We start from the raw sequence: 49,370 nt of genomic DNA on the forward strand, positions 1-49,370 counted from the left end.
GTGGCGCCCCCTGGCCCGCGAAGCTACTTCGCGGGTCAGGCTTCCTCGTCAGGGAGGAGCGTGCGGAGCAGTTCGTCGTCGGGACTGAGCGGTTGCCAGCCGGGCGGTGGCGGATGGGCACGGAGCGAAGCTCTAGCCTGCCGTACGCGCTCTTCATGAGTCTCGGGGGTGTAGCTACTCCACCGGGCGAGCACTTGGGCAACATCGAAGCGGTTTGTGTCGTCCACCACGGGTGGCCATCCATTTGGAAGATGCTGGAACAATTCGCGCACGAACTGCCCTCGAACCAAGCGCGTCACCTGCTTGCGTTGCTCCGCCTCCGCCACCAACCCGCTGAACACCTGCACCCCGGCGACGTCGTCCGCCCCAAGCTCCTGGGCCAATGCCACAAGCGACGCGGTAGGGCGTGCTTCGGCAAAGGCGGTCAGCGAGTCGTAGCCGCGTTCGCGGACGCGCTCGTATAGGCGGACCTTCCAGTTCCCCTGCCACGAACGTCCGTCGGTCATCGCCTCCTCCCGGAGATGAAGTTCATCGGGATGTCGTACTCCTTCAGATATCCCGCGACGAGCTTCAAGATCTCGCTCCGTGTCAGCCTCTGGCCAGCTTCGGCCTCCGCGTCGCGTAGTACCTGCATGATCATCCGGTTCCATTCTCTGGGCCATGTGCGCCCCAGGCGCCAGCTGCCACCTCCGTGGATGGCCTCGTGGTGGGCCTGCTCCAAACGGACGCAGAACTGGTCGATGTCCATGTCACCCGTGAAGCCGCGCTGCACGAACCACTCACGGTGCTCTTGCGGCAGCACATGGTGCTTCGGAGCGTCCGACATGCCTGCCCCCGCTCTGCCCGTCACCTGCATGCCGCGCACCTCGGGGCTGTCCCCCAGCGCGTCGCGCACGCCCTTGGGCAGGTCCTGATTCGCCTGGGCCATCATGATCTGTCCGCCCTGAATGAGGACGGCGGCGCTGACGGCGGGAACGGAGATGACGCCCGCCCGCACGAGCCTTCGCATCATCTCCAACCACTCGGCGGAGACCACCAGCCGCGAGCCCACCATGACTCCACCCGAGCTCATCACGAGGCCCACGCCCAGCGTCGCGGGGGCCGAGGGCGGCACGCGTGGCATGGCCATCTTCATCGTGGAGATCATCGTGACCATCTCCACCGCCTGCATCGCCGCGATGATCTGCCTGCCGAGTTTCATGGTCTCGCGGGTTTCCCGCTGGAGCGTATCGAACTCGCGGGTCAGCTTCCCCATCAGCTCGGGCATCGCGGTCGTCGCCGCCTCCACCCGCTCCGGGTCCAGTGAGGCGAGGTCCGTGAGCGTGGGCTCAAGCAGCCCCTGCACGCGATGAAGGTCGGTGAAGATCTTCTCGACGCTACACATCGGGCAGTTTCGGAGCACGGCGTCCGCGAGGTGCAGGAAGTCCACCCAGGTGGCCAGCAGGAGGGTCCCGAACTGAGCAGCCTGGAGCTTCGGCCCCGTCATGCGCAGGAGGCCCAGTTCCATGTCCGTGTCGCCGACTTCCGAGGCCGCGTCCGTCAACGCGGTGGCGCTCCCCAGCGCGCCATGAAGCCACGTCACCTGCTTGGAGCCCTGGTCGAGGTAGCGCGTGAAGACGCCGGTAAGGCCCCAGCCCCCGAGGGCCGGAGGACGGGCCGCCAGCTGGGTGAACGCTGCCTCGACGCCGCGCAGGGAGCCTTTCACTTCGCCCGTGGCGTCGAGGACTGCCTGCCGCGTCGAGGCAGCGCTCCGGGCCCCGCCCCCAGCGGCTGCCTCTCTGCTGACGTCTCCCACCGCTGTCACGTCGTCACGCGGCTGCTGGCGGCGCAGGAGCCGTTGCTCGGACCCGGCGAAGGCGCGTAGGAGGAAGTCCCCGGCGCGCGGGGGCGCATCGCTCGGAGTTTCCACCCACGCGGGCGAGGAGGACTCTCGCGGCGCGTAGCTCAAGCTTGGGCCACGCCCAGGCGCTTGCGGCACGGAGGCGCATCCCGCGGCCATCAGCACCAGGGACAGCAACAGGGCGTCAGCGCGCATTGTCCACCCCCAACCCCACCGAGGCGAACGCTCCCGGCCGCAGCGTCCCTTCCGACGTGGGGAACAGCAGCGTGCCGCCCGTCCCCATCGCGTAGAGCTTCCCGCCCAGGAAGCGCCAGCGGACCTCCGCGGCCCCCAGGTAGCGCGCCTCCGGCTGTCCCATCCCCACCCCAAGCCCTTTCAACACCACTTCGAGGTGGCGCGCGAAGAGCTGCACCGCCACACGCCCATCCACATCGAATCGGCCCCACGAAAAGGCTTCCGCGCCCAGCGACAACTTCAGGTGCTTTTGGAGGCCGCCGTAGCGGACCGCGTCCCAGCCCACCTCCGCCTCGCTGAAGACGGAATAGCCGTCCGGAAAGGACGATTCCGCCAGCGGCATGCCATCCGGGCCCACAGCCCTGAAGCGCGCCAACTCGTAGTCCGGGCCGACGAAGCCCTGCCGGAAGCCGCCGTGCTGCCTGCGAACCTCCAACCGCAGCCGCAAATCCAACGTGGGCGTCAACGCATCCACGCCCGCGCCCACCACCGCGCCCCACGCGCCGCCCTCACTGGGACGTCCGCCCCAACCGGCGAGAACGTGCGCTTCGAAGCCCGGCCGCACCAACACCACGGCGGTGCCATCCAGGTGCGCCAGCGTCACCGAAGGCGCGTGTCCTCCAGCCCGCCCCCAGTCGTGCACCGCCGACAGCGCCAGCGTGTAGCGGCCCGGCTCATGGGATTGGCCGAAGAGGACGTGCTGCACGTCCAGCGCGACTTCCGCCCCCATGAGGCGCGCTCCCAGCACGTCCGAGGCGAAGGCCTGCGTGTAAAGAGGCCCCAGGGTACCGGTGAGGAAGCCTCCCGCTGGGTGGTAGTCGGGATTGCTTCGGTTGGAATAGCGCCGCACGAGGTGCGCGGACAGCAGGCTGTAGGACTCCAGCGCGCCGAACCAGACGCCCACGGGCGCGTTGTTCGAACCCAGCTTGAGGCCGCGCACCACCTGCCCGAAGTCGGAGAGGTTGTCCCAGTCCTCCCTCCTCACGAGGCCCGTGCCGCCCCATGCTCGAAATCTGACCGGTGCGCCGAGGTTGAGTCCGAACTCCTGCCCGCCATCCAGGATGAGCGTGGGCTCCAGTTGGACGAAGCCTTCGGTTTCACCGCGGCCTGAACGCGGAAGGAACGCGAGTGGCGCCACCTCCAGCCGTGCCAGTGAAGACCAGGAGCGGGAGGGTTCCTTGGGGACTGAAGCCCCGGAGTCAGGCGAAGCCGTAGCCGCTCCTTGCATGGAAAGAAGCCCCAGCCACAGCACCGCCCACCAGCGGTCGCCCATTGCTCGCGCCTCCTGACCGCACTCCGGTGCGGTGTGCGGAACCCCGTGATAGCCGCCGAGTCCGACACTGGGGCCTCCCGGCGGCACACCGCGAAACCTGTCCGACAGTCGGACAGGTTTTGAAGCCGCGGCGGTCAGGAGGTGGACCGCATGCATGTCGGGCGGTTGGGACACTTCTTGCTACGTTCGACACGGAGGCAGCCATGATCGTCGTCACGGGAGCCACGGGCCGGTTGGGCCGTTTCGTCATCGAGGGCCTGTTGAAGCAGGTCCCCGCGAACCAGGTCGCGGTCGCGGTGCGCAATCCGGACAAGGCCTCGGATTGGGCCGCGCGCGGCGTGCAGGTTCGCAAGGCGGACTACAGCCGGCCGGAGACGTGGGACGGCGTGTTCTCCAGCGGGGACACCGTGCTGCTCATCTCCTCCAGCGAGGTGGGGCAGCGGCGCAAGCAGCACCAGACCGTGGTGGACGCGGCGAAGAAGGCCGGAGTGAAGCTGCTGGCCTACACGAGCATCCTGCACGCGGACACGTCGCGCATGGTGCTGGCGCCGGAGCACCTGTTCACGGAGGAGGCCATCCGCGCGTCAGGGCTTCCATTCGTGTTCCTGCGGCACAGCTGGTACCTGGAGAACTACACGGAGGCCGCGAAGCGCACGCTGGAGCAGAGCGTGCTCCGGGGCTGCGCGAAGGACGGCCGCGTCGCCCCCGCCACCCGCCAGGACTACGCGGACGCCGCCGTGGCCGTGCTCACCGGCACGGGCCATGAGCACCAGGTGTACGAACTCGCGGGCGACACGGGCTTCACGCTGGCGGAGTACGCGGCGGAGCTGTCACGCCAGTCCGGCAGGACCGTGACGTACCAGGACCTGCCACCCGCCGACTTCGCCGCCGCGCTCATGCAGGCGGGCCTGCCCAAGGGCTACGCCGACGTGCTGGCGAACTCGGACGAAGGCATCGCCCGGGGCGACCTGAACGACACGAGCCGCACGCTGAGCCGCCTCATCGGCCGGCCCACCACGACGCTGGCCGCGGCGCTCCAACTGGCCTGAGAAACACTAAGGGGGAGCAGTCCCTGACGGACGGCTCCCCCGCGTTGCTTCAAGTCTGCACGGTACGTCAGGCCACCTGCGCTCCGCCGCCACTCTGGCGGGCCACTTCGCGCGGCTCCGGGTACACGGCGCGCTGGGGCGTGGTGATGCGGATGACGCCCAGCTTCGACAGCACGCGCATCACCTGCCACGTGGGGTCGATTTCGAAGGCGCGCGCCGCGAAGTTCGGGCTGCTGCCGTACTTGTGGTGGTTGTTCTGGAACAGCTCACCCATGCACAGCACGTCCACCGGCAGCGTGTTGCGCGACTTGTCGGCGCCCTTGAAGTTCCGGTAGCCGTACTTGTGCCCGCACCAGTTCACGATGGCGCCGTGCACCGGCCCCATCACGAAGTGCACCGGCAGCAGCAGGAACATCCAGGGCGACGTCGCGAACGTCGCGTAGAACGCCGTGTACAGCGCCACCCAGCCCAGCACCGCCCACCAGGACTGGCCCAGCGTCTCGTCCACGAGCTTCCACTCCGGGTAGCCACCCTCGAAGCGCGGCTCCGGCTGGATCTTCCGCGTCAGGATGCCCGTGTAGCGCTCCTTCGTGTGCCACATCATCCGCAGCACGTCCTTGAAGTAGTGCGGCGAGTGCGGGTCGTCCTCCGTGTCCGAGTACGCGTGGTGCTCACGGTGCAGGATGGCGTACGCCCGCGGCGACAGGTACGACGAGCCCTGCACCAGGTAGGTGAGCAGGTGCATCACCTTCTCCGTGCGCGGCCCCATGCTGTACATGCGGTGCGCCGCGTAACGGTGCTGGAAGAAGCTCTGGAAGAAGACGCAGAGCAGCCAGTGACTGATGAAGAAGATGACGATGGCCATGACTCTCCCGTGATGACAGACACAGGGCTAACACCCCCCCTGTCACGGCAATGTCAGCGCTCCCCACGTCACCGGCACCGGACCGGCCTCACCGTCCCGTCCCGGACGCACGCCACTGAGCGTCCCATTCCCTCGCCTGTCGGCTGGTGGATAAGGCCCGGTGCGGCCACCCATTCGTCCCCGTCCCTCGTGTCGCACCGCGACGTTGCGGGCCGTCCCCGGGGAGGGCAGAAGGGCACGCGGCGCGTCACCCCGGGCTTCACTCCCCTTCGCGCCCAGGAGCCTCCACCGTGGATCGGGCAACCCTCGTCGGACTGGACAAGCAGCACGTCTGGCACCCCTACACCGCCATGGAGCAGTACATCGCCAAGACGGACCCCCTGGTCATCGTCAGGGCGGAGGGCGTCTGGCTCCATGACGCGGACGGACGGCGCTACCTGGACGCCAACGGCTCGTGGTGGGTGTCCACCCTGGGACACCGCCACCCGCGCCTCGTGCACGCACTCACCGAGCAGCTGGGCAGCCTGGCCCACGTCTCGCTCGCGGGCATCACCCACGGCCCCGCGGCCCAGCTGGGCGCGGAGCTGACCGCGCTGGCTCCGGGCGCCGACAGGGCGGACGTGCCCTCGGAGCAGAAGCTGTCGCGCGTCTTCTATTCGGACAACGGCAGCACCGCGGTGGAGGTGGCCATCAAGATGGCCGCGCAGTACTGGGCGCAGAACGGCCGCCCCCGCCGCACCCGCTTCATCACCCTGACCGGCGCCTTCCACGGCGAGACGATTGGCTCCACCAGCGTGGGCGGCGTGCACGAGTTCCGCGACGTGTTCGGCCCGCTCCTCTTCGACGTGGTGCACGTGCCGTCCCCTGCCGAACCCGACGGCCACGCGCGCGCACTCGCCGAGGTGAAGGCCGCGCTCGCGGCGGATCCGGACGGCATCGCCGGCGTCATCCTGGAGCCCGTCATCCAGGGCGCGGCGGGCATGTGGATGTCGTCGCCGGACTTCGTGCGCGAGGTGCGCGAGGCCACCCGCGCGGTGGACACCTTCCTCATCGCCGATGAGGTCTTCACCGGCATGGGCCGCACCGGCGCGCGCTTCGCGGTGGACCTGGCTGGCGTGGTGCCGGACCTCCTGTGCCTGGCCAAGGCGCTCAGCGGGGGCCTGCTGCCCTTCGCCGCCACGCTCGCGTCGGAGCGCATCTTCCAGGGCTTCCTGGGGGCGAAGGACCGGGCGCTGTATTACGGGCACTCCTACTGCGGCAACCCGCTGGGCGCGTGCGTGGCGCGCGAGGTGCTGGCCGTGTACCGCGACGAGGACGTGCTGGGGCAGGTCCAGCGCAAGGCGCCGCGCGTGAAGGCCGCCTTCGAGCGCATGGCCGCCACCCTCCCCGGGCTCGTGCGCCCGCGCGCGGTGGGCATGGTGGGCGCGGTGGACCTGGGCGGCGGAGGCTACTTCGCGGACAGCGGCTGGCGCGTCTACGAGGCCGCTCGCCGCCGTGGCCTGTACCTGCGCCCCATGGGCAACACCGTCTACATCGCGCCCGCGCTCAACATCCCGGACGCGGACCTGGACCTGCTGCTCCAGGGCGTGGAGGACAGCCTGCGCGAGGTGGCGGCGGGCTGAGCCGTCCCCAGCCCGAGGGAGCCCGGGCGGCTCGCGCGGGCGGAGGCTGCCCGCCGCGTGGGCGTGCCCATCCTCCTGCGGGAGCGCGGGGCCGCGAGGGTGGCGGAGTGGCGGAGCGCTGCGTCCGCTCCCGCCCACCGGCGCGTGCCAGGAGGCCTCCTCCTGCCTTCCGGTCCTGCGAGGCCGTCACCGTGCGCATCCGTTGAGTCAGGCGCCGTGCCGGTGCCGTCTCTTGGAGGAGGGAACCGCCGTGACACTCGAAACCCACCGTCCGCAGACAGGCCCCGGCCTGCCCGCCGGGCTGACGCCGGACAGCGTGGAGCTGTTCCGGGCACAGCTGCGCGGCGCGCTCATCCAGCCGGGCGACGCCGACTACGCGGAGGCGTGCCAGCTGTACAACGCGATGATCCACAAGCACCCGGCCATGGTGGCCCGGTGCGCGGACGTGGCGGACGTCATCGCCGCGGTGGCCCTGGCCCGCGAGCGCAAGCTCCCCCTGGCCGTGCGCGGCGGCGGCCACAACGGCGGCGGATTGGGGCTGGTGGATGACGGACTGGTCATCGACCTGTCGCGCATGCGCGGCGTGCGCGTGGACCCCGACGCCCGCACGGTGCGCGTCGCGGGCGGTGCCGTCTGGGGAGACGTGGACCACGCCACCCACGCCTTCGGGCTCGCGGTGCCCTCCGGCATCATCTCCACCACGGGCGTGGGCGGGCTCACGCTGGGCGGCGGCCTGGGGCACCTCACGCGCCGCTTCGGGCTCACCATCGACAACCTGCTCGCCGTGGACATGGTGCTCGCGGACGGCCGCTTCGTCACCGCGAACGAGGAGAAGCACGCGGACCTGTTCTGGGCGGTGCGCGGCGGGGGCGGCAACTTCGGCGTGGTGACGTCGTTCCTCTTCCGCGCCAACCCCGTGGACACCATCATCGGCGGTCCCACGCTCTGGCCCCTGGACCGCGCGGCGGAGGTGATGCGCTGGTACCGCGAGTTCCTCCCGGCCGCGCCGGACGAGCTCAGCGGCTTCTTCGCCTTCCTCACCGTGCCGCCCGCGCCGCCCTTCCCGGAGGAACTCCACCTCCAGAAGATGTGCGGCGTGGTGTGGTGCTACACGGGCGACCCCGCGCGCGCGGACGAGCTGTTCAAGCCCGTGCAGGCGCTCAAGCCCGCGCTGCACGGCGTGATGCCCATGCCGTTCCCCATGTTGCAGACCGCCTTCGACGCGCTCTATCCGCCGGGGCACCAGTGGTACTGGCGCGCGGACTTCGTGCGCGAGATTCCGGACGCGGCCATCGAGCGCCACGTGTCCTTCGCGGAGCGCCTGCCGTCCATGCAGTCCACCATGCACCTGTACCCCATCGACGGAGCGGCGCACCGGGTGGGCCCGCATGACACGGCCTTCCGCTTCCGCGACGCGCGCTGGTCGGAGGTCATCGTCGGCGTGGATCCATCACCGGAGCGGGCGGCGGACATCTCCACCTGGGCGAAGGAGTACTGGAGCGCGCTGCACCCGTACTCGGCGGGCGGCGCCTACGTGAACTTCATGATGGAGGAGGGCCAGGAGCGCGTGCAGGCCACCTACGGTGACAACTACGCGCGGCTGGTGGAGGTGAAGCGGGCGTACGACCCGCAGAACCTCTTCCACGTGAACCAGAACATCCTGCCCGGCCCGGCGAAGCCCCCGAGCGTCGCGCACTGAAGGCGCGCGCTCAGGCCTGGGCCCGCGGAGGCAGCGGCAGGTCGATGATGAAGGCGGCGCCCTGGCCTGGGGCGCTGCGCAGGACCAGCTTGCCGTGGTGGCCTTCGACGATCTGCTTGGCGATGAAGAGGCCCAGCCCCAGGCCGTGCACGGAGCGGGGCGGGCCGCCGCGCTCGAAGCGCTCGAAGACGCGGTCCTGGTGCTCCTGCGGGACGCCCGGGCCGCCGTCCGACACGTAGAGGATGAGCCGGTCGCCGTGCCTCCTGAGCCCGATGCCGAGCGCCGTGCCCGGCGCGTACTTGATGGCGTTGGACACCAGGTTCGTCAGCACCTGGAGCATGCGCGAGCGGTCCCACCACACGTGCAGCCCCAGCTCCGTCCGCAGCTGCAGGATGCAGCCGGCCTGCTCCATCTGTTCGTGGAAGGTGTCGAGGACCTCGTGGACCAGCTCCATCGGGTCGCTCTCCTCCATGTGGAACTCCAGCTTGCCCGCGCGGATGCGTGAGACGTCCAGCAGCTCGTCCACCAGCCGCGACATCCGCTCCACCTGCCGCAGCGCGGACCCCATCGCCGCCGTGAGCTTCTCCGGGGAGGGCGGCTCGCCGCGCTTGGGGGCCAGGCGCCGGCGCGTCATCTCCAGGTGCAGGAGCAGCGCGGTGACGGGCGTCTTCAGCTCGTGGGACGCCACACCCAGGAAGCTGTCGCGCGCGGCCAGCGCGTGCTGGAGGTCGTGCGTGAGGGCCTCCAGTTGCTGGCGCGCGCGGGTGCGCTCGCTGACCTCCTGCACGGCGACGAGCAGGCCCTGGATGCGGCCCTCGCCTTCGCGCTGGGCGTGGATGTCCACGTCCAGCAGCAGCTCCCTGAGGCCGCCCTGGCCGTCCGGCTGGCGCACCGGCACCTCGCGGCCCACGAAGGGCTCGCCGGTGCGGTAGACGCGCTCCAGGTGCTGGAGCAGCACGCCGTGCCCCCCTGCTGGCTGCGCGTCGCGCGCGGGCCGGCCCAGCATGTCCCGGCCCATCAGGCTCGCGAACATGGGGTTGATGACCGTGAAGACGAGGTCCGGGCCCGACATCACGCACATGGCCGCGGGGGCCTGCATGAAGAAGTCGGACAGCTGCCGCCGGGCCCGCCCCAGCTGGAGCTGGCTGTCCACGCGCGCCAGCAGCTCGCGCGCGGAGAAGGGCTTCACCAGGTAGTCGTCCGCGCCGGCCTGGAGCCCCTCGATGCGGGCCTCCTCGCCCGCGCGCGCCGACAGCATGATGAAGGGGATGCCGCGCGTGCGCGCGTCGCCGCGCAGCTGGTGGAGCAGCCCGAAGCCGTCCAGCCGGGGCATCATCACGTCGCTGAGGATGAGGTCCGGCTTCGTTTCGAGCGCCGCCTCGAAGGCCGCCTCGCCGTCCGCCACCGCGCGCACGTCCCAGTGGGCAGACAGCAGGCCGCTCACGTACCCGCGCATGTCCGCGTTGTCGTCCGCGACGAGGATGCGCCCACGCCTCGTGGACAGCGCGAACCCCGCGCCCGTGTTCCCCACCAGGGTGGTTTCGACGGAAGCCCTCATCGGCTCCGGTTCCGGCTCCTGCTCGGTGCCCGGCGGCGGGAGGGACTCCGGTGCATCCGGCAGCCAGCGCAGCGCCTCCTCGCTGAAGGCGGACCCCAGCTTGCCCGCGTGCGGGGTCCCTTCGTCCTCCTGGACCTGTTCGGCGGGCAGGTGCGCGCGGCCCAGCGGCAGCTCCACGGAGAAGGTGCTGCCCTCGCCCTCCACGCTGTGGACGCTCAACGTGCCGCCGTGCAGCTTCACCAGCTCCTGGATGAGCGCCAGGCCAATGCCGGTGCCTTCATGCGTGCGCCCGCGCGAGGACTCCACGCGGTGGAAGCGCTCGAACACGCGCGGCAGCTCCGCCTCCGGGATGCCGGTGCCGGTGTCCCGCACGGTGAGCCGCACCCGCGTCCCCTCGCGCTGAAGCCGCACGGTGACGTCGCCGTGGAGCGTGAACTTGAACGCGTTGGAGAGCAGGTTGAGGACAACCTTCTCCCACATGTCCCGGTCCACGTAGACGGGCTCGCCCACGTCCTGCGCGTCCACGGTGTACTGGAGCCCCGCCTTCTCCATGGCGGAGCGGAAGACGCTGGCCAGGTCCTCGGTGAGCAGCGCCAGGTCCGTGGGGTGGAAGCTCGCCTTCACCCGGCCCGCCTCGATGCGCGAGAAGTCCAGCAGCGAGTTGACCAGCTTCAACAGGCGCAGCGCGTTGCGGTGGGTGAGCTCCTGGCGCGCGCGCTGCGATGGCGGCAGGGGCGCGGACGCGTCCGCGAGCGACTCCTCCAGCGGGCCCAGGATGAGCGTGAGCGGCGTGCGGAACTCGTGCGACACGTTGGAGAAGAACGCCGTCTTCGCCCGGTCGATGGCCGCCAGCGCCTCCGCGCGCTGCGCCTCCGCCTCGTAGGTGCGCACGCTGACGACGGCGTTGGTGACCGTGGCCTGGAGCTGCTCGTAGAAGTTGCGGTAGGCGTCATCCATGGCGCGGCGGGGGCTCACGCCGGCCACCAGGTAGCCGAAGGGCTCCGCCATGCCGGCCGGTTGGATGGGCAGCACGCGCGCTTGCGTCGGCGGCTCCTCGTAAGGCCCCAGCGTCAGGCCCGCGTCCAGCGGAGTGCACGGCACGTCCACCGGATCCGCGCCCGCGGTGGCGAAGGGCCACGGCCCGTCCAACCCCGCCTCCGCCGGGCTCCACGCGGTGCCAGGGGGCAGGCCCATGCCGCCCACCCACTGGACGCGGGGCGCCGCTTCGTCGCGGCGGTAGAAGAGGAGGAAGGGCACGTCGAGCGCGGCGTCCGGCTGCAACTGCGGCAGCGCGGCGCCGATGTCCTCCAACGTCTTCACCTTGCCCAGCAGGGCGGACAGCTCGCGCAGCGTCTGCGTGCGCCGCGCGCTGAGCATCTTCTCCGTCACCTCCGTGATGGGGTGGAAGAGGCCGCCCACGCCCCCGGACTCGTCGCGGATGGGGCTGAAGGAGAAGGTCATGAAGGCCTCCTCCAGGTAGCCGTACCGGTCCAGGAACATGCGCTGGTTCTCGATGTACGAGCCAATGCCCGTGCCCGCCTTCTCGAACACGCCGCCCACCACCGGCAGCGCGGTGGCCCAGCATTCGCGGAAGGGCTGCCCCATGGACTCCGGGTGCTTCGCGCCGCAGATGGGCCGGTAGCTGTCGTTGTAGAGCTGCACGCGCTCCGGTCCCCACGCGATGAGGATGGGGAATGTGGAGGACAGGCACAGGCTGACCGTCGTGCGCAGGCTCTGCGGCCAGGTCTCCACCGGCCCGAGCGGCGTCTTCGACCAGTCCATGGAGCGGATCAACCGGCCCATCTCCCCGCCGCCGGACAGCCAGTCCATTCCCCCTTCCGTGGACGACACCACCGTGAAAGCGGCCTGGGAGGGACTGGGGGGAGTCATGAGGCCTCGGATATTCGTCCAGGAGAAGCGTCTGGTTGATAGCGGGTTCGCGCGGCGCGCGCCGGGGCATCAAGAGCAAGTGTGAGCTTGCTTGCTTCGACCCCGGGTGGGGTGACGGGGACCGCCGCTCTTGGATTTCAAGGGGCCGGGCGGGGCTGTCGCTTCTCGCGGGCATGCCGCACGGCGAGCACGACGAGCAGCGCGGCCACGCCGGCCAGCGCGACGAAGTGCTCCACGCGGCCCACGCCCTTCACCACGCGGTCCACGCTCGCGGAGCCCAGGTAGCCCAGCGTCACCACCAGGGGCGAGCTCACGCACAGCGCCAGCCCGTCCCAGAGAAGGAAGCGGCGAAAGGACATTCCCTCCGCGGCGGCCATGGCGAACACCGGCACGCGCAGCACGGACATGAACCGGCCCACGAAGACGACGCGCGAGCCATGCTTCGCGTACAGCCCCTGGATGTGCTCGCGGCGCTCGGGGGGGAACAGGCGGCGGGTGCGCCGGTGCGTATAGAGCGCCTGCCCCAGCCGGCGCGCCGTGAAGAAGAGCACGGTGTCCCCGCACAGCACGCCCGCGAAGCACAGCGCGATGGCCACGGGCAGCGGCATCGCGCCCCGGTGCGAGAGCACGCCTGCCGCCAACTGCACCAGGTCCTCCGGGAACGGCAGCCCCACCCCTCCCGCCACGAGCACGGCGAAGAGCAGCGGGCCCGAGCCGTGCGTCAACAGGAGCTGAAGCGGCGAGTCGGTCATCGGGGCTCGGGCCCGTCAGGGCTCTGGGAGCACGGCCGCGGCGCGGCGCTCCTGGCGGAAGAGGAGGACCTCCCGGACGATGATCTGCACGGAGGCCGCCACGGGCACGGCCACCACCGCGCCCACGATGCCCGCCAGCTCCACGCAGAAGAGGACCGCGAGCAGGGTGACGAGCGGGTTGACGTGCACGGTGCGCTTGAACACGAGCGGCGCCATCACGTTGCCCTCCAGCTGGCCGTAGAGGAGGAAGTAGATGAACACCGCCAGCGCCTTCCACAGGCCGCCGGTGGCCAGCGTGAGCAGCGTGATGATGCCGCCCGCGATGATGGGCCCCGCGTAGGGCACCAGGCTGGAGAAGCCGCTGGCCACGCCCAGGGGCAGGTAGAAGGGCATGCCCAGCACCGCCAGCATGGTGGTGGTGAGCGTGGCGTTGATGGCGCAGATGAGGGTGATGCCGGACAGGTAGCCCCCCGTCGCGGTGTACACGTTGCGCAGCACGCGCACGTAGCGCAGGCGGTGGTCGGGGCGGGCCAGCTCCAGCAGGCGCTTGAGCACGCCGCCGCCGAACACCAGCATGAACACCACCAGGAAGAAGACGGTGATGACGCCGCCCAGCAGGCCCACCACGCCGCCAATGGCGCTCATCAGGAGCTCCGGCAGCGGCCCGGCGAGCGCGGGCGTGGCCTCCTCCAGCCGTTCGTTCCAGCCCAGGCTGTGCAGCCGCTGGTTGAGCGCGCGCAGGATGCCGGTGCCGCGCATCTGCTTCCACAGCTGCGGCCACTGCGTCACCAGCGCGTCCACCTGCTCCACCAGGTCCGGAATCACCAGCAGGCCCAGCGCGACGATGGCCACGAACAGCCCGAACAGCACCAGGGTGATGGCCAGCCACCGCTTGAAGCCGCGCTTCTCCAGCCGCGACACGCCGTGCTCCAGCGACAGCGCGATGAGCGCCGCCATGCCGGTGAGCGTGAGCGCCACGCGCGTCTTGGCGATGAGCACCACCAGGGCCATCACGCCCAGCACCGCGAAGCACACGGTGAACACCGTGCGGGGCGACACCTGGGACTTCGTCTGCGGCGGGACGATGGGCTCGGACACCGGTAGGGCTCCCCAGGGCGGGCCACCGGCTTCGGGCCCCATGTCCTGCGGATGCGTCATCCCGCGCCTGGCGGCAACCACTGTCCGCCTCCAAGTGCACGCGCCGGGGCCGGGCCTCGCCCAAGCGTCCTGCGGGTGACACCCGGCGTTCGCGAAGGGGCGCTGCCGGACGCAATCACCGGCCGCGTGGTTCGTCACCCCGGCAGCCCCGAAATGGCCGGTCTGGCCGCCAGGCCGTCCGTCCCCCCGAGCACGGTTGCGCGTCCGCCACGCGACGGCGCCGCGCTCGGGCGTCCTGCACCTGACGCGCCGGGACGTCTTGGAAAAAGGGGACAGCACGGTTTGCCGGGCCCGAGCGTCAGACGGGGATGGGAACCTTCGTGGGAAGGGACTTTCGCGGGCCGGGAGAGGACACCATGAAAAAGATGGGTGAGCAGGAGCTGGAAGGGGTGCGGCGGGAGGCCCTGGAGACCGAGGCCCGGTGGCGTGGGCTGGCGGCGAAGCTGGCGGAGCTGGGCGGTGAGGAGATGGACGCGCAGCTCCTGGTGACGTTCCGGAGCGCTCGGGACGCGGGCGCGGTGCCGCCGGACGCGGGCTTCTTCCTGGTGGCGCACATCCTCACGGCGATGGCGGACGAGGCCATCGCGGAGGATCCGCGCGTGCGGATGCGCGCCCGCGAGCTGGATGCGATGGAGCGCGACTACGGCCTCACCGGCGAGGGCTGGCCGGAGGGGGAACTTCCACCGGAGGAGTGGGAGGCGCTGTGCGTGGAGTACGAGCGGGCCTGTGACGAGGCGCGCGCCGCGTTCTTCCGCGCGTATGGCGAGGAGGAGATGTCGCGGCTGTACCTGGACCAGCGCGTGACGTTCCACCACCGCTTCGAGAGCGGGCGGCGCTTCTTCCACGGGCTGCCCATGTTGCCCACGCAGCTGCACTGAGCGGGAGGTCCGCTAGACTCCGCCCTTTCGGGAGGCGCGGATGCGAGCGGCAAGCCTGGCTGTGGCGGTGGGGTGTTGGGTGTGGGGCGCGCTGGCGTCCGGAGCGGTGCCCGCGCCCGCGCCCGTGCGGGTGGAGGCCAGCGCGACGTACGACGCGCTCCAGCGCCTGGTGCGCATCCGCGAGGTGTCGCTGTCGCCGGACGGCACGCGGGTGGCCTGGGTGGAGTCGGTGCCGGGGACCGCGGAGGCCGCGAGGCTCCAGGTGCGGGAGCTGGCGCATCCGGAGCGGGCACCGGTGCGCGTCACCGCGTCGAAGGACGGCGCGCCGTGCGCGGAGGGGGCGCTGTCGTGGAGCCCGGACGGCCGGCAGCTCGCGTTCCTCTCCACGGCGGGCGAGGGCCGGGCGAAGCAGCTCTACGTGGCGGAGGCGTCGGGGGCGGGCGGGCCCGCGCGGCGGCTCACCACGGTGAAGGGCGTGCTGGCGGCGCCGAAGTGGTCGCCGGACGGGAAGTCCGTGGGGCTGCTCGTCATCGAGGGCGCGGAGGATGCGCTGGGGCCTCGTGGGCCCGCGGCGAGGGAGACGGGCGTGGTGCAGGCGTCCCCGCCGGTGAAGCGCTTCGCGGTGGTGACGGTGGAGGACGCGCGGCTGCGGCTGGTGTCGCCCGCAGCCCTGTTCATCCACGAGTACGCGTGGAGTCCGGACGGCGCACGGGTGGCGGTGACGGCCTCGAAGCCCCCTGGGGATGCGAACTGGTGGAGCGCGCGGGTGTACGCGGTGGAGGCGGGCACGGGAGAGACGTCGCTCCTGCACACGCCCAGGTGGCAGGTGGCGGAGCCCGCGTGGAGTCCGGACGGCCGGCAGCTCGCGTTCATCGAGGGATTGATGAGCGATGAGGGCAACACGGGCGGGGACGTGCTCGTGGTGTCGGTGCCGGAGCGGCTGGCGGCGAAGGTGCGGTTCGGGGAGAAGGCGGAGCTGCCCGCGAAGGTGCCGCCCGCGCGGAACGTGACGGAGGGGCTGAAGGCGACGGCCACGGACCTCTTCTGGCCCACGGCGGAGCGGCTGGTGTTCGTGGCGCAGGCGCAGGGGGAGGCCGCGCTGATGGCGGTGGCGCCGCGCGGTGGAGACGTGACGACGCTGTGGAAGGGCCCGGAGCGCGTGACGGTGTCGCTGGGGAGGGACGGCGTGACGAGCGCGGTGGTGCGCGACTCCATCACCCAGGCGCCGGAGCTGTGGACGGGGCGGGTGGGGGCGTGGAAGCAGGTGACGCGCCTCAACGCGGACGTGCGCGTGACGGTGGGCGACGTGCGCAGCGTGACGTGGACGAGCGACGGGCATGCCGTGCAGGGCTGGTTGGTGTTGCCGGTGCCGGACGCGTCCGGGCGCAAGGCGCCCATGGTGACGGTGGTGCACGGAGGGCCGGCGGCGGGAGTGCTGGCGGGGTTCAATCCGCAGACGGCGTTGTTCGCGGCGAGGGGCTACGCGGTGTTCATGCCCAACCCGCGAGGCAGCTACGGCCAGGGTGCGGCGTTCGTGCAGGCGAACCGCCGCGACTTCGGTTTCGGGGACTTCAACGACGTGCTGGCGGGGCTGGACGCGGTGCTGGCGTCAGCGCCGGTGGATCCGGCGCGGCAGGGCATCACGGGGTGGAGCTACGGCGGCTTCCTGACGATGTGGGCGGTGACGAGGACACAGCGCTTCCAGGCGGCGGTGGCGGGCGCGGGCATCGCGAACTGGCAGAGCTACTACGGCACGAACCACATCGACTCATGGATGCTGCCGTACTTCGGAGCCTCGGTGTACGACGAGCCGGAGGTGTACACGCGCTCCTCGCCCATCAACGGGGTGAAGCATGTGAAGGCGCCCACGCTGGTGCTGCACGGTGAAAGGGACCTGGAGGTGCCCGCGTCACAGGGCTACGAGTTCCACAAGGCGCTGAAGACGCTGGGCGTGAAGACCCAGTTGGTCATCTACGCGGATGAGGGCCACAGCCTGCGCAAGCCCGAGCACCAGAAGGACCGGCTGCTCCGGACACTGGACTGGTTCGACGCGAACCTGCCTGCGGCGACGGAGTCGAAGCCGAAGGTGCGGGCGCCCTCGCGCTGAGCCGGTGATGGGGCTCAGAGTTCCGCGAACAGGTCGACCGTCGCCTGGGCCACCAGGGCCTGCTCGTCTGCATCGAGGCTCGCCGCGTAGCGGATGACGTCGCGCGGGCCTGGTGCTTCCGTGTTCCAGAAGAGCGTGAGCAACCTGTCCCGGAGCGCCCGGCCGTCTTCACCTGCCTGCTGGAGGGAAGTACGCACTTGCTGGGGACCCACCAGCTTGACGTAGGCGAACATGTCGAAGCTGTCCTTGGTCTTGTCAGGCCGCAGCTCGCGCCTGGCGCGTTCCTTCATCGTCAGGAATCCCGTGGCATCCGGCAGCAGGATCCGCAGCGGCTTTCCCTCGACCAGGACCACGGCGTGACCGCGGCGGAGTGCCAGCCGTGCATCCGGCAAGGGCGTCATTCCGGTGGGCAGTTCGTAGGGGTCGACGTCCTTGGGTGCGAAGAGGTCCAGGTCCATCTGCCCGCCGGGCAGGGGCTTCGACCAGCGGAAGTGCCGGGTCCTGGCATAGCCCCGATGGCGGAGGACCTCCGGAAGGCGCTCGGCCATGAAGTCCGAGCCATCCACGTCGAACAACAGATCCGGCTCGTAGGAGAAGCCTCGCTCGACCACGATGCCGGTATCGGTCTCGATGGAGATGACCCCGGTTCCACCCCGCTGCCTGGACTCCAAAGCGAGGACCTGCCCGCCAATGAGCATGATGCGTCTGGAAAGGTCCCCCAGGTCGAGCATCAGCTCGCCCAACTCACCGAGGATCTCGTCGAATCGCTCTTCGTCCGTCATGAAGCTCATCCGAAAGAGGGAGGGTCCGTGCGAAGCGCCGCACCAACTCCTCCGCCTGTTCGGTTCCCCTGCCGCCACTCTGGTGGAAGTCCACGGCCAGCTGGGGCAGCGCGACCGCTGGACCGTGCGGTAGCAGTCGCTGTGCATGGTAGATGCCGCCCGCATCGGTTTCGGCGGCTGGCTCCGAGCGAAGCACGAAGAAGTTGTGCGGGGTCATCCGGCGCAGTCCGAAGGCTGAGACGGCGGGCTCGAGGGATCCCGAAAGGTAGATGCCGTGGGGGACTCCGGAGACGGCCCGTTCATCGGAGCGCAGGGCGCTCGCCAGCGTGAAGGTCGAGCGGATGCCCTGGGAGGTCAGCAGCGCATGCGCTTTTTTGAGCAGCTCCGGGGTCGTGGATGGAGCGTTGAATCCTTCCCGGGTGATGGCTGTCGGCTTGTCGCTCATCAGCCATGACCGAAGCAGTGACACCGGATCCCGAAGCCGGAAACCGGCGCTGCGGCCTCCTTCGACGAAGCCTTCCTTGAGGAGTCTCGTCGTGACCCCGTGCGCATAGGAGTAGCTCGTCTGGGTCTGCTCGGAGAGCGCACGAATGGTCCAGCGCTGGTTGGGGGACTGGAGCAGGACGCGCACGAGCCGGCATCCCTTGCCATGGAACAAGGGCTCGCGAGGCGTTCGCTCCAGGGGCCGATGTCCCTGCACCCGGATGAAGGTGCTGCCCGTGCGCAGGAAGAACGTTCCGCGCATGTCTATCAAGCCCACCTCCTCGCGCTCGCAGAGGTCGATGACGCTGGCGGAGGCCGAGTCCGTGACGAGCATCGGGTGTCGGAAGGCGGGCAGCGAGCGTGGATCCGCATCCCTGCGTTGAAGCTGCTCGCGCAGGGTGGACAGCTTCTCGCGTTGGCTCAGCACGTCCGCCGGGAACAGCGGAGCGCGATACCCCAACAACACGGGAACACGACTTTCCGGAAGCTGGACCTCCGCGAGGTCATAGAGGGATGCCCCCCGAGGACCCACTCGGGGCACCACGACTGCTTCCTGCTGCACCAGCTTGACGCCACGAGGCAGCGGCGGCGGATTCCGCCAGAACTCTTCACGGAAGTGGGTAGGCCCAGGGCTCATTCAATTTTGTCGATATTGGCGTTTAAAGCTCGAACAGGGGGCTTTTAAAGCCCGATATCTCCAATATCGACAAAATTGACGGAGGGTCAGGGGCCGCCGCGGAGGCCGGGTTCGGCGGGGGCCACGAGCGAATTGAGCACTTGGTCGCGCCACTGGCCGTTGATGAGGAGGTAGTCGCGGGCGTAGCCCTCGGGGATGAAGCCCAGGCGGCGGAGGACGGCGGCGCTGCGCAGGTTCTCTGGCAGGTGGCTGGCCTGGAGCCGGTGCAGCCCCATGGCGCTGAAGGCGAAGTCGCAGAAGGCGCGGAGGGCCTCGGTCATCAGGCCCTTGCCCTCGTGGCGGTGATCCAGGCCATAGCCCAGGTCCGCGGCCTGGAGCGGCCCCCGGCGGATGTGGGCGAGCGTGGCGTTGCCGATGACGGGCGCGAGCGCCAGCGGCTGGCCCTTGGGGAGGATGAAGACGCGGAGGGACACGTCGTGGCGGAAGTCCTCGCGGTCCTGGGCCAGCCGCGTGCGCCAGTAGGCCAAGGAGAAGAAGGTCCCAGGGCGCGCCGGGGACACCGGGCCCAGGTGGTCCTTGTTGGCCACGTGGTACGCCAGCACCCGCTCCGCCGCGTCGGGCGGCAGCAGCATCAGGTGCAGGCGCTCGGTGGTGAGCAGGACGGGCGACTTGTCGATCATGGCGGAGCCGGACTTCAAGGGTAACGCGCTCTCATGGGACGTGCGCGCCTGAAGCGCGGATGAAGAAAAAGGTCCCCACTCGCATGGAGTGAGGACCTTCATGCTCAAAAATCACAGGCGTGCGTTACTGCCCGTGGTCCATGGGCTGCTGGGGCACCTGCTGCTGCGCCCCGCCACCTCCCGTTCCCTGCTCCGGCTGCGGGCTCTGGTGGTTGACGCCCGCGCCGTGCGGCTTCGCATCCGTGCCGCTGCCGCCCGCGTTCTGGCCCTGGTCCTGGTCGCCCTGGGGCGGCTGCTGCGCTCCGCTGCCTCCCACGCCGCCGCTGCGCGACGGCTGCGCTCCGGCCACGTTGCGCTCCACCACGATCTCCACGCGGCGGTTGTTCGCGCGGCCTTCCGCCGTTCCGTTCGACGCCACCGGCCGGTTCTCACCCATGCCTCGGACCTGGATGCGGTCCGCGGGCACGCCCTGGTTCACCAGGAAGTTCCGCACGCTCTCCGCTCGGCGCTCCGACAGCTGGTCGTTGTAGTCCTCCGTGCCTCGCGAGTCCGTGTGGCCTTCGATGAGCAACGGGTTCTTCGACTCCTTCAGCGCCGTCGCCACCTCCGACAGCCGGTCGCGCGCCGCGGGCAACAGCTCCGTCGCGTTCGTCGCGAACAGCACGCTGCCCGACAACGTCACCACCGTGCCGCGCGCCTCCTCCCGAACCTTCACGTTCTCGTCCTGCAGCCGCGTCAGCGCTTGCGACGCGCGCTGCTCCGCCTGGAGCCGCGCCTGCCGCTCCTGCTCCAACTCCTGCGTGCGCTGCTGGAGCTGCTGGTTCAGCTCGGCCAGCCGCTGCGCCTCCGCCTGCTGCTGCTCCATGCGCCGCTGCATCTCTGCTTCCATCTGCTGGCGCTGCTGCGCATCCGCCGCACGCAGGCGATCCGCCTCCGCCTGGCGCTGGGCATCAAGCTGCTGCCGCTGCGCTTCGAACTGCTGGCGCTGCTGCTCATACTGCTGGCGCTGGGCCTCGTACCTCGCGCGCTCCTCCTCCTGCTGGCGCGTGAGGTTCTGCGCGCGAGCTTCCTGCTGCTCACGCAGGGACGCTTCCGCCTGGGCCCGCTGCTGCGCGGCCAGGTCCGCCTCGCCGCGCGCCGAGGCGATCTCCGCCTTGCGCAGGGCCACGTACGCCAGCGAGCGCGTCTTCACCGAGCCGTCGCTCTCCGCGTACTCGTTCTCCGCCTCCTGCAGGGCCGCCCGGGCCGCCGCCACGTCCGCGGGGCGCTCGCGGCCCTCGGGGCTCGTGGACACGTCGCGGTACGCCTGGCGCGCCGCGGTCAGCTCGCTGGGCGGGGGACCGTGCGCACACCCCACCGAGAGCGCAGTGACTCCCGCGACCGCCAACCATCCAAGTTTCCAACGCTGCATGACTCGCTCCTCACAAGGCTAGAGGTAGGGGACTCATTGACGGCCGCGGAGGGACTCAGCCTGCTCGGAAGCCCGCCGCGCCTCGTTCTTCATGGGCACCGCGCGGGCCAGCGCCGACGCCAGGTCCGCGTCCGCGGCCGCTTGACGGAAGCGCAGCTCCGCGGCCTCCTGCTCGCCCTCCTGAATCAGCCGCTCACCGTCGGCGATCTGCTGACGCGCGAACTGCAGATGCCGGGCGGCCTCGGGCACGTTCGGCGCCTGCGAGTTCTCCGCCGAGCGGAGCGCCGCTTCCGCCTGGACGCGCTGCTGATGGGTGGACGTAGCAATCACCTGCTTGCCTGCACAGCCAACGGCCGCGACACAGAGCAGGGCGGCGGCGAACAGCTTCGGGCGCATGGATCACCTCATGCCGGTGGAATGCTGGGACGCTCCGGCGCGGCCCAGAGGGAGTTGGTTTGGAAAATGGGGGGTGCCCCGCCAGTCGTCATCGGCGACCTGTCCCCACCAGGCACGCTGGCCAAGGGGGTTGACAGGCGTCGTGTAGGGAACGAGGCGCACAGGCCACGGCACGCACGGGCTGCTGGCCGTGCGGCGGGAGGGACGCTAGAGGGGGAACATGCGCCTGCACCTCGTGGACGGCACGTATGAGCTGTACCGGGCCCACTTCTCACCCCGGCCGGGCACCACCGCGCCGGACGGACGGGACGTGAAGGCCACGGCCGGTGTGATGGACTCCCTGCTCGCCCTCCTGCACGACGAGCAGGAGGCCGTGACGCACGTCGCGGTCGCGTTCGACAACCCCATCCGCTCGTTCCGCAACGCGCTGTTCGCTGGTTACAAGGGAGACGAGGGCGTACCGCCGGAGCTGCGCGCGCAGTTCGACCTGGTGGAGGAGGCCGTCTCCGCGCTGGGCGTGCGCGTCTGGTCCATGAAGGACCAGGAGGCGGACGACGCGCTGGCCACCGGGGCGGCGCGCTGGGCGGGTGAGGTGGAGCAGGTGCGGCTGCTCACGCCGGACAAGGACCTGGGCCAGTGCGTGCGCGGCCAGCGCGTGGTGCAGGTGGACCGGCGGCAGCAGAAGGTGGTGGACGCGGACGGGGTGAAGGCGAAGCTGGGCGTGGCGCCGGAGAGCGTCCCGGACCTGCTGGCGCTGATGGGCGACGACGCGGACGGCATCCCGGGGCTGCCGGGCTTCGGGGCGAAGGGCGCGGCGGCGGTGCTCCAGGCGTATGGACATCTGGAGGCCATCCCGGACGACGCGGCGGAGTGGACGGTGAAGGTGCGGGGTGCGGACAAGCTGGCGGCGACGCTGAAGGCGCACCGCGAGGACGCGCGGCTGTACCGCACGCTGGCCACGCTGGTGGAGGACGCGCCGCTGCCGGGCACGGCGTCGCTCGCGGACCTGGAGTGGAAGGGTGTGCCGGAAGCGCGCTTCAAGGCGTTCTGTGAAGGATTGGGATTGAAGAGCCTCCAGCGCCGGCCAAAGCGCTGGGCGGCATGAGGAAGCCATGAGCATGGAATTGAAGCCCCCGCCGTCGGACGGCTGGGTCCCCACGCTGGACGACACCCCCTTCACCCGCATGGGCGGCGAGGAGCCCGTCCACGCGCTGGCGGAGGCCTTCTACGACGTGATGGACGCGGAGGAGCCCGCGCTCGCGGCCATCCACGAACTGGACGCCGAGGGCAAGGTGAACCGGGGCACGCGCCAGCGCTTCGGCATGTTCCTGGTGGGCTGGCTGGGCGGACCGCAGCACTACAGCGCGACGCACGGCCACCCCCGGCTGCGCATGCGCCACGGACACCTGCCGGTGGACACGTCGATGCGGGACGCGTGGCTGCGCTGCATGCAGAAGGCCATGGACAAGCAGGGCATCACCGGTGGCTTGAGAAGCTTCCTGGATGACCGCTTCGCCCAGGTGGCGGACTTCCTTCGCAACACGGAAGGATGAGGCTCACCGAGTCCATCCGCATCACCTGTTCGCGCGAGCGCGTCTTCGCGTACACGCAGGACTATGGACAGCGGCTCGTCTGGGACACGTTCCTGCGCGAGGCGGTGCTGATGGACGGCGCGACCCAGGCCGGGCCGGGTGTGAAGGCCTGGTGCGTGTCGTGGCACGGGCTGGGGATGGAGACGCAGTACGTGTCCTTCCAGCCGCCCGCCGTCACGGCGGTGAAGATGACGCGAGGCCCGCGCCTGTTCGAGAGCTTCGCGGGCTCGTGGCGGTTCGACGAGGACGCTCCCGGCGTGACACGCGTCACCTTCACGTATGCCTTTGAGTTGCGGCGGCCCTTCGGGTGGCTCACGCCGCTCCTGACGTGGACCCTGACCCGTGAGGTCCGGGGACGCCTGCGGGACCTGAAGCGGCGGTTGGACGCGGGTGTCCCCGGCACGGCATAGACTGGCGGTATGAGCACGCAGCTACAGCCGTCTCCCGCCACTCCGTCCGTCGATGAGCTGGAGCCGCTGTTCGCGGAGGCGGCGAGGGCCTCGGGCTCCTCGCGCTCCCTGAAGGCCGGATACCTCAACGCCATCATCGCCCGGTGGGTCCAGACGGAGGATCCGGCGACGCTCGCGCCCGCGTTGCATGCGCTGCTGGCGAAGGAGGGCGTGAAGCAGCTGGTGGACGAACAGGGCACGCCCGTCAGCAGCGCCGCCACGCAGGCCTTGCTGGCCATGTCCTATCCGCACCCGCTGGAGGTCTCCCCGGAGCACCTGGAGGCGCTGCGCAAGCACTCCGAGCCCTCCGTGCCGCCCGCGCCCAAGGGCTGGATTTTCACGGTGCTGGTCGTGGCGACGTTGATTCAAGCCGTCTACTTCCTCCTGGTGGATGACTCGTGGCACACGTTCGGGGCGACCGCTGATCAACTGGCGGGAGAATCCGGACTGGCACTCCCAGGAGGCGGGTACGGCTTCTTCGACAGGCTGGAGCAGGTGGCATGGCGGCCCGTGCGGCCCCTGGTGCCCTGGGTGCAGGTCGTTGGATCCGCGGTCCTCTATTTCTTCTCCACCGCCGTCGCGACGAAGGCGTGGGAGCGCACCCTGGCCCGGCGCGGCTTCCTGGGCCTGGGCGTGTTGGGCCTCGGGGTAGGGGTGCTCCCCATGCACGTGTATGAGAACTGCGGAACGCTGGCGGCCGCGCTGGGCGCGTTGCTCGCGGGCTGGATGTTGCGCGTGCCGAAGCCGTCCACGCCACCGTCCGCCTGAGTGCCCGCTCGCCGGACCATGGCCGGACGGGCGCCGCGCCCCCACCCTCCAGTTTTCACCACCCAGCTGGGGGTTGAGCGCCATGCGAACGAACAATGAAATCTGGACGGCGGCGGGCTTCGGCGTCCTCGCCGGGATGCGCAGCATGACGGCGCCCGCGTTCCTCACGCGCGAGCTGTCGCGCAAGCCGACGCGCGCGTTGAAGCGGGCCCTGCCGGGCCTCACGTCGAAGAAGGTGTCGCAGCGCCTCGGCCTCCTGGCTCTCGGCGAGCTGGTGGGGGACAAGTCCCCCAAGACGCCAGCGCGCACCGTCTTGCCCGTCCTGACGGGCCGCATCCTCTCCGGGGCCATTACCGGCGCCGCGGTGTCACGCAAGCGCAAGGGGGCGAGGATTGGCTTCGCCCTCGTCGGCGCCGCAGCCGCCATCGCCTCCAGCTACTTCTTCGTCGGCTTCCGCCGCCTCCTGACGCAGAGGCTGCGCGTGCCGAACGTGGCCGCGGGCCTGGTCGAGGACGGCCTCGCGCTGGCCCTGGGCTCCCGCCTCACCCGGGCGCTGCGTTAGGCGTTGCCCCGTGGCTCACCCCGGCGCCTTGCCAGGGGTGAGCCGCGCCTCCAGCCGCGCCAGCACCGCATGCTCCGCCCGCGCCCGCTCCGCCAGGGGCGCGAAGAGCAGCCGCGAGCGCAGGCCCATGCCCTCCGTCAATTCGAACTGACGCAGGTCCTCCGGCAGCGCGAGCAGCACCTCGCCCAACGGCCGCACCCGGTGCAGCTGGTACGAACCCGCCGCCTCCAGCGCGCGCACCACGTCCGCCACGGGCTCCGCGCGGGCCATGGCCTTACGGGACTGCTCCTCGTACCGCAGGCCCGCCTCCACCCGCTCCTCCAGGTCCGCGAGCACCGCCGCTGACGTCCGCTGCGCCTCCTTCACCAGCCGCAGCGGATCCAACGCCCGCTCCACGCGCCTTCGCACCGCCGGGGACAGCGCCCGGGCCCGCCCCTCCACGCGCGACAGCACCGCGTCGCGGTAGCTCGCCGCGAAGCAGACCACGAACAGCGCCTCCTCCAGCGGTGCACGCTCCCGCCCGGCCAGCCCTTCCGCCAGCGAGCACAAGCCCTCTCCGGTGAGCACGTACCGGCGCCCCCGGGGCAGCCCCTTCACGGGAGCGCTGGTGCTCGACTCCGCGTGGCCTCCGCGCACCAGCCGCTCCAGCGTCCGCCGCACCTGCGTCAGGTCGATGTCCTGCGAGGGGCGGGTGACGTCGTGCTCGACCCAGTTGGTGAACAGCAGGAAGTAGAAGCGCACGTCCGACACGCGGAAGCCGCCCGCGCGAGCCCCGGCCCCGTGCGCCGCCAGCAGCGCCGCCTGCACGAAGGTGGCCTGCGTGTCGATGTAACCCAACCGCGCCGTCAGGGTGCTGTTCCGAGCCATGGCCGCGAGGATGCCAGCCCCCGTTCCTCCCGTCCCATTCCTCCCAGGTGACAATGTCGGTTGGGGCGAAAGACATACCCGGGGACCTCATTCGTATGAAGAGCAGCCCGAAATCACGGAAGGATTTCCATGCTGCCCTGGCTCGTCGCCGCCGCCGGCCTCTGCTTTCTCATTGAACAGCTGTCCCTGGGGTGGAAGCTGCCCCGCGTGCGCGGCTGGCACCTGCGGGTGGTGCTCATCAACCTGGCGCAGGTGGGCGTGGTGGTGCTGGGCGGCTACACCTGGGACCGGTGGTTCTCCGCGCACTCGGTCTTCCACCTGTCCCGGCACGTGAACCCGGTGGTGGGCGGGGTGCTGGCCTATCTCATCGCCACGTTCGTCTTCTACTGGTGGCACCGCGCCCGGCACGAGAGCGACGTGCTCTGGCGGTTCTTCCATCAAATCCATCACAGCCCGCAGCGGCTGGAGGTCATCACCAGCTTCTACAAGCACCCGCTGGAGATGGCGGCCAACAGCCTCATTGGCGGACTGCTCGTCTACACGGTGCTGGGGTTGAGCCCGGCGGCGGGCGCCGTCTACACGGCCTGCTGCGCGCTGGGCGAATACTTCTATCACACCAACATCCGCACCCCGCGCTGGGTGGGCTGGTTCTTCCAGCGGCCGGAGATGCACCGCATCCACCACGAGTACGGCAAGCACAAGAACAACTACGGCGACCTGCCCATCTGGGACATGTTGTTCGGCACCTACGAGAACCCCGCCACCTGGGACGCCTCGTGCGGCTTCGACGACGCGAAGGAGCAGCGGCTGGGCGACATGCTCGCCTTCCGCGACGTGCACCGCTCGTAGGCGGTGGCACACTGGCGCCCCCTTCGCTTCATCCGTGAGGTTGCGCCATGAGCAGCTCGCGTCGGCAGTTCCTGACCCACACCGTGATTGGACTCGCGAGCACCGCCGTCTCCGCGGCGCCGGATGCGGGCACGTCCGCTCCGCCCGCGGGTGCGCCGCCCACCTTCGGCGCGGGCCCCACGGTGGGGCCGGAGGTGAGCCCCACCACCTTCGCGGAGGCCGAAAAGCTGATGCAGGTGCAGCTCACGCCCGCCGAGCGCACCCAGGCCGCGGGCAACTGGCGCGTGTCCCTGGCCCCGCTGCACGAGCGCCGCACCGGCCCGCGCAAGCTCGCGCTGGAGCCCACGCTGTCACCCGCCTCGCAGTGGAACCCGTCGCTGCCGGGGCTCAAGCCCACCGCGCCCGCGAAGGAGCGCTTCGTGCGCAGCCGCGACGCGAAGGTGCCGCTGCCCGCGAAGGAGGAGGACATCGCCTTCGCGCCGCTCACGCAGCTGTCGCGCTGGGTGCAGTCGCGCGCCATCACGTCCGAGCGGCTCACGCAGCTCTATCTCGCCCGGCTGAGGCGCCATGACCCCAAGCTCCAGTGCGTCATCACGCTGACGGAGGAGCTGGCGCTCCAGCAGGCCCGGCAGGCGGACAAGGACATCGCGGCGGGCCGCTACAAGGGCCCGCTGCACGGCATCCCCTGGGGGGCGAAGGACCTGGTGGACACCGCGGGTATCCGCACCACCTACGGCGCGGAGCCGTTCCGCGACCGGGTCCCCACCACGGACGCCGCCGCGGTGGAGCGGCTGCACCGCGCGGGCGCCGTGCTGGTGGCGAAGCTCAGCCTGGGCGCGCTCGCGCTCAACGACATTTGGTTCGGCGGCGAGACGAAGAACCCGTGGCTGTTGGAAGAGGGTAGCTCAGGCAGCAGCGCGGGGCCGGGCGCGGCGACGGCCGCGGGGCTCGTGGGCTTCTCCCTTGGCAGCGAGACGGGCGGCAGCATCGTGTCGCCGTCCATGCGCTGCGGCATCATCGGCCTGCGCCCCACCTACGGCCGCGTACCTCGCACGGGCGCGATGACGTTGTGCTGGTCGCTGGACAAGCTGGGGCCCATGACGCGCGGGGTGGAGGACTCGCTGTTGGTGCTCGCGGCGCTCAACGGCGCGGACGCGGGCGACGTGGCGAGCGTGTCCGCGAAGCTGGACTTCGACGCGAACGCGCCCGTGAAGGGCCTGCGCGTGGGCTACGTGCCCGCGTGGATGAAGGAGAACCCCGCCACGGACGTGGACCGCGCGGCGCTGGAGACGCTCAAGGGGCTGGGGCTGACGCCGGTGGAGGTCCAGTTCCCCGACTGGCCGTACTCCGCCCTCAACGTCATCCTCTTCGCGGAGGCCGCTGCTGCGTTTGAAGAGCTCACGCTCACCCACGGCGTGGACGCGCTGAAGATGCAGACGCCCGACGCGTGGCCCAACCTCTTCCGCCAGTCCCGCTTCCTGTCCGCGGTGGACTTCGTCCAGGCGGACCGGATGCGCCGGAAGGTGGCCCAGGAGATGGCGCGCATCATGTCGCAGGTGGATGTGCTGCTCGTGCCCTCGCTGCGGGACGAAGCCCTCACCATCACCAACCACACGGGCCACCCGTCGCTCACGCTGCGCACCGGCTTCGTGGAGGTGTCCAAGGCCCGCAGCGACTGGGCCCCGGACCCCAAGCGCCCCGTGCCCACCTTCGCCACCCCGCGCCGCGTCCCCCACGGCGTGACGCTCATCGGCCAGCTCTTCGACGAAGGCACCCTGGGCCGCGTGGGCATCGCCCTGGAGCGGGCCTCCGGCGTCGCCGGTGAGCGCCCTCCCGGCTTCTAGGCACCCCCAAAGCCCCGGGTCGGATAGGGCACATCCCATCCCTCCAGCGAGGCCGGGGGAGCGGCCAGCCATCGACCCCGGGGCCCCTGTGCCCCGGGGTGGCACACCCGCACCTTCCGCGCCGGTCAGACAGGGGAGGGTGTATGGGATTGTCAAAGCCGGGAGTGAAGTTGTGGTGGATGCTGGCGTTGCTGGTGGCGCCGGTGGCGAATGCCTTCACGGATGCGGACGCGGTGCGTGTGTTCACGTTCGCCCGAGCGCAGCTCGCGGACACGGTCCTGGAGATGCCCAGCGTGAACCGCTCGCCCAAGGCATCCCTGTCCAACGGGACGTGGACCACGGTGGCCAACACGGACCGCATCGCGTGGACGCAGGGCTTCTTCCCCGGGAGCATGTGGTACATGTTCCAGGTCGCCAACGAGCCCTACTGGCGTGACCGCGCGGACATGTGGACGCGCCCCCTGGAGGTCCAGAAGACCAACACGGAGACGCACGACCTGGGCTTCAAGATGTACAACAGCTACGGCAACGCTTATCGGCTCACCGGCAATCCCTATTACCGCGACGTGCTGCTCACCTCCGCCGCGTCGCTGGCCACGCGTTACAACAGCACCATCGGCATCATCGATTGTTGTGATTGGAACCCGGCCTGGAACATTCCGCTCGTCACCGACACGATGATGGACATCGAGCTGCTGCTCTGGGGCGCCCAGAACGGCGGCCCTGCCATCTGGCGCACCATGGCGGTGAACCACGCGCTCCGGACGCTCCAGGACGCGGTGCGCGCCAATGGCAGCTCGTTCCACTACGTGGACTACAACAACAACGGCACCATCCGTTCGCGAGGCACCTTCCAGGGCTACTCCGCCAGCTCCACCTGGGCGCGCGGGCAGGCGTGGCTCATCTACGGCTACACGATGGTGTACCGCTACACGCAGGACGCCCGCTTCCTCACCGCGGCCCGCCGGGTGACGGACTACTACCTGGCGAACCTGCCCGCGGACCGCGTGCCCAACTGGGACTTCAACGCGCCCAGCCAGTCCAAGGACTCCTCCGCCGCGGCCGTCGTCGCGTCCGCCCTGCTGGAGCTGAGCACCCTGGAGACGGACGCCACCCGGCGCACGACCTACCGCAACGCCGCGCTGGCCATGCTCGACTCGCTGGCGTCGCCCGCGTACCTGGCGCAGGGCACCAACAGCCCGGGCCTGCTGCTGCACGGCGTGGGCAACTTCCCGGCGGGGCAGGAGATCAACGTCAGCCTCATCTACGGTGACTACTACTTCATCGAGGCGCTGCTGCGCTTCAACCCGCGCCCCAACTACCCCTGGTACTCGAAGCTGGACCTGCCGCGGGGCCAGCACCTGCTGGGCACCACCAACACGGGCACGCGCATCGTGGAGTTCGACCTCACTCCCTTGGCGGACAACCTGGGCGGCGGCGTGGTGGGCTGGACGGACAGCTCCACGGAGGTGACAGCCTTCAACCGGCTGAACATGGCCCTGCGCATGAGCGAGGACGGCATCTTCCAGGTGCGCAACGGCGCGGGCTACTCGTGGATCCGCCGGGTGCCGTACGTGCGCGGCCAGACGTACCACTTCCGGATGAACGTGGACCTGCTCGCGAAGCGCTACTCCGTCTGGGTGACGCCACCGGGCGCCGCGGAGGTGCTGCTCGTGGACCGGGTCGCGTTCCGGGCGGACGGGCCGCCCATCGACGACCTGGGCCGCGTCGCGGTCATCTCCACCGTGACGGACAGCGACTTCCGCGTGAACAACCACCGCGTCTACGCGCCCACCGCGAGCGTCGCGGCCGCGCTGGAGAAGCGGACCCCGCTGCCTGACGCGCTGTGGAAGCAGCTGGACGCGCCGGCTCCGGTCACCACGGGTCCCGCGGTTCCGTCAGAGCGCTGACAGCAGGCCCCTGCCCGGTGGCCCGCCCGGCGTCAGGGTGGGCCACCGCGGGTGCATGGGAGACGGAAGCCGGTTACATCCGCCGGGTGACGAACCTGGACCTCTTCCTCCCGGAGCCCGCCCCGCGCCCGGCCACCGTCCCGGCCGGCCCCAGCCCGCTCGACCGGCTGCTGAAGGTGTCGCGCATCTACCTGGAGCCCGCCGTGCGGGAGCACGCGCGCGGCCGGGAGATTCTCGCGCGCCATCCGGATGCGGAGCGGGTGGAGGTGGCCTCGCACCAGCACATCCCGGGCCTCTTCGGCAACGAAGGCAACGTGGAGTCCTGGAACCGCATCAAGGGCAGCACCCTGGTGCTGGGTGTGAAGAAGACGCTGTCCTTCATCGCCAATGACCGCAGCTCGGACTTCATCGCGCCCTCCACGGCGAACGGCTGTGTCATGGCGTGCGCGTACTGCTACGTGCCGCGCAACAAGGGCTATGCGAACCCGGTGACGGTGTTCGTGAACATCGACCGCATCCAGGAAGCCATCCGCAAGCACGCGCACAAGCGCGGGCCCAAGCTGGAGCCCAACACGGTGGACCCGCACGCGTGGGTCTACGACATCGGGTGCAACAGCGACTGCGCGGCGGACGCGGCCATCAGCGACAACGTGCGGGACCTGGTGCGGCTGTTCACCACGCTGCCCAACGCCAAGGCCAGCTTCGCCACCAAGCTGGTGAACCGCGAGCTGCTCACCTACGAGCCGAAGGGCAGGACGCGCGTCCGCTTCAGCCTGATGCCGCACGCGCCGGCGAAGCTGCTGGACGTGCGCACCAGCCCCATCGCGGAGCGCATCGCCGCCATCGACGACTTCGTGGCCGCCGGCTACGAGGTGCACCTCAACTTCTCCCCCGTCATCCTCCACGAGGGCTGGCAAGACGCCTACGTGGAGCTGTTCCAGCAGGGGTGGACGCCGGCATCGGCGAACGGGCGAAGCAGCAGCTCGCGTGTGAGATCATCTTCCTCACGCACAACGCGGGCCTGCACGAGGTGAACCTGGGCTGGCACCCGAAGGCGGAGGAGCTGCTGTGGCGGCCCGAAATCCAGGAGACGAAGGTGTCCCAGGGCGGCGGCGTCAACGTGCGCTACCGCACCGGCTTCAAGGGCCGCCACGTGGCGGAGTTCCAGGCACTGCTCGCGAAGCACCTGCCGTACTGCCGCGTGCGGTACGCCTTCTAGGCGCGCTGTCCAGACTTGCGGACCAGTAGGGTCCGCGCACCGTGACACCCCCGGAAAGCCGCCCCCTGGCGGCGCCACCTCGCCCCCATTCTCGCTGCCGCCGCCCTTGCTGGGTGCTCCAGCGGTGCCCACGCCTCCGCGAGCACGCGCGACCTGTACGCCCAGGCCACCTGCGTGGACTCGGAGACGTGCTGCATTCAGCGCAACCCGGGTAACCCGGCAGCGTGCGGACTCACCGCCGCCGAAGCCGCCGCCATCATGGCGGCAGCCACTGGAGCCGCTGGCTCGCACGGCGCCCAGCTCGAGGACTACAAGGACGACGTGCGCCTACCCGAGTGGAAGCAGCGCTGCATCCGAACCTGGAACGAGTGCGCGGATGGCCGATACAGCGGCCCGTGCACCGAATGCCTGCGCCGCTGCGAGGGACAGCATGAATGGCCCATCGAAATGTGCGGCCCAAAGAGGAGACGCTAGATGGCCACCCGCCCCGACTGGGACTCGATACGAGCACTGTCACGGCGCGTGCTGCGCGAGGGAGTACCCCTCACCCTCACCGACGATGTGCGCGCGCTCCTGCTCCACACCGCCGATGAAGTAGCCATCCCCGACGCCGCGACAGCACTCCAGACCGACGCCGGAGCCCTTGCTCTCCTCCGCGAGTGCGCCCGCCGCATCACGGACGGCTCCAACCGACTCGTGGACGCGCTCTACCGAATGCATCGTCTCCAGGACGCGGGCGACTGGGAGGGAGCGCGCCAGGAAATGCGCGCCGTGCTGGCCGTCGAAGTCGTCCCCTTCTACCGCGAGACGGCACAAGGACAGCTCGACGACATGGCCGACGAGCCGTAACGGCCAGCGTGCTGGCGCCGCGTCCCGCGCAGCCGTGAAGCCCATACAGTGCGTGGGCTGCGTGTCCGCCACCGTGGGCACGTGGAAGGTCCAGAGGAACTCGTTCTCGTCACGCCTCGATGCGCGTGGCCATGTCGACCGCCACGATCACGGCGACGGAGGTAGGTCCTGGAACCAGTCTGCGTAGGGCGTGTTCCGCACGAGGCGCCGGTTGAGGTCCGGGGTGCCGTCCGTCCACCACGGCGCGCCCCGCTCTCCCAGGCCCACCTTGGCGCGGTGCACGCGCTCCCGCGCCCTGCGCTCCAAGGCCGCGTCCTTCGTTCGCTTCGCGCGGCCCACGTCGGCCCGGGCTCGCATCAGCGCGGCCACCAGCAGCTCTCGCTGCCGGGGCCCGAGCGCTGGATTGCTGCGGCGCCACAGCCGCCCGTCCACCACGAGGTAGCGTCCATCTGGAGTGGTGGGGGGCGGCGGCTTCGTCACTTCTTCACGGGATACAGGAAGCGGAGGATGTCACCGAAGCGCGCGCTCCACGCGGCCTCGTTGTGCTGGCCTCCCTCCACCACCGTGTACTTGAGGTCGTCGTCCAGCACCCAGCCCTTGGCCACCAGCGCGTCACGCAGCGCCAGCGCATCCGCCACCGTCTCCGCTTCTTCGCCGGAGCCCTCGTTGGTGCCGATGTCCTCCCAGATGCGCAGCGCGGGCTTCGTGGTGAGCGCGTTCACCTGCGAGACAATCTCCCGGTCCGCCCACCACACCGACGGCGACACCACACCCAGCCGGGTGAAGACGTCCGGGTGCTTGAGCCCCAGCGACATGGAGACGAGCCCACCCAGCGACGAGCCCGCGAGCCCCGTGAACTCCGCCTCCGGCTTCGTGCGGAACTCCGTGTCGATGCGCGGCTTCAGCTCCTGGATGAGGAACTGGCTGTACACGTCCGCGCGGCCCGCGTTCGGGTACTCCGGCGGGAAGGGCACGGGCGTGTACTCCGCGATGCGGTCGCTCGTGTTGTAGACGCCCACGATGATGAGCGGCTCCACCTGGCCGGACTCCACCAGCGCCTGCGCCGTCTCGTCCACGTTCCACTCCCCGGCGAACGCGGTGCTGTCGTCCATCAGGTTCTGGCCGTCGTGCATGTAGAGCACCGGGTAGCGGCGCGTGGCGTCCGTGTCGTAGCCGGGCGGCAGCCAGATGATGACGTCGCGCGGCTTGAGCGTGGCGTCCTGGGGCACGACGTTGCGCAGGTAGCGCACGTCGCCGGTGAGCGGCGGAGGCGGCGGGGGCGTGGTCAGGTCCGCCCAGCCCTTCACCACCACGGGCACGCGCTCGAAGCCGCCGCCGGTGGTGAAGGTGTGGTTGGCCACCTCCGCGCCCGTGTCGCTCTTCTCCACCGTCTCCCACGAGCCGCGCGTCACCTTGAACTCCAGACCCGTGCCCGCCGCGAAGGTGACGGTGCCGGCGTAGGCGTTGTCCACGGCCGGGTAGAGCTCCACTTCCGCGCCATTCCAGTTCCCCAGTTCCGGCTGGTTTCCGGACAGCCACACCTTGGCTCCGACCGGCGTGATGTCCGGGACCTGGACGATGAACACGGTGCTCGCGCCTGTCTGCCCCCCCTCCGCTCCGAAGCGCTCCACCGTGAGGGCGACACGCTCCTCGTTCTCACTGACCGTGACGGTGTGGTCCGCCTCCGGTGCCCCCTGGGCGTCCAGCGCCACCTGGGGCGTGGGCGCCGTCATCCGCACCGCATAGGTGAAGGCGGTGCCCTTGGGCAGCCGGGCCTTCAGGCTGAACTGACGGCCGCCCTGGTAGACCAGCTCCAGGCCCCGCCCGTCCGTGCCGCCGAACGTGGCGGTGGGGCCCTGGAGGAAGATCTCCGCGTCGACCGGCGTCTCCGGCGGGACGGTGAGGTCGAACTGGACGTCGGAGAAGAGCTGCTCGACGGGCTTCGGGTCGTCGGAGGGACAGCCCCAGAGGACCGTCAACGCCAGGACGAGCAGCAGGGTGGGCCGTGAGGACCGGAGATGCGACATGGATGGGTGAGCCTCCGGGGGCGGGATCCGGCCCCTCGAGAAGGCGCACCCTAGCAGCGTGTTCCGACACCCATCAGTGGGGCCCGAACGCACCGGAGTCGACATCCCGCGGGGCTGCCCCCTTGGCAGCTGGTGGACAGTGCCTACCTTGCGGCGCGCACGGGGACAGGTGGGTCGCATCCCGCCAACCCCCCTCAAGCGAAGGAGTCACACCGAATGAAGAAGCTGACGCTGCTGGCCTTGACGCTGAGCGCCCTGTCCGTGGGCACGGGCTGCCACCGCAACACCCGCGAGTCCGCCAAGGACGACATGGAGCAGGCGGGCGACAAGGTGAAGGACACGGCCGAGGACGCCGCCGACGCCACGGGCGACGCCGCGGAGAAGGCCGGCGACAAGATCGAGGACGCGACCGACAACTAGCCGGCCGCCGCCTCTAGCGCGGAAGAAGCAAGCACCCCGGCCGCCGGCCCCTTCACGGCGCCGGCCTCCGGGGTGTTGTCATGCATCGCGGATCAGCCGTGCGCGGCTAGAAGCCCGCCGCGAAGTCCAAGATGCTCCAGATCAGGCTGAGCTGGTGGGACGTGCCCTGCGTCGTGCCGTAATCCGAGACGGTCCTGCCCGGCAGCGCGGGAATCTGGGGGCAGGTCAGCTGGCCGTGGATGGCCTGGGCGTAGCCGTTGGTGACGAGGGCGCTCGCGAAGGTGGAAGTGGAGGGAATCGTCACCTGGCCCGACGTGCTGACCGTGTTGTAGGCGCTGGTGTTCGAGAACGAGACGCCGATGGCGTCCGCGTCGAAGGCGTTGTTCCCGGTGATGACCTGGTTGATGGTCGGCGCGTTGACGTTCACGCGCCAGGTCCCTGCTTCACGCGCGGTGGCCACGCCGCTGATGGTCGTCCGGCCGGAGACGCGGCCCATGTGGTCGAAGCGGGCCTGGCACGGCGAGGTGCAGGGAATGCTGACAGGGAAGGGGAAGCGTACCGGGAACACCCCGCCCGGCCGGTGGATGATGAAGTCCCACCAGTAGAAGTAGATGCGGCGCGAGCACCGCAGTCCCAGCGACAGCTGGCTGGAGCCGGTGACCGTCCGGTTGAGGGTCGGGCCCATGGGGATGGCGTTGGCGCTCAGCGTGTGCTTCGCGCCCGGCCCGTTCCAGCCGTAGATGCTGCGGCCGGAGGTCGACACGAGGATGGACTGGGTGGTGGTGGGCGTGCGTGTCGTCGTGGTCGTCCAGCCGCAGGCGCACGGACCGATGATGGGGTACCACCAGGACCACTGCTGGACGTAGACCATGGCCTCGCCGCGCAGGTGCGGGAAGTCCTTGGACACCTCCTTCACCAGGTCGTACTCGCCCTGGCCAAACTTCGCGTCGAGCTCCGTGAGGACGGCGTCCAGCTCGCTGCTCACGTGCACGACGTCCTTCTCCGACGTGACGCCCTTGGACACGGTGAGGCTGCACTCCTTTTCGGTCGCGCAGTCCAGGTTCACGTCATAGGGCTGGGTGGCCAGCGCCTGGCCCTGCGGATCCTCCAGCACCAGCTTCTGCGCCCAGCCCGTCTCCCAGGGCTTGTCCAGCGCGCCGAAGAGCTTCACCTGGGAGATTTCGCCCGCCTTGGGCGTCACGTTCACGCCCGCGTTGACGCTGTCCTTGCCGTCATAGGAGACGAGCTTCGCGGAGCGGGGCAGGTCGTCCTGCCGGTCCGTCCACAGGATGCTCGCGGTCAGCTCCCCATCCACCAGCGCCACGTCGAGCACGGTGGCGATGTTCGGGCGGACCTCCTGCGGATCCGCGGCGTGGGCCGGCACGCCCACCAGCAGGCCTCCGAGCGCGAAGGAGGAGACGGCCAGCGAGCGCAGCCAGGACGGCACGAGGCCGGACAGGCCTCGCGAGGAGTGTTGGGGCATGGGGCAATCCCTTACGGACGAATGGGGGTCCGACCTCCGGCGCGAAGGGCCGGAGGTCGGTCTCCCCTCAGAGCAGGTCCCGTGCCAGGGATTGCGTCATGTCTGACATTGATACTGGTTTCGGAGGGAATGCGTGGATTCCCACGATGTTTCCGAAAACGTTGCTTGCGCTGGGGATGTGTCCCTTCACGTTACGGAAACACCGCGGGTGTGGCGTGGCCGGCTACAGGCCGAGGAAGTTCCAGACGCTTTCGCTCAGGCTGCTCTGATTGTCCTCGCCGGTGGCGATGTCCCAGGCGCGGCCCATGGGGTTCAGGCCTCCACCCGGGCACACCGCGATTCCCTGGACGGCGATGGCGTAGCCACCCCGCGCGCGACCCCACGGCTGCCACATCTGGGAGTTGCCGTTGTAGGTGTAGAAGGCCTCCGCGGAGGTCTGGACGTAGCCGGAGCCGCTGATCGAGTTGCTCACGGTGGCGTCCACGTCGAAGGAGCTGTTGAGGGGCGCGTAGCGGGTCTCGTTCAGCAGCGGGCTCAGGCCATTGCCCAGGTGGTACTTGCTCTGCTCCATGGCGGAGGCGTTGAGCAGGGGGCTGGAGGTGCTGTTGGCCCACGCGCTGCCGGTGATGCGCCCGAAGTGGCTGAACCGGCCGCTGCACGTCCCGGCGCAGGTGCTGTAGACGGGCTGGGGCATGAGCACGGGCTTCACCAGACCGCCGGACTGCTTGATGCCCACGTTCTGGAAGAGGATCGAGGCCAGCGACGTGCAGCTCAGGGTCAGGGCGACGCGGCTGGTGCCCTGCGCGGTCAGACGGGCGTTCTGGGGGCGGGTCATGCTGAGGGGGCGCGCGTACAGGTCGTGCGCCGCGCCCATGCTCGTGGTCGTCCCCTGGCCGTTGGTGCGTGTGAAGGACGTCTGCCAGGTGCAGCGGCAGCCCTCGGCGGGGCCGTACACGACCCGGCTCTGGGCGTAGCTCAGGGCCTCGCCGTACAGCGAGGGCTCGCGCCGGGCCACCTCGTGCACCAGGTTGAACTCCTTCCCGCCCAGCTCCTTCTCGATGCTGGCGAGGGTGCGCTCCAGCGCCTCGCTGACGTGCACGACCTCGCGGCTGGCGGCGACGCCCGGGGTGGCCTTGAGCGCGCAGGTCTTCTCGTCCTCGCAGTCCAGGCTGACGTCATAGGGCTGGCGGGTCAGCTCCCGGCCCTTCGGCTCCCGCACGACGAGCTGCTGCGCCCAGCCCGTCTCCCACGGCTCCTGCACCGCGCCGTACAGCTTCACCTCCACTTCCTCTCCGGGCTTCGGCGAGAGCCGCTCGCCCGCGGTGAGCTTGTCCGTGCCGTCATAGGACACGACCTCCACCTCGGAGGGCAGGGACTTCGACTCCGCGGCCCAGCGGATGCGCGCGGTCAGCTCGCCGTCCTGCATGGACACGTCGAGGATGGTGGCGGGGGCTTCGCTCGTCTCAGCGGCGTGGGCGGGCGCGGCCACGAGGAGGCCACCCACGGCGAACGAGGAGAGGGTCAGGGCGCGAAGCCAGGAGGAAGCAAGGCCGCGAGGGGAACGACGGTGCATGGTGCAGTCCCTTGAGAAGAAGGTTCCGCCATTTCTGACAGGCGATGTCAGATTTGGCGGACCGCCCCAAGAGCAGGTTGCGTGCCAGCGAGCCTCACGTCTGTCGCGAGGAAGGGGCTGTAGCGCGAAACGCTACGCAGGCGCCGTGCACGGCCTTCCGGAGCGGCTCGCGTGCTAGAAGGGAAGGGTGACTTTCGCTCTCCCCGGCCCGGAGCGCGCGGGCGTCGCGCGGCTCGCGTTCGAGCGCTCGGGGCCCCGCACCGTGGTGCGCACCGCGCTGGCGCACAGCCCCTTGCGGCTGCTTACGCCGCGCAATCACGGCCACGCGGCGTGGGCCTATACCAGCTCCTTCGGTGGCGGGCTGGTGGACGGGGACCACCTGCGGCTGGAGGTGGACGTGGCGGACGGCGCTTCTGCCCTGCTCGCCACGCAGGGGGCGAACCGGGTCTACCGTTCACCCAATGGTTGCCGCAGCGACCTTGTCGCGCGCGTGGGAAGGGACGCGTTGCTGGCGTGGGTACCGGACCCCACCGTCTGCTTCACCGACGCCCGCTATTCACAGTCATTGGACGTGACGCTGTCGCCGGGCGCGTCGCTGGTGCTCGTGGACGTGGTGACGGCGGGCCGCAGCGCCCGGGGCGAGCGCTGGGCCTTCCTGCACTACGCCTCGCGCCTGCGCGTCGCTCGGGAAGGGCGCGCGTTGGTGGATGAGCGCTGGGTGCTGGACCCCGCGCACGGCGCGCTGCCGGAGCGGCTGGGCCGCTTCGACGCGCTGGCGTCCGTGCTGCTGGTGGGGCCCGCGTTGAAGGACGCGCGGGAGGCGCTGGCCGCTCGCGTGGCGGGCCTGCCGGTGAAGCCGCGCGCCCGGGAGGTGGTCTCCGCCAGCCCCCTGGGCGAGGACGGACTGCTGCTGCGCGTGGCGGCCGTGTCGCTGGAGACGCTGCTGGCCACCACGCGTGACTGGCTGTCCTTCCTGCCGGGCCTGCTGGGCGACGACCCGTGGGCCCGGCGGGTGTGACTAATAGCGGGTGATGTCGAACGTGCTGTAGTTCTTGTACAGCTGGTCGACGTGGTCCGCCGTCAGGTTGACCGCGTCCTTGTGGTTGTTCGTCTTCCACTCGGCGGTGTTCGCGTCCAGCAGGCGGTTCGGGCCGTCCGTCTTGTGCAGGCCCAGCACGTGGCCTTCCGCGGCCTCACCCGGCTTGCGCATGCCGATGCGGTAGTGGCCGTTCTCCTTCGTGCCGTCGTACAGCTTCTGCGCGAAGGTGTCGGGGTGGATGGGCTCATAGTCCTGCACCTTCACGCCCGGGTGACCGCCGCCACGGTCCGTGCGGAAGCCGTCCACCAGGCCGGCGATGGCCGTCTGCCTCTGGGCGATGGCGTCCTCGTCCTGGCGGAGTTGGGCCAGCTCCGTCGTGATGTCCTGGGTCAGCTGGCTGCGCTGCGCCTTCAATTCCTGGCGCTGCTCCAGCGTGAGCTCCGGGTGGGTGAGCTTCTCGTTGATCTCCTTGCGCCGCGCGCTCTTGCCCTGGAGTTGCTCCACGCGGCCCTGGAGCTTGTCGATGTCGGCCATGTTCGCGCCGTTCAGCTCCTTGAGGGAGTCGCTCCGCAGGTTCTCGGCGTGCTGCTTGTCGATGAGCTTCCCGAAGTGGTTGTCCGTCAGCTGGCCGAACGCCTGCGAGCCCTTCATCGGGTCTCCGCCCGCCTCCTTGCCGGTGCGGATCCACTCGGAGGTCATCGCGCTGCACACGCCCTCGTTCGTGCGCGGGGGCAGGCCCGGCTGCTTCAGCATCGGGTGTCCGCCCTGGTCCGTGTAGCGCAGCACCTCCACGCCCGGGTTCTCCAGCTTCATCTGCTCGACGAGCTTCTGGATTTCAGGGCGCGGTGTCATGGCCTTGCCCCTGCCCGGCGTGCGGCCCAGGGCCAGGTCCGCGATATCGCTCTCGGAGAGGTTGGGCGACTGAAGCTGCGGACCCTGGAGCGAATTCGCGTCGATGTTCGGGCGCGACGACGAGGCCTGGGGGCTTCCGGACGGCTTGAACGCGTCGCCCTGGGGCGTCGTCCCGGTGGGGGTTGTTGGCCGGGAGACAGTCGGTGAGGCCGTGGGCGACGCGGCGGGCGTGGCCGTGGGCGACGCGGGCTTCGCGGTGGGAGTGCCCGGCTTCGAGAAGGTCGGGTTCTGGGCCACCGTGTTCGTCGTCTTCGGCGGAGCGGGAGGCGCCTTGGGCGTCTTGGGGAAGCCGGCCTTGAAGCTCTTCATCGGGGGACTCCGGAGGGAGAGAACGGCGCGAGGGGCCCCCATCCTGGCCCACGCTGACGCGTCGCGCTAGCGTCTGACGGGTCGGCGCATCCCGCACCCGGAAGAACCGAGGGAGTCGGACCCATGCATCTGTCCCCCCGTGACGTGGACAAGCTGCTGCTGCACCAGGCGGGCGTCGTCGCCCAGAAGCGATTGGCGCGAGGCCTGCGCCTCAACTACCCGGAGGCCGTGGCGCTCATCGCCACCCAGTTGCTGGAGTACATCCGTGACGGCCGCAGCGTGGCGGAGCTGATGGACCTGGGGCGCCGGTTCCTGGGGCGCGCGCAGGTGATGGACGGCGTGCCGGAGATGTTGGCGGAGGTGCAGGTGGAGGGCACCTTCCCGGACGGCACCAAGCTCGTGACGGTGCACCACCCGGTGGTGGCGGAGCACGGGGACCTGTCGCTGGCGCTCTACGGCAGCTTCCTGCCGGTGCCGCCGCTGGAGCGCTTCACCGTGCCCGCCGCGTCGCCGGAAGGTCCGCCCGGTGCCGTGCGCGCGGCGGAGGGCGCGCTGGAGCTCAACGCGGGCCGCGAGGCCATCACCCTGCGCGTCACGCACCGGGGCGACCGGCCCATCCAGGTGGGCAGTCACTACGCGTTCGCGGAGACGAACCGCGCGCTGGTGTTCGACCGGGGCCGCGCCTACGGCCACCGGCTGGACATCCCCGCGGGCACGGCGGTGCGCTTCGAGCCCGGCGAGGTGAAGACGGTGTCGCTGGTCCCCATCGCGGGCGAGCAGGTGGTGCGCGGCGGCAACGCGCTGGGCAGCGGCAAGGTGTCCGACGAAGGCCGGGAGCGTTTGTTGGCCGAGGTGCGCGCACAGGGCTTCGGTCACGAGGAAGAGACCCCCGAGGAGGACCGCTCATGAGCCGCAAGCTGGACAGGCGGCACTACGCGGACATGTTCGGTCCCACCACGGGGGACCGGGTGCGGCTGGGGGACACCGGCCTGTGGCTCCAGGTGGAGCGCGACGCCACCGTCTACGGCGACGAGTGCAAGTTCGGCGGCGGCAAGGTGCTGCGCGAAGGCATGGGCCAGCGCGCGGGCACGGGCGACGCGGACGCGCTCGACTGCGTCATCACCAACGCGCTCGTGGTGGACTGGACGGGCATCTTCAAGGCGGACGTGGGCATCAAGGCGGGGCGCATCCTTGCCATCGGCAAGGCGGGCAACCCGGACGTCATGGCGGGCGTCACGCCGGGCATGGTGGTGGGCGTCACCACGGAGGTCATCGCGGGTGAGGGGCTCATCCTCACCGCGGGCGGCCTGGACACGCACATCCATTTCATCAGCCCGCAGCAGGCGGACGAAGCCATCGCCAGCGGCATCACCACCTGGGTGGGCGGCGGCACCGGCCCGGCCACCGGCACCAACGCCACCACCTGCACGCCGGGCGCGTGGAACCTGGCGCGCATGCTGGAGGCCACGGACACGCTTCCGCTGAACATCGGCCTCACCGGCAAGGGCAACACGTCCCTGCCGGAGGGCCTGCTCGACCAGGTGCGCGCGGGCGCCATCGGGCTCAAGCTGCATGAGGACTGGGGCACCACGCCCGCGGCCATCGACACGTGCCTCACGCTGGCGGACGCGGAGGACGTGCAGGTCACCATCCACACGGACACGCTGAACGAGTCCGGCTACGTGGATGACTCGCTGGCGGCGTTCAAGGGCCGCACCATCCACACGTACCACTCGGAGGGCGCGGGCGGCGGACACGCGCCGGACATCATCCGCGTGTGCGGCGCGCCCAACGTGCTGCCCAGCTCCACCAACCCCACGCGGCCGTACACGGTGAACACGCTGGATGAGCACCTGGACATGCTCATGGTGTGTCACCACCTGGACCGCGAGATTCCCGAGGACGTGGCCTTCGCGGAGAGCCGCATCCGCGGAGAGACGATCGCCGCGGAGGACATCCTCCACGACCTGGGCGCCATCAGCATGATGGCCTCCGACAGCCAGGCCATGGGCCGCGTGGGCGAGGTCATCACCCGCACGTGGCAGACGGCGCACAAGATGCGCGAGCAGCGCGGGAGGCTCCCCGGCGAGCAGGGGGACAACGACAACCTGCGCATCCGCCGCTACGTGGCGAAGTACACCATCAACCCGGCCATCGCCCACGGGCTGTCCCACGAGGTGGGCTCCGTGGAAGTGGGCAAGCTCGCGGACCTGGTGCTGTGGCGGCCCGCCTTCTTCGGCGCGAAGCCGGAGCTGGTGCTCAAGGGCGGCTTCATCGCGTGGGGGCAGATGGGGGACGCGAACGCGTCCATCCCCACGCCGCAGCCGTACCTCATGCGCCCCATGTTCGGCGCGCGAGGACGGGCGCGCGGCTCCACGAGCCTCGCGTTCGTGTCCGGGCGCGCGCTGCTGGAAGGCACCGTGCAGGGGCTGGGGCTCACCAAGCGGCTGTCCGCGGTGGTGGGCTGCCGCGCGCTGGGCAAGAAGGACATGCGCCTCAATGACGCGCTGCCGGTCATCACGGTGGACCCTGAGACGTACGAGGTCCGCGCGGACGGGGAGCTCTTGCGCTGCGAGCCCGCCACCTGGCTGCCCCTGGCGCAGCGCTACTCGCTGTTCTGAAGGAGCGCGCGCCATGGCTTCCGGCTGGAGGGTGTTGCAGCTGGCGGACTCGGGCTTTCCCACGGGGGGCTTCGCGCACTCGGGGGGCCTGGAGGCCGCGGTGCAGGCGGGCGAGGTGCGCGGCCCGGGGGACGTGCGGCGCTTCGTGGAGGCGCTGGTGTGGCAGGCGGGACTGGGCGGACTGCCGCTGGTGGGCCCCGCGTGGCGCGAGCCCTCCTCCCTGCCGGCGCTGGACGCTCGCGCGGACGCGTTCCTCACCAACCACGTCGCGAACCGGGCCAGCCGCACGCAGGGCAGGGCCTTCCTGGACACCTGCGGGCGCATCTTCCCGGAGGCCGTGGGGCCCGTGCGCGAGGCGGCCCGCGCGGCCAGCGTGAAGTTCCACCACGCGCCCGCGTTCGGCGCGGTGCTGCGCGCGCTGGACGTGGAGCAGGAGGACGCGCTGCGCCTCTTCCTGTCGCTCACGCTGCGGGGCGCGCTGTCCGCGGGCGTGCGCATGGGCGTCATCGGCACGCATGAATCCCACCAGGTGCAGCACGCGGCCACGCCGCTGCTGGAGGCCGTCCTGGAGCAATGCAAGGCATTGGGCGTGGAGGACCTGGCCCAGCCCGCGCCGCTGTGGGACCTGGTGGGCGCCACGCACGACCGGCTGTACTCCCGGCTGTTCCTGTCCTGAAACAAGAGACGAAAGGGAAGCGCGACATGCACGACGACGACCACCGCGGCCATGGGCAGGACGGGCACGAGCACACGCACGAGGACTGGGACCACCCGGGCCACTTCGACGCGCGCGACAAGCCGCACCGGCGTGACTACTCGCAGCGGGCCTTCACGATTGGGATTGGCGGCCCGGTGGGCAGCGGCAAGACGGCGCTGGTGCTGGCCCTGTGCAAGAAGCTGCGCGACGCGTACCGCCTGGGCGTGGTGACCAACGACATCTTCACCAAGGAGGACGCGGAGTTCCTGGTGCGCAACCAGGCCCTGTCACCGGAGCGCATCAAGGCGGTGGAGACGGGCGGCTGCCCCCACGCCGCCATCCGCGAGGACATCAGCCACAACCTGCTCGCGCTGGAGCAGTTGATGGAGGAGCTGCACCCGGAGCTGCTCATCGTGGAGAGCGGCGGTGACAACCTGGCCGCGCAGTACAGCCGCGAGCTGGCGGACTACACCGTGTACGTCATCGACGTGGCGGGCGGGGACAAGGTGCCTCGCAAGGGCGGGCCCGGTATTACGCAGTCGGACCTTTTGATCATCAACAAGACAGACCTCGCACCGCACGTGGGGGCGGACCTGGGCGTGATGGAGCGTGACGCCCGGAAGATGCGCGGCGAGGGGCCGTTTGTCTTCACACAAGTCACACGGGATGTCGGGGTGGATGCGGTGGTGGGCCACCTGCTCGACGCCTGGCGGAGGCGCTAAGCACTGGACGAACGGTGTTTTCACCCGACACCGCGCCCGATACATCCGAGCGGGTTGTGTCAGGGTGCGCGCCGTGGAACTCCTGCAGCGGGCTCGGGTTGAGTGGTTCGCGGTGGCGGTGGGGCTCATGGTGGGCACGTCGATGGTGTTCGTGCCCTATGAGTTCGGCTCCGCCCTCTTCCAATACATCTATCCGCACATCCGGCTGCTGGGGAGCCTGTTCCTCGTCGGCGCGGGGATGATGCTCGTCGCGCTGATGTATCCGGCCTGGCCCGCCTTCGTGGGGTGGGTGGGGCGCGCGTTGATGCTGACCGCGGTCGCGGTCTACTGGTGGAAGGTCTGCATCCTGCCCGTCAGCCTCACGGGCACCGTCGTCTACCTGTTCCTGATGGTCCTGCTCGTCATGGAGCCGCGCACCCTGCGCCGGGGACAGGGCCTGCTGCTGGTGTTCCTGTCCTGCGTGGCGCTGTGCTTCGGGCCGCTGATGCTCTGGGCGCCCCAGGACTTCGTGCGCTTCGCCATGGCGTCGCTGGGGCCCTACATCCGGTGGTCGGGGCTCCTCTTCCTGCTGCTGGGGACGCTGCTCGCCGTGGGGCTGTGGCGCCGCAATCCGCTCCCGTGCCGGCTGGCCCTGGGCGGACTGGCCCTGCTGTTCCTGCACATGACGGTCGCGGTGGTGTCGCGGCGCTCGTGGTCGGGGATGAGCGTGTATGCCGTGCTGACGCTGGGGTGCGCGCTGCTGGCGGGCGTGCGCCGGTGGCCGGTGCTGGTGGGGGTGCGCTGGCGGCTCTTCCGCGGCATGGCGCTGGCGTCGGTGCTGCCCATCCTGGTCGTGGGCGCGATGGCGTCGTACCTGGCGCAGAAGGCCCTGGAGGCGGAGCTGCACGGCAAGGCGCGGCAGGCGGTGGCCGCGGAGACCGCGTGGCTGGAGCAGACGGCCGTCATGGCGAGCTCGATGTTGCGCGTGTACAGCCAGGGGCCGGCCTTCGTCGCCCAGGTGCGCACGGGGAACCGCGAGGGCATCCGGGAGCGGTTGGCGATGCTGGAGGGCTCGTCCGGGATGTTCGACGCGGCCTGGCTGCTGGATGAAACCGGCGACACGCTGATGACCTCCGCGCGGTTCAACTGGGTGAGCGGCAACTTCGCGTACCGGGCCTACTTCCAGGAGGCGATGAAGGGCGGCGCCCAGGTGCTGCTGTCGCGGCCCTTCCTCTCCCGCGCGAACCTGCCCTTCGTCGTGATCACCGTGCCCATGGACCTGGGCGAGGGCCGGCGCGCCTTCCTCGTGGGCGCGCTGTCGCTGGAGCGGCTGGGATTGCAGCCGGCGCGCGTCTCGCCCGACGACCACGTGGAGATCTTCGACCGCCGCGATGGCAGCCTCCTGCGCGAGACGGAGCGGGGGAGCGTGCTCGCCCGGGCTCCCGTGCTGGACCTGGTCGGGTCGGACGCGCTGGCGCGGCCGGAGGGGCTGGTGGAGGCGTTCGACGACACGGGGCGACGGATGGTGGTGGCGCATGCGCGGGTGGAGGGCACGCCGTGGACGGTGGTGGTGACGGCGCGGCTGCGTGAAGCCTTCGCGCCGGTGACGCGCATGGGCGCGTGGGTGGTGGCCATCGCGGTGCTCGCGGGGGCCATCTCGCTGCTCCTGTCGCATTGGGTGGGCCGGGACGTGGCGCAGCGGCTGGAGAGCCTCCGGGACGGCTTCGCCGTGCTGGGCACGCCGTCGGTGGAGCAGCGCGTGCAAGCCCGGGGCGATGATGAGATTGCCCAGCTCACCCTGGGCTTCAACGACATGGCGGCACGCATCGACCGCACGCAGAAGGAGCTGCGTGAGGCCATCGTCATCCGGGACCAGTTCCTCTCCATGGCGAGCCACGAACTGCGCACGCCGCTGACGCCCCTGAAGGCCACGCTGGCGCTGCTCATCCGCCAGCTCGAGGCCGGCCAGGGGACGAGCCCGGAGCGGCAGCGGGACACCATCGCCCGGCTGAACCGGCAGGTGGACCGGCTGACGCGGCTGATTGGCGACATGCTGGACGTGTCGCGGTTGCAGTCCGGACGCTTCACGCTGACGGTGGCGCCCATGGACGTGGTGGCGCTGGCGCGCGAGGTGGTGGAGCGCATCCATGTCACGCGGCCGGAGCGCCAGGGATTGGTGTCGCTGGACGTCCCGGACGGGCCGCTGGTGGGCCGCTGGGACGAGCAGCGGTTGGAGCAGCTCGTCACGAACCTGGTGGAGAACGCCTTGCGCTATTCGCCGCCGGGGATGCCGGTGGTCGTGCGGGTGCGCGAGGAGTCGGACGGGGTGCGGGTGGACGTGGAGGACCAGGGCATCGGCATCCCGCGGGAGAGCCTGCCGCAGCTCTTCACGCCCTTCTTCCGCGCGCGCAACGCGGCCGAGCACTACGCCGGAGGACTGGGCCTGGGCCTGGCCATCTGCCGCGAAATCGTGGAGCGCCACGGGGGCCGAATCCAGGCGGCCAGCGAAGGGCCAGGGAAGGGCACGTGCTTCACGGTGAAGCTGCCCCGCTCGGCCGTCGCGGAAGCGGCCTGATACGCGACAGGGGGCGTGCGGCGGCGACAACCGGACCGTGCGCTCCCGCCCGGGTTGTGTACTCTGCCCTCGTGAGCATCCTGGAACGCGCACGGATGGAGTGGTTCGCGGCGGCGTTCGGCCTCGTCGTGGGCATCACGATGGTCTTCGTGCCCTACGAGTTCGGGGCCGCCATCTTCCAGCTCATCTACCCGTACGTCCGGTTGCTCGGCAGCCTGTTCCTGGTGGGCTCGGCGACAATGCTCGCCGCGATGCTGTACCCCACCTGGCCTCCGCTCGTGGGGTGGCTGGGCCGGGCGCTCTTCCTGGCGGCGGTGGCGTTCTATTGGTGGGCCGCCACCGTGCTGCCCCGAGGCCTCACGGGCTTCATCCTGTACCCGCTGATCGCGGGCCTGCTGCTGCTGGAGCGGACCCGCCGCTTCCAGGGGCGGGGCCTGCTGTCGGTGTTCATCGCCTGCGTGGCGCTGAGCTTCGGCGGGTTGATGGTCCTGGTCCCCAGCAGCTTCATCCGCATGTCGCTGCTGGCGTTCGGTCCGTTCATCCGGCTGATGGGCGGCGCCTTCCTGGCGACGGGAGGGCTGCTGGCGGTGGGGCTGTGGCGCGGCCACGAAAAGGCCTGCCGCATCGCCGCGGGCAGCTTGGGCGTCTTGTTCCTGAACATGACGCTCGCGTTGGGGTCTCGACGCTCGTGGGCCGGGATGGGCGTGTACGCGGTGATGGTCCTGGCCTGTCTGTTGTTGTGTCGGATGCGCCAGCTCCCTTCGCTGTCCGGGGTGCGCTGGCGGCTGTTCCGGGGCATGGCCCTGGCGTCGGTGCTGCCCATCCTGGTCGTGGGGGCGGTGACGTCGTACGTGGCCCAGCGGGCCATCTCGGCGGAGCTGCGCGGCAAGGCGCAGCAGGCGGTGCTGGCGGAGACGGCGTGGCTGGAGCAGTCGGCGTCCATCGCGCGTGCGCTCCTGCGCTCGCAGAGCCGGGACCCGGGCTTCATCGAAGCGGTGCGCACCGGGGACCGCAAGGAGATGTCCGAACGGGTGGAGTTCCTGGAGACCGACACCGGCCTGTTCGACGCGACCTGGCTGCTGGACGCCAACGGGGAGACGCTGGTGCCGTCCAAGCAGCTGAACCGCCTCACCGGCAACTACGCGAGCCGCGAGTACTTCCAGCAGGCGCTGAACGGCGGCGACGAGGTGTGGGTGTCGCGGCCCTTCCTCACCCGCGCGGGGCTGCCCTTCATCGTCTTCTCCACGCGGGTGGACCTGGGGGACGGCCAGCGCGCGGTGCTGGTGGGCGGGCTGTCCCTGCAGCGGCTGGGACTCCAGTCGACGCTGGCCTCGCGCAGCTACCACGTGGAGATCTTCGACCGGCGCGACGGCACCCTGCTGCGCGAGACCGAACGGGGTGACGTGCTCACGCGGGCGCCGGTGCTGGGATTGCTGGCCCCGGAGGCGCTGTCGGCGCGGGAGGGCCTGCAGGAGGCGTTCGATGAATCCGGGCGCCGCCTGCTGGTGGCGCACGCGCAGGTGCCGGACACGGCGTGGACGGTGGTGGTGACGGCGCGGTTGCGTGAAGCCTTCGCGCCGGTGACGCGCATGGGTGCGTGGGTGGTGGGCATCGCGGCGCTCGCGGGGGCCATCTCGCTGCTCTTGTCGCAGTGGGTGGGGCGGGACGTGGCGGTGCGGCTGGAGACGCTGCGGGACGGCTTCGCCGCGCTGGGCACGCCCGCCCGGGAACAGCGGGTGCAGGCCCGGGGCGACGACGAGGTCGCGCAGCTGACGGACGGCTTCAACGACATGGCGGCGCGCATCGACCGGACTCAGAAGGAACTGCGTGAGGCCATCGTCATCCGCGACCAGTTCCTCTCCATGGCGAGCCACGAATTGCGCACGCCGCTGACGCCGCTGAAGGCGACGCTGGAGCTGCTCATCCGCCAGTCGGAGTCCGGCGTGGGGCTGACGCCGGAGCGCCAGCGCGCCTCCTTCGAGCGGCTGAACCGGCAGGTGGACCGGCTGACGCGGCTGATTGGCGACATGCTGGACGTGTCGCGGTTGCAGTCCGGGCGCTTCGCGCTGACGGTGGCTCCCATGGACCTGACGGCGCTGGCGCGCGAGGTGATGGAGCGCATCCAGTCCACGCGTCCGGAGCGCCAGGGGCTGTTGTCCCTGGACGTCCCGGAGGGGCCGCTGGTGGGCCGCTGGGACGAGCAGCGGTTGGATCAACTGCTGACGAACCTGGTGGAGAACGCCCTGCGCTATTCGCCGCCGGGGACGCCGGTGTCCATGCGGGTGCGCGAGGAGGACGGGCAGGTGCGGGTGGACGTGGAGGACCAGGGCATCGGCATCCCGGCGGAGAGCCTGCCGCAGCTCTTCACGCCCTTCTTCCGCGCGCGCAACGCAACCGAGCACTACGCCGGAGGACTGGGCCTGGGCCTGGCCATCTGCCGCGAAATCGTGGAGCGCCACGAAGGCCGCATCCAGGCGAGCAGCGAAGGGCCGGGGAAGGGGACGTGCTTCACGGTGTGGCTGCCCCGCGCGGCCGTCGCGGACGCGGCCTGATGCGCTACGTGGAGGCGAGCCCCTGCGCGGCGCTGGCGCCGTACGTCCAGTGCTACTGGGCGCTGGAGCTGTCGGGAGCGGCGCCGGTGGGGGTGCACCGGGTGCTGCCGGACGGGTGCCTGGACATCCTGGTGGACCTGACGGACGGGGTGGGGCTGCACGTGGTGGGGGCGATGCGGGCGGCGGAGGTGGTGCCGTTGTCCACGCATGCGTCCTTCGTCGCGGTGCGCTTCCGGCC

Annotated in this window: 43 protein-coding genes; 25 read left to right on the plus strand and 18 right to left on the minus strand. The window is 70.4% G+C overall.

What is annotated here, in order from left to right; all coding sequences use genetic code 11:
* Window positions 1-35 precede the first annotated feature (35 nt).
* From D7V80_RS02860 to D7V80_RS02870, 3 genes are all read right to left on the minus strand, one after another.
* Complete coding sequence (locus tag D7V80_RS02860) at window positions 36-506, minus strand: NUDIX hydrolase (RefSeq protein ID WP_120586682.1); 471 nt, start codon at window positions 504-506, stop codon at window positions 36-38.
* Window positions 503-1,705 (minus strand): DUF2380 domain-containing protein, encoded by a 1,203-nt coding sequence (locus D7V80_RS02865; RefSeq protein ID WP_370452445.1) that lies wholly within the window; start codon window positions 1,703-1,705, stop codon window positions 503-505. The genes D7V80_RS02860 and D7V80_RS02865 overlap by 4 nt, the downstream gene beginning before the upstream one ends.
* Window positions 1,706-2,024: 319 nt before the next feature.
* On the minus strand, window positions 2,025-3,347 hold the full coding sequence (locus tag D7V80_RS02870; protein ID WP_120586684.1) for a hypothetical protein: 1,323 nt from the start codon (window positions 3,345-3,347) through the stop codon (window positions 2,025-2,027).
* A gap of 203 nt (window positions 3,348-3,550) precedes the next feature.
* Here D7V80_RS02870 and D7V80_RS02875 point away from each other — a divergent pair, with 203 nt between their 5' ends.
* Entirely contained in the window at window positions 3,551-4,396 is an 846-nt protein-coding gene (locus D7V80_RS02875; protein WP_120586685.1) for an SDR family oxidoreductase, read from the plus strand.
* 67 nt (window positions 4,397-4,463) lie between these two features.
* On the opposite strand, the gene D7V80_RS02880 is transcribed toward D7V80_RS02875, so the two are convergent.
* Window positions 4,464-5,261, minus strand: coding sequence for an acyl-CoA desaturase (locus D7V80_RS02880; RefSeq protein WP_120586686.1), 798 nt, complete (start codon window positions 5,259-5,261; stop codon window positions 4,464-4,466).
* A gap of 290 nt (window positions 5,262-5,551) precedes the next feature.
* Between D7V80_RS02880 and bioA the strand changes: the two genes are divergently transcribed.
* Together bioA and D7V80_RS02890 are read left to right on the plus strand one after the other, a co-directional pair.
* Window positions 5,552-6,883: an adenosylmethionine--8-amino-7-oxononanoate transaminase gene (gene bioA, locus D7V80_RS02885; RefSeq protein ID WP_120586687.1), complete on the plus strand. Its 1,332-nt coding sequence runs from the start codon at window positions 5,552-5,554 to the stop codon at window positions 6,881-6,883.
* Window positions 6,884-7,133: 250 nt separating this feature from the next.
* Window positions 7,134-8,582 carry an FAD-binding oxidoreductase gene (locus tag D7V80_RS02890; RefSeq protein ID WP_120586722.1) on the plus strand — a complete coding sequence of 483 codons (1,449 nt, stop codon included), beginning with the start codon at window positions 7,134-7,136 and terminating at the stop codon, window positions 8,580-8,582.
* A 10-nt stretch (window positions 8,583-8,592) separates the two neighbouring features.
* On the opposite strand, the gene D7V80_RS02895 is transcribed toward D7V80_RS02890, so the two are convergent.
* The 3 genes from D7V80_RS02895 to D7V80_RS02905 all read right to left on the minus strand — a co-directional run bounded on the left by D7V80_RS02895 (window position 8,593) and on the right by D7V80_RS02905 (window position 13,880).
* Window positions 8,593-11,970: an ATP-binding protein gene (locus D7V80_RS02895; RefSeq protein WP_233585094.1), complete on the minus strand. Its 3,378-nt coding sequence runs from the start codon at window positions 11,968-11,970 to the stop codon at window positions 8,593-8,595.
* Window positions 11,971-12,167: 197 nt separating this feature from the next.
* On the minus strand, window positions 12,168-12,782 hold the full coding sequence (locus D7V80_RS02900; protein WP_120586689.1) for a DedA family protein: 615 nt from the start codon (window positions 12,780-12,782) through the stop codon (window positions 12,168-12,170).
* 15 nt (window positions 12,783-12,797) lie between these two features.
* The gene (locus D7V80_RS02905) at window positions 12,798-13,880 is read right to left on the minus strand and encodes an AI-2E family transporter (RefSeq protein WP_120586723.1); all 1,083 of its coding nucleotides are present in this window, start codon (window positions 13,878-13,880) and stop codon (window positions 12,798-12,800) included.
* 416 nt (window positions 13,881-14,296) lie between these two features.
* On the opposite strand from D7V80_RS02905, the gene D7V80_RS02910 reads away from it, so the two are divergent.
* Both D7V80_RS02910 and D7V80_RS02915 read left to right on the plus strand, forming a co-directional pair.
* On the plus strand, window positions 14,297-14,818 hold the full coding sequence (locus tag D7V80_RS02910; protein WP_014400486.1) for a hypothetical protein: 522 nt from the start codon (window positions 14,297-14,299) through the stop codon (window positions 14,816-14,818).
* Between the two features lie 40 nt (window positions 14,819-14,858).
* Window positions 14,859-16,925 carry a S9 family peptidase gene (locus D7V80_RS02915; protein ID WP_120586690.1) on the plus strand — a complete coding sequence of 689 codons (2,067 nt, stop codon included), beginning with the start codon at window positions 14,859-14,861 and terminating at the stop codon, window positions 16,923-16,925.
* A 14-nt stretch (window positions 16,926-16,939) separates the two neighbouring features.
* Here the strand turns inward: D7V80_RS02915 and D7V80_RS02920 are convergent, their stop codons facing one another.
* From D7V80_RS02920 to D7V80_RS02940, 5 genes are all read right to left on the minus strand, one after another.
* Entirely contained in the window at window positions 16,940-17,707 is a 768-nt protein-coding gene (locus D7V80_RS02920; protein ID WP_120586691.1) for a hypothetical protein, read from the minus strand.
* Window positions 17,670-18,524: a hypothetical protein gene (locus D7V80_RS02925; RefSeq protein WP_233585095.1), complete on the minus strand. Its 855-nt coding sequence runs from the start codon at window positions 18,522-18,524 to the stop codon at window positions 17,670-17,672. The genes D7V80_RS02920 and D7V80_RS02925 overlap by 38 nt, the downstream gene beginning before the upstream one ends.
* Window positions 18,525-18,913: 389 nt before the next feature.
* The gene (locus D7V80_RS02930; protein WP_120586693.1) at window positions 18,914-19,507 is read right to left on the minus strand and encodes a GNAT family N-acetyltransferase; all 594 of its coding nucleotides are present in this window, start codon (window positions 19,505-19,507) and stop codon (window positions 18,914-18,916) included.
* Between the two features lie 124 nt (window positions 19,508-19,631).
* On the minus strand, window positions 19,632-20,918 hold the full coding sequence (locus D7V80_RS02935) for an OmpA family protein (protein WP_120586694.1): 1,287 nt from the start codon (window positions 20,916-20,918) through the stop codon (window positions 19,632-19,634).
* Between the two features lie 33 nt (window positions 20,919-20,951).
* The gene (locus tag D7V80_RS02940) at window positions 20,952-21,314 is read right to left on the minus strand and encodes a DUF4398 domain-containing protein (protein WP_120586695.1); all 363 of its coding nucleotides are present in this window, start codon (window positions 21,312-21,314) and stop codon (window positions 20,952-20,954) included.
* A 220-nt stretch (window positions 21,315-21,534) separates the two neighbouring features.
* On the opposite strand from D7V80_RS02940, the gene D7V80_RS02945 reads away from it, so the two are divergent.
* The 5 genes from D7V80_RS02945 to D7V80_RS02965 all read left to right on the plus strand — a co-directional run bounded on the left by D7V80_RS02945 (window position 21,535) and on the right by D7V80_RS02965 (window position 24,685).
* Window positions 21,535-22,419 (plus strand): 5'-3' exonuclease H3TH domain-containing protein, encoded by an 885-nt coding sequence (locus D7V80_RS02945; protein WP_120586696.1) that lies wholly within the window; start codon window positions 21,535-21,537, stop codon window positions 22,417-22,419.
* Between the two features lie 7 nt (window positions 22,420-22,426).
* Complete coding sequence (locus D7V80_RS02950; RefSeq protein ID WP_120586697.1) at window positions 22,427-22,867, plus strand: group II truncated hemoglobin; 441 nt, start codon at window positions 22,427-22,429, stop codon at window positions 22,865-22,867.
* Window positions 22,864-23,316: an SRPBCC family protein gene (locus D7V80_RS02955; RefSeq protein WP_120586698.1), complete on the plus strand. Its 453-nt coding sequence runs from the start codon at window positions 22,864-22,866 to the stop codon at window positions 23,314-23,316. The genes D7V80_RS02950 and D7V80_RS02955 overlap by 4 nt, the downstream gene beginning before the upstream one ends.
* Window positions 23,317-23,325: 9 nt before the next feature.
* Window positions 23,326-24,123, plus strand: coding sequence for a hypothetical protein (locus D7V80_RS02960; protein ID WP_120586699.1), 798 nt, complete (start codon window positions 23,326-23,328; stop codon window positions 24,121-24,123).
* A gap of 82 nt (window positions 24,124-24,205) precedes the next feature.
* Complete coding sequence (locus D7V80_RS02965) at window positions 24,206-24,685, plus strand: DUF4126 domain-containing protein (protein WP_120586700.1); 480 nt, start codon at window positions 24,206-24,208, stop codon at window positions 24,683-24,685.
* A gap of 15 nt (window positions 24,686-24,700) precedes the next feature.
* Here D7V80_RS02965 and D7V80_RS02970 read toward each other — a convergent pair whose 3' ends face one another.
* Window positions 24,701-25,552, minus strand: a complete 852-nt coding sequence (locus tag D7V80_RS02970) for a hypothetical protein (protein WP_120586701.1) — start codon at window positions 25,550-25,552, stop codon at window positions 24,701-24,703.
* A gap of 129 nt (window positions 25,553-25,681) precedes the next feature.
* On the opposite strand from D7V80_RS02970, the gene D7V80_RS02975 reads away from it, so the two are divergent.
* From D7V80_RS02975 to D7V80_RS03000, 6 genes are all read left to right on the plus strand, one after another.
* Window positions 25,682-26,401: a sterol desaturase family protein gene (locus D7V80_RS02975; RefSeq protein ID WP_120586702.1), complete on the plus strand. Its 720-nt coding sequence runs from the start codon at window positions 25,682-25,684 to the stop codon at window positions 26,399-26,401.
* A gap of 47 nt (window positions 26,402-26,448) precedes the next feature.
* Window positions 26,449-28,245, plus strand: coding sequence for an amidase (locus D7V80_RS02980; RefSeq protein ID WP_120586703.1), 1,797 nt, complete (start codon window positions 26,449-26,451; stop codon window positions 28,243-28,245).
* Window positions 28,246-28,388: 143 nt separating this feature from the next.
* Window positions 28,389-30,155, plus strand: coding sequence for a glycoside hydrolase family 88 protein (locus tag D7V80_RS02985; protein WP_120586704.1), 1,767 nt, complete (start codon window positions 28,389-28,391; stop codon window positions 30,153-30,155).
* Between the two features lie 17 nt (window positions 30,156-30,172).
* Window positions 30,173-31,189, plus strand: coding sequence for a spore photoproduct lyase family protein (locus tag D7V80_RS02990; RefSeq protein WP_233585096.1), 1,017 nt, complete (start codon window positions 30,173-30,175; stop codon window positions 31,187-31,189).
* Complete coding sequence (locus D7V80_RS42490; protein ID WP_233585097.1) at window positions 31,102-31,374, plus strand: hypothetical protein; 273 nt, start codon at window positions 31,102-31,104, stop codon at window positions 31,372-31,374. The genes D7V80_RS02990 and D7V80_RS42490 overlap by 88 nt, the downstream gene beginning before the upstream one ends.
* 474 nt (window positions 31,375-31,848) lie before the next feature.
* Window positions 31,849-32,223: a DUSAM domain-containing protein gene (locus D7V80_RS03000; RefSeq protein WP_120586706.1), complete on the plus strand. Its 375-nt coding sequence runs from the start codon at window positions 31,849-31,851 to the stop codon at window positions 32,221-32,223.
* Window positions 32,224-32,370: 147 nt separating this feature from the next.
* On the opposite strand, the gene D7V80_RS03005 is transcribed toward D7V80_RS03000, so the two are convergent.
* Window positions 32,371-32,703: a hypothetical protein gene (locus D7V80_RS03005; RefSeq protein ID WP_120586707.1), complete on the minus strand. Its 333-nt coding sequence runs from the start codon at window positions 32,701-32,703 to the stop codon at window positions 32,371-32,373.
* The gene (locus D7V80_RS03010) at window positions 32,700-34,250 is read right to left on the minus strand and encodes an alpha/beta hydrolase-fold protein (protein ID WP_120586708.1); all 1,551 of its coding nucleotides are present in this window, start codon (window positions 34,248-34,250) and stop codon (window positions 32,700-32,702) included. The genes D7V80_RS03005 and D7V80_RS03010 overlap by 4 nt, the downstream gene beginning before the upstream one ends.
* A 216-nt stretch (window positions 34,251-34,466) precedes the next feature.
* On the opposite strand from D7V80_RS03010, the gene D7V80_RS03015 reads away from it, so the two are divergent.
* Entirely contained in the window at window positions 34,467-34,670 is a 204-nt protein-coding gene (locus tag D7V80_RS03015; protein ID WP_014400460.1) for a hypothetical protein, read from the plus strand.
* Between the two features lie 106 nt (window positions 34,671-34,776).
* On the opposite strand, the gene D7V80_RS03020 is transcribed toward D7V80_RS03015, so the two are convergent.
* Window positions 34,777-36,153 carry a hypothetical protein gene (locus tag D7V80_RS03020; RefSeq protein WP_120586709.1) on the minus strand — a complete coding sequence of 459 codons (1,377 nt, stop codon included), beginning with the start codon at window positions 36,151-36,153 and terminating at the stop codon, window positions 34,777-34,779.
* A 223-nt stretch (window positions 36,154-36,376) separates the two neighbouring features.
* Complete coding sequence (locus D7V80_RS03025) at window positions 36,377-37,726, minus strand: hypothetical protein (RefSeq protein WP_120586710.1); 1,350 nt, start codon at window positions 37,724-37,726, stop codon at window positions 36,377-36,379.
* A gap of 187 nt (window positions 37,727-37,913) precedes the next feature.
* Here D7V80_RS03025 and D7V80_RS03030 point away from each other — a divergent pair, with 187 nt between their 5' ends.
* Complete coding sequence (locus D7V80_RS03030) at window positions 37,914-38,744, plus strand: urease accessory protein UreD (protein WP_120586711.1); 831 nt, start codon at window positions 37,914-37,916, stop codon at window positions 38,742-38,744.
* Here D7V80_RS03030 and D7V80_RS03035 read toward each other — a convergent pair whose 3' ends face one another.
* Window positions 38,745-39,986 (minus strand): hypothetical protein, encoded by a 1,242-nt coding sequence (locus D7V80_RS03035; RefSeq protein WP_120586712.1) that lies wholly within the window; start codon window positions 39,984-39,986, stop codon window positions 38,745-38,747.
* Between the two features lie 123 nt (window positions 39,987-40,109).
* Between D7V80_RS03035 and ureA the strand changes: the two genes are divergently transcribed.
* The 7 genes from ureA to D7V80_RS03070 all read left to right on the plus strand — a co-directional run.
* On the plus strand, window positions 40,110-40,895 hold the full coding sequence (gene ureA / locus D7V80_RS03040) for an urease subunit gamma (RefSeq protein WP_120586713.1): 786 nt from the start codon (window positions 40,110-40,112) through the stop codon (window positions 40,893-40,895).
* Window positions 40,892-42,607 (plus strand): urease subunit alpha, encoded by a 1,716-nt coding sequence (ureC, locus tag D7V80_RS03045; RefSeq protein ID WP_120586714.1) that lies wholly within the window; start codon window positions 40,892-40,894, stop codon window positions 42,605-42,607. Before ureA ends, ureC begins: the two co-directional genes overlap by 4 nt.
* Before the next feature lie 13 nt (window positions 42,608-42,620).
* The gene (locus D7V80_RS03050) at window positions 42,621-43,283 is read left to right on the plus strand and encodes an urease accessory protein UreF (RefSeq protein WP_120586715.1); all 663 of its coding nucleotides are present in this window, start codon (window positions 42,621-42,623) and stop codon (window positions 43,281-43,283) included.
* A 26-nt stretch (window positions 43,284-43,309) separates the two neighbouring features.
* Window positions 43,310-44,026, plus strand: coding sequence for an urease accessory protein UreG (ureG, locus tag D7V80_RS03055; protein WP_120586716.1), 717 nt, complete (start codon window positions 43,310-43,312; stop codon window positions 44,024-44,026).
* 73 nt (window positions 44,027-44,099) lie between these two features.
* Window positions 44,100-46,580 (plus strand): sensor histidine kinase, encoded by a 2,481-nt coding sequence (locus D7V80_RS43570; RefSeq protein WP_304986929.1) that lies wholly within the window; start codon window positions 44,100-44,102, stop codon window positions 46,578-46,580.
* 71 nt (window positions 46,581-46,651) lie between these two features.
* Window positions 46,652-49,132: an ATP-binding protein gene (locus D7V80_RS03065; protein ID WP_370452446.1), complete on the plus strand. Its 2,481-nt coding sequence runs from the start codon at window positions 46,652-46,654 to the stop codon at window positions 49,130-49,132.
* The coding region (locus tag D7V80_RS03070) for a DUF6597 domain-containing transcriptional factor (RefSeq protein WP_370452447.1) at window positions 49,132-49,370 on the plus strand (239 nt) is incomplete at its 3' end. The genes D7V80_RS03065 and D7V80_RS03070, both read left to right, overlap by 1 nt.

Source organism: Corallococcus sp. CA054B (assembly GCF_003611625.1).
GTDB lineage: Bacteria > Myxococcota > Myxococcia > Myxococcales > Myxococcaceae > Corallococcus > Corallococcus coralloides.

Coding starts and splice junctions, on each gene's coding strand:
- D7V80_RS02920 (WP_120586691.1), bottom strand. CDS start 17,707: ATGACGGACGAAGAGCGATTCGACGAGATCCTCGGTGAGTTGGGCGAG.
- D7V80_RS02910 (WP_014400486.1), top strand. CDS start 14,297: ATGAAAAAGATGGGTGAGCAGGAGCTGGAAGGGGTGCGGCGGGAGGCC.
- D7V80_RS02875 (WP_120586685.1), top strand. CDS start 3,551: ATGATCGTCGTCACGGGAGCCACGGGCCGGTTGGGCCGTTTCGTCATC.
- D7V80_RS02970 (WP_120586701.1), bottom strand. CDS start 25,552: ATGGCTCGGAACAGCACCCTGACGGCGCGGTTGGGTTACATCGACACG.
- D7V80_RS02930 (WP_120586693.1), bottom strand. CDS start 19,507: ATGATCGACAAGTCGCCCGTCCTGCTCACCACCGAGCGCCTGCACCTG.
- D7V80_RS02985 (WP_120586704.1), top strand. CDS start 28,389: ATGGGATTGTCAAAGCCGGGAGTGAAGTTGTGGTGGATGCTGGCGTTG.
- D7V80_RS02965 (WP_120586700.1), top strand. CDS start 24,206: ATGCGAACGAACAATGAAATCTGGACGGCGGCGGGCTTCGGCGTCCTC.
- D7V80_RS03015 (WP_014400460.1), top strand. CDS start 34,467: ATGAAGAAGCTGACGCTGCTGGCCTTGACGCTGAGCGCCCTGTCCGTG.
- D7V80_RS02870 (WP_120586684.1), bottom strand. CDS start 3,347: ATGGGCGACCGCTGGTGGGCGGTGCTGTGGCTGGGGCTTCTTTCCATG.
- D7V80_RS03050 (WP_120586715.1), top strand. CDS start 42,621: ATGGCTTCCGGCTGGAGGGTGTTGCAGCTGGCGGACTCGGGCTTTCCC.
- D7V80_RS03000 (WP_120586706.1), top strand. CDS start 31,849: ATGGCCACCCGCCCCGACTGGGACTCGATACGAGCACTGTCACGGCGC.
- ureC (WP_120586714.1), top strand. CDS start 40,892: ATGAGCCGCAAGCTGGACAGGCGGCACTACGCGGACATGTTCGGTCCC.
- D7V80_RS02950 (WP_120586697.1), top strand. CDS start 22,427: ATGAGCATGGAATTGAAGCCCCCGCCGTCGGACGGCTGGGTCCCCACG.
- D7V80_RS03035 (WP_120586712.1), bottom strand. CDS start 39,986: ATGAAGAGCTTCAAGGCCGGCTTCCCCAAGACGCCCAAGGCGCCTCCC.
- ureG (WP_120586716.1), top strand. CDS start 43,310: ATGCACGACGACGACCACCGCGGCCATGGGCAGGACGGGCACGAGCAC.
- D7V80_RS03020 (WP_120586709.1), bottom strand. CDS start 36,153: ATGCCCCAACACTCCTCGCGAGGCCTGTCCGGCCTCGTGCCGTCCTGG.
- D7V80_RS03025 (WP_120586710.1), bottom strand. CDS start 37,726: ATGCACCGTCGTTCCCCTCGCGGCCTTGCTTCCTCCTGGCTTCGCGCC.
- D7V80_RS02940 (WP_120586695.1), bottom strand. CDS start 21,314: ATGCGCCCGAAGCTGTTCGCCGCCGCCCTGCTCTGTGTCGCGGCCGTT.
- D7V80_RS02895 (WP_233585094.1), bottom strand. CDS start 11,970: ATGGACTGGCTGTCCGGCGGCGGGGAGATGGGCCGGTTGATCCGCTCC.
- D7V80_RS02955 (WP_120586698.1), top strand. CDS start 22,864: ATGAGGCTCACCGAGTCCATCCGCATCACCTGTTCGCGCGAGCGCGTC.
- D7V80_RS02975 (WP_120586702.1), top strand. CDS start 25,682: ATGCTGCCCTGGCTCGTCGCCGCCGCCGGCCTCTGCTTTCTCATTGAA.
- D7V80_RS02900 (WP_120586689.1), bottom strand. CDS start 12,782: ATGACCGACTCGCCGCTTCAGCTCCTGTTGACGCACGGCTCGGGCCCG.
- D7V80_RS02980 (WP_120586703.1), top strand. CDS start 26,449: ATGAGCAGCTCGCGTCGGCAGTTCCTGACCCACACCGTGATTGGACTC.
- D7V80_RS03010 (WP_120586708.1), bottom strand. CDS start 34,250: ATGTCGCATCTCCGGTCCTCACGGCCCACCCTGCTGCTCGTCCTGGCG.
- ureA (WP_120586713.1), top strand. CDS start 40,110: ATGCATCTGTCCCCCCGTGACGTGGACAAGCTGCTGCTGCACCAGGCG.
- D7V80_RS02935 (WP_120586694.1), bottom strand. CDS start 20,918: ATGCAGCGTTGGAAACTTGGATGGTTGGCGGTCGCGGGAGTCACTGCG.
- D7V80_RS02915 (WP_120586690.1), top strand. CDS start 14,859: ATGCGAGCGGCAAGCCTGGCTGTGGCGGTGGGGTGTTGGGTGTGGGGC.
- D7V80_RS02925 (WP_233585095.1), bottom strand. CDS start 18,524: ATGCTCGTCACGGACTCGGCCTCCGCCAGCGTCATCGACCTCTGCGAG.
- D7V80_RS02860 (WP_120586682.1), bottom strand. CDS start 506: ATGACCGACGGACGTTCGTGGCAGGGGAACTGGAAGGTCCGCCTATAC.
- D7V80_RS02960 (WP_120586699.1), top strand. CDS start 23,326: ATGAGCACGCAGCTACAGCCGTCTCCCGCCACTCCGTCCGTCGATGAG.
- D7V80_RS02880 (WP_120586686.1), bottom strand. CDS start 5,261: ATGGCCATCGTCATCTTCTTCATCAGTCACTGGCTGCTCTGCGTCTTC.
- D7V80_RS02945 (WP_120586696.1), top strand. CDS start 21,535: ATGCGCCTGCACCTCGTGGACGGCACGTATGAGCTGTACCGGGCCCAC.